This window comes from Marilutibacter penaei (genome assembly GCF_014145395.1).
Classification (GTDB): Bacteria; Pseudomonadota; Gammaproteobacteria; order Xanthomonadales; family Xanthomonadaceae; genus Marilutibacter; species Marilutibacter penaei.
On record NZ_JACHTE010000005.1, the window covers coordinates 1 to 55514 of the forward strand.

At 67.2% G+C, this 55514-nt stretch carries 60 protein-coding genes (1 of these 60 running past the window's edge); 6 read left to right on the top strand and 54 right to left on the bottom strand.

The genetic code is table 11. From position 1 onward, the window contains the following. From H4F99_RS07475 to H4F99_RS07495, 5 genes are all read right to left on the bottom strand, one after another. Window positions 1-726 (bottom strand): SPOR domain-containing protein (locus tag H4F99_RS07475; RefSeq protein WP_182669126.1); only part of this gene is annotated, 726 nt, incomplete at its 3' end. A gap of 91 nt (window positions 727-817) precedes the next feature. Next, complete coding sequence (gene folC, locus H4F99_RS07480) at window positions 818-2107, bottom strand: bifunctional tetrahydrofolate synthase/dihydrofolate synthase (protein ID WP_182669127.1); 1290 nt, start codon at window positions 2105-2107, stop codon at window positions 818-820. A 490-nt stretch (window positions 2108-2597) separates the two neighbouring features. Further along, window positions 2598-3245, bottom strand: a complete 648-nt coding sequence (locus H4F99_RS07485) for a histidine phosphatase family protein (RefSeq protein WP_182669128.1) — start codon at window positions 3243-3245, stop codon at window positions 2598-2600. A 1-nt stretch (window position 3246) separates the two neighbouring features. Beyond that, complete coding sequence (serA, locus tag H4F99_RS07490; protein WP_182669129.1) at window positions 3247-4812, bottom strand: phosphoglycerate dehydrogenase; 1566 nt, start codon at window positions 4810-4812, stop codon at window positions 3247-3249. Between the two features lie 757 nt (window positions 4813-5569). Beyond that, window positions 5570-7660, bottom strand: coding sequence for a S46 family peptidase (locus tag H4F99_RS07495; protein ID WP_182669386.1), 2091 nt, complete (start codon window positions 7658-7660; stop codon window positions 5570-5572). Window positions 7661-7880: 220 nt separating this feature from the next. Here H4F99_RS07495 and tdh point away from each other — a divergent pair, with 220 nt between their 5' ends. Beyond that, window positions 7881-8915: an L-threonine 3-dehydrogenase gene (gene tdh, locus H4F99_RS07500; protein WP_182669130.1), complete on the top strand. Its 1035-nt coding sequence runs from the start codon at window positions 7881-7883 to the stop codon at window positions 8913-8915. Here the strand turns inward: tdh and H4F99_RS07505 are convergent. Further along, window positions 8902-9576: a hypothetical protein gene (locus H4F99_RS07505; protein WP_182669131.1), complete on the bottom strand. Its 675-nt coding sequence runs from the start codon at window positions 9574-9576 to the stop codon at window positions 8902-8904. The genes tdh and H4F99_RS07505 overlap by 14 nt on opposite strands. A gap of 162 nt (window positions 9577-9738) precedes the next feature. Between H4F99_RS07505 and kbl the strand changes: the two genes are divergently transcribed. Beyond that, the gene (kbl, locus tag H4F99_RS07510) at window positions 9739-10944 is read left to right on the top strand and encodes a glycine C-acetyltransferase (RefSeq protein WP_182669132.1); all 1206 of its coding nucleotides are present in this window, start codon (window positions 9739-9741) and stop codon (window positions 10942-10944) included. Window positions 10945-11032: 88 nt separating this feature from the next. Here kbl and H4F99_RS14675 read toward each other — a convergent pair whose 3' ends face one another. The 5 genes from H4F99_RS14675 to H4F99_RS07535 form a co-directional block, all read right to left on the bottom strand. Continuing rightward, window positions 11033-11389: a hypothetical protein gene (locus H4F99_RS14675; RefSeq protein ID WP_425488002.1), complete on the bottom strand. Its 357-nt coding sequence runs from the start codon at window positions 11387-11389 to the stop codon at window positions 11033-11035. A gap of 115 nt (window positions 11390-11504) precedes the next feature. Further along, entirely contained in the window at window positions 11505-12263 is a 759-nt protein-coding gene (locus H4F99_RS07520) for a pseudouridine synthase (protein ID WP_182669133.1), read from the bottom strand. Between the two features lie 69 nt (window positions 12264-12332). Next, a complete protein-coding gene (locus tag H4F99_RS07525; RefSeq protein WP_182669134.1) occupies window positions 12333-12842 on the bottom strand; it encodes a hypothetical protein in 510 nt (169 codons plus the stop codon). A 192-nt stretch (window positions 12843-13034) separates the two neighbouring features. Continuing rightward, a complete protein-coding gene (locus tag H4F99_RS07530) occupies window positions 13035-14117 on the bottom strand; it encodes an OmpA family protein (protein ID WP_182669135.1) in 1083 nt (360 codons plus the stop codon). Window positions 14118-14443: 326 nt separating this feature from the next. Continuing rightward, on the bottom strand, window positions 14444-15553 hold the full coding sequence (locus tag H4F99_RS07535) for an OmpA family protein (protein WP_182669136.1): 1110 nt from the start codon (window positions 15551-15553) through the stop codon (window positions 14444-14446). A 289-nt stretch (window positions 15554-15842) separates the two neighbouring features. Here H4F99_RS07535 and H4F99_RS07540 point away from each other — a divergent pair, with 289 nt between their 5' ends. Both H4F99_RS07540 and H4F99_RS07545 read left to right on the top strand, forming a co-directional pair. Beyond that, complete coding sequence (locus H4F99_RS07540) at window positions 15843-17879, top strand: NADPH-dependent 2,4-dienoyl-CoA reductase (protein ID WP_182669137.1); 2037 nt, start codon at window positions 15843-15845, stop codon at window positions 17877-17879. A gap of 408 nt (window positions 17880-18287) precedes the next feature. Then, window positions 18288-18761: a cell wall hydrolase gene (locus H4F99_RS07545; protein WP_182669138.1), complete on the top strand. Its 474-nt coding sequence runs from the start codon at window positions 18288-18290 to the stop codon at window positions 18759-18761. A gap of 83 nt (window positions 18762-18844) precedes the next feature. Here H4F99_RS07545 and H4F99_RS07550 read toward each other — a convergent pair whose 3' ends face one another. The 9 genes from H4F99_RS07550 to H4F99_RS07590 all read right to left on the bottom strand — a co-directional run bounded on the left by H4F99_RS07550 (window position 18845) and on the right by H4F99_RS07590 (window position 26260). Then, window positions 18845-19315: a potassium channel family protein gene (locus H4F99_RS07550; protein WP_182669139.1), complete on the bottom strand. Its 471-nt coding sequence runs from the start codon at window positions 19313-19315 to the stop codon at window positions 18845-18847. A 67-nt stretch (window positions 19316-19382) separates the two neighbouring features. After that, the gene (gene prpC, locus H4F99_RS07555) at window positions 19383-20537 is read right to left on the bottom strand and encodes a bifunctional 2-methylcitrate synthase/citrate synthase (RefSeq protein WP_182669140.1); all 1155 of its coding nucleotides are present in this window, start codon (window positions 20535-20537) and stop codon (window positions 19383-19385) included. A gap of 274 nt (window positions 20538-20811) precedes the next feature. Continuing rightward, window positions 20812-21699: a methylisocitrate lyase gene (gene prpB / locus H4F99_RS07560; RefSeq protein WP_220481082.1), complete on the bottom strand. Its 888-nt coding sequence runs from the start codon at window positions 21697-21699 to the stop codon at window positions 20812-20814. Window positions 21700-21769: 70 nt separating this feature from the next. Next, window positions 21770-22381 (bottom strand): pseudouridine synthase, encoded by a 612-nt coding sequence (locus H4F99_RS07565; RefSeq protein WP_182669142.1) that lies wholly within the window; start codon window positions 22379-22381, stop codon window positions 21770-21772. Between the two features lie 49 nt (window positions 22382-22430). Continuing rightward, window positions 22431-22784 (bottom strand): DUF2501 domain-containing protein, encoded by a 354-nt coding sequence (locus H4F99_RS07570; protein WP_182669143.1) that lies wholly within the window; start codon window positions 22782-22784, stop codon window positions 22431-22433. Between the two features lie 129 nt (window positions 22785-22913). Then, a complete protein-coding gene (locus H4F99_RS07575) occupies window positions 22914-23900 on the bottom strand; it encodes a malate dehydrogenase (protein ID WP_182669144.1) in 987 nt (328 codons plus the stop codon). 51 nt (window positions 23901-23951) lie between these two features. Next, window positions 23952-24311: a glutaredoxin domain-containing protein gene (locus H4F99_RS07580; protein ID WP_182669145.1), complete on the bottom strand. Its 360-nt coding sequence runs from the start codon at window positions 24309-24311 to the stop codon at window positions 23952-23954. 6 nt (window positions 24312-24317) lie between these two features. Then, complete coding sequence (locus H4F99_RS07585; protein WP_182669146.1) at window positions 24318-25523, bottom strand: pyridoxal phosphate-dependent aminotransferase; 1206 nt, start codon at window positions 25521-25523, stop codon at window positions 24318-24320. Window positions 25524-25765: 242 nt separating this feature from the next. Beyond that, window positions 25766-26260, bottom strand: a complete 495-nt coding sequence (locus H4F99_RS07590; RefSeq protein WP_182669147.1) for a peptidylprolyl isomerase — start codon at window positions 26258-26260, stop codon at window positions 25766-25768. Between the two features lie 208 nt (window positions 26261-26468). On the opposite strand from H4F99_RS07590, the gene typA reads away from it, so the two are divergent. Then, the gene (typA, locus tag H4F99_RS07595; RefSeq protein ID WP_182669148.1) at window positions 26469-28310 is read left to right on the top strand and encodes a translational GTPase TypA; all 1842 of its coding nucleotides are present in this window, start codon (window positions 26469-26471) and stop codon (window positions 28308-28310) included. 138 nt (window positions 28311-28448) lie between these two features. Next, a complete protein-coding gene (locus H4F99_RS07600; RefSeq protein WP_425488009.1) occupies window positions 28449-30107 on the top strand; it encodes an amidase in 1659 nt (552 codons plus the stop codon). A 22-nt stretch (window positions 30108-30129) separates the two neighbouring features. Here H4F99_RS07600 and H4F99_RS07605 read toward each other — a convergent pair whose 3' ends face one another. The 34 genes from H4F99_RS07605 to rpoC all read right to left on the bottom strand — a co-directional run. Further along, window positions 30130-31524, bottom strand: a complete 1395-nt coding sequence (locus H4F99_RS07605) for a class II 3-deoxy-7-phosphoheptulonate synthase (RefSeq protein ID WP_182669150.1) — start codon at window positions 31522-31524, stop codon at window positions 30130-30132. Between the two features lie 86 nt (window positions 31525-31610). Beyond that, the gene (locus H4F99_RS07610; protein ID WP_182669388.1) at window positions 31611-32129 is read right to left on the bottom strand and encodes a disulfide bond formation protein B; all 519 of its coding nucleotides are present in this window, start codon (window positions 32127-32129) and stop codon (window positions 31611-31613) included. Window positions 32130-32298: 169 nt separating this feature from the next. Then, window positions 32299-32679 carry a 50S ribosomal protein L17 gene (gene rplQ, locus H4F99_RS07615; protein WP_182669151.1) on the bottom strand — a complete coding sequence of 127 codons (381 nt, stop codon included), beginning with the start codon at window positions 32677-32679 and terminating at the stop codon, window positions 32299-32301. A 294-nt stretch (window positions 32680-32973) separates the two neighbouring features. Continuing rightward, window positions 32974-33972: a DNA-directed RNA polymerase subunit alpha gene (locus tag H4F99_RS07620; RefSeq protein WP_182669152.1), complete on the bottom strand. Its 999-nt coding sequence runs from the start codon at window positions 33970-33972 to the stop codon at window positions 32974-32976. Between the two features lie 51 nt (window positions 33973-34023). Next, window positions 34024-34653: a 30S ribosomal protein S4 gene (gene rpsD, locus H4F99_RS07625; protein ID WP_182669153.1), complete on the bottom strand. Its 630-nt coding sequence runs from the start codon at window positions 34651-34653 to the stop codon at window positions 34024-34026. A 14-nt stretch (window positions 34654-34667) separates the two neighbouring features. Continuing rightward, window positions 34668-35060 carry a 30S ribosomal protein S11 gene (gene rpsK / locus H4F99_RS07630; RefSeq protein WP_182669154.1) on the bottom strand — a complete coding sequence of 131 codons (393 nt, stop codon included), beginning with the start codon at window positions 35058-35060 and terminating at the stop codon, window positions 34668-34670. A 12-nt stretch (window positions 35061-35072) separates the two neighbouring features. Beyond that, a complete protein-coding gene (gene rpsM / locus H4F99_RS07635) occupies window positions 35073-35429 on the bottom strand; it encodes a 30S ribosomal protein S13 (protein WP_182669155.1) in 357 nt (118 codons plus the stop codon). A 382-nt stretch (window positions 35430-35811) separates the two neighbouring features. Then, a complete protein-coding gene (gene secY / locus H4F99_RS07640; RefSeq protein WP_425488003.1) occupies window positions 35812-37164 on the bottom strand; it encodes a preprotein translocase subunit SecY in 1353 nt (450 codons plus the stop codon). A gap of 7 nt (window positions 37165-37171) precedes the next feature. Continuing rightward, entirely contained in the window at window positions 37172-37615 is a 444-nt protein-coding gene (gene rplO, locus H4F99_RS07645) for a 50S ribosomal protein L15 (protein WP_182669390.1), read from the bottom strand. Further along, window positions 37615-37812: a 50S ribosomal protein L30 gene (gene rpmD / locus H4F99_RS07650; protein ID WP_182669156.1), complete on the bottom strand. Its 198-nt coding sequence runs from the start codon at window positions 37810-37812 to the stop codon at window positions 37615-37617. The genes rplO and rpmD overlap by 1 nt, the downstream gene beginning before the upstream one ends. Further along, entirely contained in the window at window positions 37805-38344 is a 540-nt protein-coding gene (gene rpsE / locus H4F99_RS07655) for a 30S ribosomal protein S5 (RefSeq protein ID WP_182669157.1), read from the bottom strand. Before rpsE ends, rpmD begins: the two co-directional genes overlap by 8 nt. 161 nt (window positions 38345-38505) lie before the next feature. Then, the gene (gene rplR / locus H4F99_RS07660; protein ID WP_182669158.1) at window positions 38506-38859 is read right to left on the bottom strand and encodes a 50S ribosomal protein L18; all 354 of its coding nucleotides are present in this window, start codon (window positions 38857-38859) and stop codon (window positions 38506-38508) included. Between the two features lie 29 nt (window positions 38860-38888). Continuing rightward, the gene (rplF, locus tag H4F99_RS07665) at window positions 38889-39416 is read right to left on the bottom strand and encodes a 50S ribosomal protein L6 (protein WP_182669159.1); all 528 of its coding nucleotides are present in this window, start codon (window positions 39414-39416) and stop codon (window positions 38889-38891) included. Between the two features lie 13 nt (window positions 39417-39429). Next, on the bottom strand, window positions 39430-39828 hold the full coding sequence (rpsH, locus tag H4F99_RS07670) for a 30S ribosomal protein S8 (RefSeq protein WP_182669160.1): 399 nt from the start codon (window positions 39826-39828) through the stop codon (window positions 39430-39432). A 165-nt stretch (window positions 39829-39993) separates the two neighbouring features. After that, on the bottom strand, window positions 39994-40299 hold the full coding sequence (gene rpsN, locus H4F99_RS07675) for a 30S ribosomal protein S14 (protein ID WP_182669161.1): 306 nt from the start codon (window positions 40297-40299) through the stop codon (window positions 39994-39996). Between the two features lie 16 nt (window positions 40300-40315). Continuing rightward, window positions 40316-40855, bottom strand: a complete 540-nt coding sequence (gene rplE / locus H4F99_RS07680) for a 50S ribosomal protein L5 (protein WP_182669162.1) — start codon at window positions 40853-40855, stop codon at window positions 40316-40318. Between the two features lie 11 nt (window positions 40856-40866). Continuing rightward, window positions 40867-41181 (bottom strand): 50S ribosomal protein L24, encoded by a 315-nt coding sequence (rplX, locus tag H4F99_RS07685; RefSeq protein WP_182669163.1) that lies wholly within the window; start codon window positions 41179-41181, stop codon window positions 40867-40869. A 17-nt stretch (window positions 41182-41198) separates the two neighbouring features. Further along, on the bottom strand, window positions 41199-41567 hold the full coding sequence (rplN, locus tag H4F99_RS07690) for a 50S ribosomal protein L14 (protein ID WP_182669164.1): 369 nt from the start codon (window positions 41565-41567) through the stop codon (window positions 41199-41201). A gap of 14 nt (window positions 41568-41581) precedes the next feature. Then, entirely contained in the window at window positions 41582-41851 is a 270-nt protein-coding gene (gene rpsQ / locus H4F99_RS07695; protein ID WP_182669165.1) for a 30S ribosomal protein S17, read from the bottom strand. Window positions 41852-41860: 9 nt separating this feature from the next. After that, window positions 41861-42046, bottom strand: coding sequence for a 50S ribosomal protein L29 (gene rpmC / locus H4F99_RS07700; protein ID WP_182669166.1), 186 nt, complete (start codon window positions 42044-42046; stop codon window positions 41861-41863). Next, entirely contained in the window at window positions 42046-42459 is a 414-nt protein-coding gene (gene rplP, locus H4F99_RS07705; RefSeq protein ID WP_182669167.1) for a 50S ribosomal protein L16, read from the bottom strand. The genes rpmC and rplP overlap by 1 nt, the downstream gene beginning before the upstream one ends. A gap of 6 nt (window positions 42460-42465) precedes the next feature. After that, the gene (gene rpsC / locus H4F99_RS07710) at window positions 42466-43200 is read right to left on the bottom strand and encodes a 30S ribosomal protein S3 (protein ID WP_182669168.1); all 735 of its coding nucleotides are present in this window, start codon (window positions 43198-43200) and stop codon (window positions 42466-42468) included. Window positions 43201-43214: 14 nt separating this feature from the next. Further along, the gene (gene rplV, locus H4F99_RS07715) at window positions 43215-43550 is read right to left on the bottom strand and encodes a 50S ribosomal protein L22 (protein ID WP_111267074.1); all 336 of its coding nucleotides are present in this window, start codon (window positions 43548-43550) and stop codon (window positions 43215-43217) included. 10 nt (window positions 43551-43560) lie between these two features. Next, entirely contained in the window at window positions 43561-43827 is a 267-nt protein-coding gene (gene rpsS, locus H4F99_RS07720) for a 30S ribosomal protein S19 (protein ID WP_182669169.1), read from the bottom strand. Window positions 43828-43833: 6 nt separating this feature from the next. Beyond that, the gene (gene rplB / locus H4F99_RS07725) at window positions 43834-44661 is read right to left on the bottom strand and encodes a 50S ribosomal protein L2 (protein WP_182669170.1); all 828 of its coding nucleotides are present in this window, start codon (window positions 44659-44661) and stop codon (window positions 43834-43836) included. A 10-nt stretch (window positions 44662-44671) separates the two neighbouring features. Further along, a complete protein-coding gene (rplW, locus tag H4F99_RS07730; protein WP_182669171.1) occupies window positions 44672-44968 on the bottom strand; it encodes a 50S ribosomal protein L23 in 297 nt (98 codons plus the stop codon). Continuing rightward, window positions 44965-45570 (bottom strand): 50S ribosomal protein L4, encoded by a 606-nt coding sequence (gene rplD / locus H4F99_RS07735; protein ID WP_182669172.1) that lies wholly within the window; start codon window positions 45568-45570, stop codon window positions 44965-44967. The genes rplW and rplD overlap by 4 nt, the downstream gene beginning before the upstream one ends. A gap of 12 nt (window positions 45571-45582) precedes the next feature. Continuing rightward, window positions 45583-46236: a 50S ribosomal protein L3 gene (gene rplC / locus H4F99_RS07740; protein WP_182669173.1), complete on the bottom strand. Its 654-nt coding sequence runs from the start codon at window positions 46234-46236 to the stop codon at window positions 45583-45585. Between the two features lie 10 nt (window positions 46237-46246). Then, the gene (rpsJ, locus tag H4F99_RS07745; RefSeq protein WP_027070119.1) at window positions 46247-46558 is read right to left on the bottom strand and encodes a 30S ribosomal protein S10; all 312 of its coding nucleotides are present in this window, start codon (window positions 46556-46558) and stop codon (window positions 46247-46249) included. A gap of 400 nt (window positions 46559-46958) precedes the next feature. Beyond that, window positions 46959-48149, bottom strand: coding sequence for an elongation factor Tu (gene tuf, locus H4F99_RS07750; protein WP_182669174.1), 1191 nt, complete (start codon window positions 48147-48149; stop codon window positions 46959-46961). Between the two features lie 71 nt (window positions 48150-48220). Then, window positions 48221-50311, bottom strand: a complete 2091-nt coding sequence (fusA, locus tag H4F99_RS07755; RefSeq protein WP_182669175.1) for an elongation factor G — start codon at window positions 50309-50311, stop codon at window positions 48221-48223. Between the two features lie 141 nt (window positions 50312-50452). Further along, entirely contained in the window at window positions 50453-50920 is a 468-nt protein-coding gene (rpsG, locus tag H4F99_RS07760; protein ID WP_182669176.1) for a 30S ribosomal protein S7, read from the bottom strand. A 12-nt stretch (window positions 50921-50932) separates the two neighbouring features. Next, a complete protein-coding gene (rpsL, locus tag H4F99_RS07765; protein ID WP_141519609.1) occupies window positions 50933-51307 on the bottom strand; it encodes a 30S ribosomal protein S12 in 375 nt (124 codons plus the stop codon). A gap of 270 nt (window positions 51308-51577) precedes the next feature. Continuing rightward, window positions 51578-55514: the 3' portion of a DNA-directed RNA polymerase subunit beta' gene (rpoC, locus tag H4F99_RS07770; RefSeq protein WP_182669177.1), read on the bottom strand. It continues 281 nt past the right edge of the window; only the last 3937 of its 4218 coding nucleotides appear in the window; the start codon falls outside the window, past its right edge; the stop codon is at window positions 51578-51580.

Below are 55514 nucleotides of genomic sequence, written 5' to 3' on the forward strand. Positions count from 1 at the left end.
GGGCGCGCTGGCGACCGGGGCGGGTTCGGGCGTACGCGCCGGTTCGGGCTCGCGGGCCGGCGGCGGTTCGGCCGGCGCCTGCGCGACCGGGCGGGCCGGCTCGGCGGCGTCGGCCGCATCAGACGGCCCGGCCGGCTCGACCGGTTCGGCATCCAGGGTGACCACGCGCGCGTCGACGCGCGGATTGACCTCGTTGGCGGCGATCCGGGCGATCTCGGCGTCGGCGCGGGTCGCATAGGGACCGATCCGCACGCGGTGCAGGGTGCGGTTGTCGCGGCCGCTGATGGTGTCCTGGTAACCGGGCAGGCCCACCGCCGCCAGCGCCTGCACCACGCGGGTGGCGTCGGCGTCGCTGGCGTAGCTGCCGAAGTTCACCGCATGGTCGCCGGCCGCCGCGCGCGGTGGCAACGCCGCGCCCGCGTCGCCGCCCTCGCCCTCGCCATTGGCCAGCGCGGCGGCATCGGGGTTGCGGGTATCGACGGTCGGCAGCGTGCCGTCGGGCGTCGGCATGCCGACCACGCCGCCTTCCGGCGTCGCGGGCGCGGGCGCCAGCAGGGGCAGTTCGCGGGTCTCGAACTCGCCTTGCGGGCCCTCCGGCATGTCCAGCGGCATGTCGGCCACGCCGCTCTCGGGCGCGGGGCCCTTGATCAGCATGGGCAGGAAGATCACGGCGAGCGCGACCAGGACGATGGCACCGATCAAACGCTGTTTCAGGGCGGGTTCCACAGGCAGGTTCCGTGTCTCGCGGGCCGGGGCGTGTCGCGTGGCGATTATACGCGTGCGACGGCGCCGGCCCGAGCCCCGCCCCTGGCGTCGTTCATCCGCCGCCCGGTCGCGGCCGGGTGTCGCCCAGCCACGCCAGCGCGCGCGCCGCGGTGTGGAACGAGCCCAGCACCAGCACCACGTCGCCCTTCGACGCCGATCCCAGTGCGGCCGACAGGGCCTCGGCGACCCCGGCATGGCGCGTCCCCGCGGCCGCCGCGGTCCCGGCCAGGCGGGCGGCGAACGCCTCCACGTCCAGGCCGCGCGGCCCGGCATCGGCCAGGCCAGCCAGGTGCCAGTGCGCGACCCGCGGCGCGAGGGCCTCGACCACGCCCACGGCATCCTTGTCGCCCAGCGCGGCATACACCGCATGCACCGCGCCGCCGCCATGGCCTTCGAGCGCCTCCGCCAAGACGCGCGCGGCCTGTGGGTTGTGGCCGACGTCGACGAGCACCTCGACGCCGTCGCGCTCCAGCCGCTGCAGCCTTGCGGGCACACGTGCGCCTGCCACGCCTTCGGCAAAGGCGCGTCGCGGCAACTGCAGGTCCAGTGCGCGCAGCGCGGCAATCGCCACCGCGGCATTGCGCAACTGCACCGGCGCTGCCAGTGCGGGCAGCGGCAGCTCCAGTTCGGCGCCGACCTCGCGCCAGGTCCAGCGCTCCGCGCCTGCCTCCGGCGGATCGACGAAGAAGTCGCAGCCGATCCGCAGCGCGCCGGCGCCGATCACGTACGCGCGCCGCAGCACGCTCGACGGCGGATCGTCGTCGCCGAGCACCAGCGGCTTCCAGCCACGCGCGATCCCGGCCTTCTCCGCGCCGATCGCCTCGCGGTCCTCGCCCAGCCAGTCCTGGTGGTCGATGTCGACGGTGGTGATGACCGCGACATCCGGGTCGACGATGTTGGTCGCGTCGAGCCGGCCGCCGAGCCCGACCTCGAGCACGGCCAGGTCGAGACCGGCACGTTCGAACAGCCAGAGCGCGGCCAGGGTGCCGGTCTCGAAATAGGTCAGCGTGGTGCCGCCGCGCGCGGCTTCGATGGCCTCGAAGGCCTCGATCAGCGCCGCGTCGTCGGCGTCGTGGCCTTCGATCCGCACCCGCTCGTTGTAGGCCAGCAGGTGCGGCGAAGTGTAGGCGCCGACGCGCAGGCCGCCCGCCCGGGCGATGGCCTCGATGAAGGCCACGGTCGACCCCTTGCCGTTGGTGCCGCCGACGGTGATGACGTGGCGGGCCGGCCGGCCCAGCCCGAGGCGCGCGGCGACCTCGCGGACACGGTCCAGGCCCATGTCGATGGCGGTGGGATGTTGGTGCTCGATGCGTTCGAGCCAGTCGGCAAGCGTGCGGGGCATGCGCGCATTGTAGGTGCGGCGGATGCGAACGCGGCGGGAAGGCGCGAGCACCCCGGGGGTACTGCGACCCCACCCGGAGGCTCGCGACCGGGCGGTCCCATGCTCGCGCGCGAGATACACCCGGCTCGCGCACGACGGCGGCGGGGCTCGCGCACGACGACCTCCCTGCTCGCGCACGAGCGGCGTTGTGCTCGTGCGCGAACGGTGGGAGCCTCGCGTGCGAGCGGGGTCATGCCCATGCGCGAGCGCAGACATGCCCGCAATACCCCCTTCCGATACCCGAAGCCGGGCAGCAAGGGGCTCGCGCGCGAGCGTGCCGGTGCCCGGCGTCACCCGCGGCGAGGCTCGTGCGCGGAGTTCCTCCCGTTCGCGCGCGACGGTCCCGGTGCTCGCGGGACCCCACCCGGGGGCCCGACGTTGGGCACCGACCCGCTCGCGCGAGGCCAGGACCACCTGCTTCCTCGAGAGTGCCTTCCTTCTCCGACAGGACCTACAGCGCCCGGTGCACCGCCTCGCCGAACAGGTCGGTGTGGTGGCCGCAGTCGTTCAGGCGCACCACGTCCAGGGTGTCGACGCGGTCGCCTTCCAGCAGGTTGAGCGTCGTCGGCGCCTGGCGGAAGGTCCACAGGCGGCGGAACGGGATGCCCAGCAGGTGGCAGAGGATGACCCGGTTGACCGCGTCGTGCGCCACCACCAGCAGCGTGTCCTCCGGCCCCAGACCCTCGGCGGCGCGCACCAGCGCCGGCCACGCGCGGTCGAACACCTGCTGCAGCGACTCACCGCCCTCGCCCGGCATCTGCACCGTCTCCGGCGCCTCGCGCCAGGCCTTCAGCCGCTCCGGGTCTCGCTCATGGATCTCGCTGGCAAGCAGGCCCTCCCACTCGCCGTGGCCGATCTCCATCAGGCCCGCGTCGGTGGTCAGCAGATCGCCACGCTCACCCAGCGCGAGCGCCGCCGTGGTGCGCGCGCGCGACAGCGGCGAGGCCACCGCGCGGGTGATGCCCAGCGCGCGCAGGCGGTCGCCCAGCGCACGCGCCTGGCCTTCGCCGACCGGCGACAGCGGGATGTCTTCCTGGCCCTGGTAGCGGCCCTCGGCGTTCCACGGCGTCTCCCCGTGGCGGGCAAGCAGCACGCGCATGTCAGACCTGCCTCAGCGAGAGGATGCCGGGGGTGGCGGCCAGCGCCGCCAGCTCGTCGTCGGTCACCGGCCGGTCGACCGTGATCGCCGCGCGGGCGTTGCCGTCGCCGGCCGCACCCAGGGCGAAGTTGACGATGTTGACGCCGGCCGCGCCGAGCTTGGAGCCGACCGTGCCGATCATGCCGGGACGGTCCTCGTTGCGCATCAGCAGCACCGGCGCGGCGGGATCGAACTCGATCTCGACGCCGTCCAGGCGCACCACGCGCGGGCCCCGGTGCAGGGTCGCCTCGACCTCGCGCGAACGCGTGCCGTCGTCGATGCGCAGGCGCAGCAGGCGGTCGAAGCCATCGCTGTCGCCGCCGACCGTCTCGGCCACGGTCAGGCCGCGGGCCGCAGCCTCCTGCAGGGCGTTCACCGGGGTGACGCGGCCCGAGGCGGTGCCCATCAGCGAGGCGACCAGCAGGCGGGTCAGCGGCCGGGTGTCCAGGGCGTCGGTGCGGCCGGCATAGGTGATGTGCAGGCGCTCCGGGGCCGGCACCAGACGAGCGGCCAGGCGGCCCAGGGCCGACATCAGCGGCATCCACGGGCCGACCTCGCGCGCCGCCTCGGCGGTCAGCGGCGGCAGGTTGACGCAGCCGGCGACCGCGCCGGTGGCGACGAAGTCGATGATCTGGCGCGCCAGGATGGTGCTGACCGCCTGCTGGGCTTCGCTGGTGGATGCACCGAGGTGCGGGGTCAGGATCAGCTTCTCGTGCTGGCGCAGCGCCGATTCGGTCGCGAGCGGTTCGGTCACGAAGGTGTCGAGCGCGGCGCCGGCCAGATGGCCTTCGTCGAGCAGCTGCAGCAGGGCGGACTCGTCGACCAGGCCACCACGCGCGGCGTTGATGATGTAGGCGCCCTTCTTCATCGAGCGCATGCGCGCCTCGGACAGGAGGTTGGTCGTCTCCTTGGTGCGCGGGATGTGCAGGGTGATGATGTCGGCCCAGGCCAGCAGCTCGTCGAGCGTCTTGAGCGGCACGCTGCCCTTGGCGGCGGCGGCGGCAGGCAGGAAGGGATCGTGCGCGGCGACTTCCATGCCGATGCCGGCGGCCTTGCGGGCAACGGTGCTGCCGATGCGGCCGAGGCCGATGACGCCGAGCTTCTTGCCTTCCAGTTCGAAGCCGGTCAGGCCGGCCTTGGGCCAGCCGCCGGCCTTCATGCCGGCATCGGCGCGCGGGATGTGGCGGGCCATCGCGAACAGCAGGGAGATCGCGTGCTCGGCCGCGGCCAGGGTGTTGCCGTCGGGGGCGTTCATGACGGCGATGCCGCGGGTGGTGGCGGCATCGACGTCGATGGTGTCGACACCGGCGCCGGCACGGCCGATGACCTTGAGCCTGTCGGCCTTGGCCAGCGCGGCGGCGGGCACCTTGGTGGCGGAACGGACGAGGATCGCGTCGACGCCGGCCAGGGTTTCAGCCAGGACATCGGGGTCCTTGATGGGTTCGGGGGCGATCTCGACGTCCCAGCCCGCGTCGCGGAACAGGGTCAAACCGTCTTCGTGGATGCCGTCACAGGCCAGGACTTTCATTGCATGCTCCAGGGGTTGAAGGAAACCCGCGGGTTGCGCATGCAGCCGGCACGACGGTGGGACCGGTGGCGTCGATCGGAGCGTCCCTGGGGACGTCCGGGTCCGGCGCCTGGGGCGATGGACCGGGTGGTGCTGCCACTGATCGGGAAACGGGGCCGGCTGGCATGGGAATCCGCGATGGCGGCAAGCCTAGCAGACCGATGCCGCGATGCAACGGTTACGTCGGAAACGGGGTGGCGCGCAAACTAGTGTCTTGCTCCCGATTGCGTGGAGACTTTCGGGCGCAAGCCGATGAGCCAGGGATTCGCGTGACACGCCGTAAACCCCCGCTTCGCGGGTCCTGCCCTCCGGCATAGCCTCCGGGCGTTCGGCTGCGCGCGAAGCAATGCTTCGCAAACGCGCTGCCTTACCCATGGGGGCTCGGGCGCGGCGTCCATGCCGCGCACGGTCACGCGAATCCCTGGCTCACCGGCTCTCTGTCAGGAGGCTGATGTTTGAGGATAGAGCCATCAGAAGCCATTACCTCCACGTTTGCAGTAGGCGCCGGCCGTTGGGATGGGGGTTGCGGAGAGCAGACCATGGATGGTCTGCGCCCCGACTTAAAGACAGGACGTCGTCAGGAGGGCGTAGCAACCCCCATCCCAACGGCCGGCGACTCCATCCAAAGAAGGTCCCCACGATCAGATGAAGCACCGAAACAAAGACGCCCCCGGCCAGGCCGGGGGCGTTCTCGTCACTTGCCGGTCGAGTGCCGCGCTCAGTCCTTCTCGGGCACGCCCATTTCCGCCAGCACCTGCGGGGCCGGGTAGACCTCCTGCATGATCCAGCGCATGTAGCGCTGGTCGACCGCGATCATCCGGGTCATGGTCGGGTCGAACACCCAGTTGCTGCTGACCGACTCCCAGTTGCCGTCGAACGCCAGGCCGACCAGCTTGCCGCGCGCGTCCAGCACCGGCGAACCCGAGTTGCCGCCGGTGATGTCGAGGTCGGACAGGAAGTTCACCGGCACCGTGCCGAGCTTGCGGTCGGCCAGGCCGCCATGATTCTTCGCCGCGATGGCGTCCAGCAAGGCCTGCGGGGCATCGAACGGCGCCTCGCCGGTGGCCTTGGCCGCCACCTGTTCCAGCTTCGTGAAGGGGGCCTGCACGCTGCCGTCGACCTTGGTGTAGCCCATCACGTTGCCGAAGGTGATGCGCAGCGACGAGTTGGCATCGGGATAGACGTACTCGCCCTGGCTGGCCTTATAGTCGGCCACCGCCTGCAGGTAGGTCGGGCGCGCCAGCAGCGCGTCGCCGGCCCGCACCTTGCCCTCGCGTTCCAGCTCGAGCAGGGTCGGCATGGTCGCGACCGCGAGCCTGATCGCGGGGTCCTGGTTCTTCTCGAAGTCCTCGCGGCTGGCCTCCATCAGGCCCAGCCGGTACTCGGTAATGCCGAGGTTCGTCTTCGCCAGACGGTCCAGCGCATGCTCGACCGCCGCCACGTCATCGCCACCGAGCCATTCGTCCAGCGCGGCGACGCGTTGTTCCGCCGGCAGCTTGATGTACTCGCGCAGCCAGTATTCCTGCAGCTGGCGGTCCATCGCCGGGTCGTAGCGGCGCTCCATCTGCCGCAGTGCACCCTCGAAGCCCGGGCGGTCGCGCTCCTGGTAGCCCTGCTCGCGGTCGACGTCGGGCTTGGCCTGCTCGATCGACCGGCGGTAGAGCTGGATGGCGGCGCCGATCGTGCCGGTGCTGCGGAGCTGCGACAGCACCAGGTCGCGGTCGCGGGTGGCACGCGCCTGCGCGTCGAGCGCCACGAGGGTGGCGTGGGCATCGAGGGCCGCCTGGCCTTCGGCGCCCTGCTCGCCCAGCCAGGCCAGGACCTTGGCTTCCTCGGCGTGCTTGGTGGCGGCGGCATCGATGCGGCGGAAGCCCTCGAGCTGGCCGTCGTAGTTCTTCATCGCGTTCTGCCAGCCGCGTACGGTGCTGGCGTACTTGACCGCGATGTCGGGATTCTCCAGGCCGGCCGCCTCGACCATCGCGACCAGTCGCTTGTAGTGCGCGCCGACGGTCGGGTAACCCCATCCGGCGGTCTCGTCGAACTGCTCGGCCAGCGCGTAGCGCGAGGTGCGGCCCGGGTAGCCGGCCACCATCACGAAGTCACCGGCCTCCAGCGGACGGTCGGCGACCTCCAGCCAGTGCTTCGGCTCGTAAGGCACGTTGGCCTCGCTGTACGGCGCCGGCTTGCCATCCGGCCCGACATAGGCGCGGTAGAAGGAGAAGTCGCCGGTGTGGCGTGGCCACATCCAGTTGTCGATCTCGCCACCGTAGTTGCCGATGCTGCCCGGAGGCGCATAGACCAGGCGCACGTCGGTGATCTCGAGGTTGCGGAACAGGCGGTAGGTGTTGCCGCCGGAGAAGCTGTAGAGGCGGCAGCGGTAGCCGGCCTCGGCCTCGCACTGCGCGACCAGCTGCTTCTCCAGGCGGTCCAGGGCCTCGGTACGGGCCAGGCCGTCCGGCGCGGCGGCGATGGCCGCGCGCACCCGCTCGGTCACGTCCTGGATCGAGTCCAGCGCGTAGATGCGCGCGTTGGGGCCCGCGGAGACCTCCTCGCCCGGCGTGCCGGCGTTGAAGCCGTCTGCCATCAGGTTGCTCTCCGGGGTCGAGTTCAGCTGGATCGCGCCGTATGCGCAGTGGTGGTTGGTGACCACCAGGCCCTTGGGCGAGACGAAGCTGGCGGTGCAGCCGCCCAGCGAGACCACCGCCCCCATCGGGTCGCCGGTCAGGTCGGCCAGCTGCTGGGGACGCAGCCTCAGGCCGGCGTCGCGCAGCGGCTTGGCGATCTCCGGCAGCTGCTGGGGGACCCACATGCCTTCGCCGGCCACGGCGGTTCCGACAATCGCCGACGCGGCACAGGCGGCCGCCAACAGATGCTTGCGCATTCACACACTCCGGTTTGCGTTCGACCGACGAGTGTAGCGGCTGGCGCCCCACCGGGTCCCTGACAGAGGTCATGCCTGAACGGTCCGGGCCGGGTGCGGTGGCGGCAGGCGATATAATCGTCCGGTTCCCACGCCGCACCGAGACCCCATGAGCCAAACGATGAAAGCCCTGGTCAAGCGCGAAGCCGGCAAGGGCATCTGGATGGAAGACGTCCCGGTCCCGACGCCCGGCCCGAACGACGTGCTGATCAAGCTGGAGAAGACCGCGATCTGCGGCACCGACCTGCACATCTACCTGTGGGACGAATGGAGCCAGCGCACGATCCAGCCGGGCCTGGTCATCGGCCACGAGTTCGTCGGCCGCATCGTCGAGGTCGGCGACGCGGTCACCGGCTACCGGGTCGGCCAGCGCGTGTCGGCCGAGGGCCACATCGTCTGCGGCCACTGCCGCAACTGCCGCGCCGGCAAGCAGCACCTGTGCCCCAACACCGTCGGCATCGGCGTGAACCGGAACGGTGCCTTCGCCGAGTACATGGTGATGCCGGCCAGCAACCTGTGGCCGATCCCCGACCAGATCCCGAGCGAGCTGGCCGCCTTCTTCGACCCTTACGGCAATGCCGCGCACTGCGCGCTGGAGTTCGACGTGGTGGGCGAGGACGTGCTGATCACCGGCGCGGGCCCGATCGGCGTGATTGCCGCCGGCATCTGCAAGCACATCGGCGCACGCAACGTCGTCGTCACCGACATCAACGACTACCGGCTGAAGCTCGCCGCCGACATGGGCGCCACGCGCGTCGTCAATGTCGCCAACACCTCGTTGAAGGACGTCATGGCCGACCTGCACATGGAAGGCTTCGACGTGGGCCTGGAGATGAGCGGCAACCCGCGCGCGTTCGGCGACATGCTCGACTGCATGTACCACGGCGGCAGGATCGCGATGCTCGGCATCATGCCGAAGGGCGCGGGCGTCGACTGGGACAAGATCATCTTCAAGGGGCTGACCCTGCACGGCATCTACGGCCGGAAGATGTACGAGACCTGGTACAAGATGACCCAGCTGGTGCTCAGCGGCTTCCCGCTCGGCAAGGTCCTCACCCACCAGCTGCCGATCGACGACTTCCAGGAAGGCTTCGAGCTGATGGAATCCGGCAAGTCCGGCAAGGTCGTCCTCAGCTGGAACTGAGCCGCGGGCGGTGGCGTTCGCGCCACCACGCCCAGGCGAACACCAGGAACATCGCGGTCAGCCACAGGCCGAGCTGCCACTCGAGGCGGTTCTCCCAGTGGTCGCGTGCGGTGGGGTCGGCCACCGTCGCCGACGCGACCACGCTGGCCACGCCCAGCCCCAGCATGCCCACCGCGACGAACTGCAGGGGCCTGAACGCCGGGGCGCCGCGCCACGCGCGCGACATCCGCTTCAGCACGGCCATCAGGGCCAGGAAGGTGCCGCCGAAGTACACGGTGATGCCGTAGCGACGCAGGAGCCGGTACACCTCGCCCTCGCTGCCGAGGAAGCTCGCGTACAGCACCAGGAACGCCGCGGCGACCACGCCCAGCGCCGCCACCGCGACCGCATCGCGGCCGCTATGCGCGCGCAGCCAGCCGCGGGCCTGCCACCAGAACAGCGCCTGCAGGCCGGCCGCCGGCAGCATCAGCACCTTGAACACGACGTTGCCGACGCCTTCGCGCGCGGCACGGCTGATCGACGTGCAGCCGTCGAGGTACGGGATGCAGGCGGGAACCCAGCCATCCCGCACCGACAGCCACAACGCGAGATGCCCGGCCAGCAGCGGCAACAGCGCGCACAGCAGGGGCAGCCACGCAGGCGGTACGGCCTTGGGTGCCACGCGTCGATCCATGGGGCCGATGGTAGTAGAAGCGTGGGTAGTGGAAGTGTGGGTAGTGGAAGCGTGGGTAGTCGAGGCACGCGTCCGGCGCCGGTGGCCGCCACCGCCAGCCGATAGAATGGCGCCCTCCCCCGTTCCAACCGCGCTTCACCGGAGCCCGCCATGACCGACACCGCCCCCGCCTCGCTCACTGCCCACTACGCCACGGAGCTCGACGCGATCCGCGAGCAGGGCCTGTTCAAGGCCGAGCGCATCATCACCAGTCCGCAGTCGGCGGAGATCACCCTGGCAGATGGCCGCACCGTGCTGAATTTCTGCGCCAACAACTACCTGGGCCTGGCCGACCATCCGGAGGTGATCGCCGCCGCCAAGGAGGCCCTCGACAGCCATGGGTTCGGCATGGCCTCCGTGCGTTTCATCTGCGGTACGCAGGACCTCCACAAGCAGCTCGAACAGACCATCGCCGACTTCTTCGGCACCGAGGACACCATCCTCTACGCCGCCTGCTTCGATGCGAATGGCGGCCTGTTCGAGCCGCTGCTGGGGCCGGAGGACGCGATCATCTCCGACGCGCTCAACCACGCCTCGATCATCGACGGCGTCCGCCTGTGCAAGGCGCAGCGCTTCCGCTACGCCAACTGCGACATGGCCGACCTCGAGGCGCAGCTGCAGGCCGCCGACGCCGCCGGATGCCGGACCAAGCTGATCACGACCGACGGCGTGTTCTCGATGGACGGCTTCATCGCGCCACTCGACGAAATCACCGCGCTGGCGAAGAAGTACGGTGCGCTGGTCCACATCGACGAGTGCCATGCGACCGGCTTCCTCGGCGCGAACGGCAAGGGTTCGGCCGAGGTCAAGGGCGTGCTCGATCGCATCGACATCATCACCGGCACGCTCGGCAAGGCCATGGGCGGTGCACTGGGCGGCTTCACCACCGCCAAGCGCGAAGTGATCGAGATGCTGCGCCAGCGCTCGCGCCCCTACCTGTTCTCGAACTCGCTGCCGCCGCACGTGGTCGCGGCGGGCATCAAGGCGTTCGAGATGCTGTCCAGCGCCGGCGAGCTGCGTGAAAGACTGGCTGAAAACACCGCCTACTTCCGCGAGAAGATGACCGCGGCGGGTTTCGACCTGAAGCCGGGCGTGCACCCGATCGTCCCGGTCATGCTGTACGACGCACCGCTGGCGCAGAAATTCGCCGGGCGCCTGCTCGAGGAAGGCATCTACGCGATCGGCTTCTTCTTCCCCGTGGTGCCGAAGGGCCAGGCCCGCATCCGCACCCAGATGAGCGCGGCGCATACCCGCGAGCACCTGGACCAGGCGATCGACGCCTTCACCCGCATCGGGCGCGAACTCGGCGTGATCTGAGCTGCCCGTCGCATCGTCAGGAACGAAAAGGCCCCGCTGTCGCCAGCGGGGCCTTCTGCATTTGAGCGGTCAGGCGCTCGGGCGGCGCTTACTCGCCGTCCACGGCCTCCTGGACCGGCGCTTCCGCTTCGACCGCACCCGCGGTTGCGACGGCCGGCGCAGCGGCGGCACCCGAACCCCGCGCAACGCGGACGCCGCGCGCCTTCATCCAGGCGTCGAACTCGTCCGCCGTCATCTGACGGCCTTCCTGGTGCATGTTGAAGCGGTACGGCGCGTTGTCGTGCTCGGTACGCGGCGTGTAGCTGTTCGGATCGATGGTCGTCGCCTGCGCGGCGGCGGGCGCCGGCTCGGCGGCCGTGGCGGTCGGAGCGGCCGCGTCCTGGGCCTGGGCGGCGCCGGCGAGCAGTCCGAACAGGGCGGTGGCGAGCAGTACGTTCTTGCGCATGGTCATGTCCCCGAAAAATGAACCCCAACAAAGGTAACGGGAAGATTAACGCCTCGGAACGCGACATGCATGTGGATAAACGGTGAAGACGCGCACGTTCCACCACATCCGGCGTTCAGGATGCGGCGCGATCCGCCGGTTCAGCTTCGGCCGGACGGCCCAACGCCTGGACCTCGGCCGGCTCCAGGAGGCGCCAGGCCCCCTTCGGCAGCGGACCCAGCGCAAGCGGCCCGATGGCCACGCGAACCAGCCGCAGGACGGGCAGGTCGAAGGCCGCGAGGAGACGTCGGATCTGCCGGTTGCGGCCCTCGTCCAGCACGATTTCCAGCCACGCGTTGCGCGCACCGGTGCGCAGGATGCGCGCTTCCAGCGCCGACAGGTGCTCGCCCTCGTCGTGTACGCCCGCCTCCAGGCGCGCGAGCAGGTCCGTCCCAGGCTGTCCGCTCACCTGGACGTGGTAGGTCTTGTGGGGCCCGCGTAACGGGTCCGCAATCGCCGCCGCCCATGCGGTGTCGTTACTGAACAGGAGCAGGCCTTCGCTCGCCTTGTCGAGCCGCCCCACCGGCGCGAGCCAGGGCAAGCGGGGGTCTTCAAGACAGCGGTAGACGGTCTCGCGCCCTTTCTCGTCGCGGACCGTGGTGACCAGTCCCCGTGGCTTGTTGAGCACCAGGTAGACGCGGTCGGCCGCGCGCAGCGGGTGGCCGTCCACGCTGATGTGCTGGCCGTCGCCACTGATCGGGAACTCCGGGTCGTGGACAGGGCGACCGTCGACGCGGACGCGACCGGCGCGCACCCAGCGCGCGGCTTCAGTACGCGAACATACGCCCTGCTTGGAGAGGATACGGGCAAGGCCGTGGCGAGCCGGGGGACGCATCGCAGGGCCTCAGAAAGACAACGGCCGCGAATGCGGCCGCCGCTCGGTCAGTGAGTGGAACGGCACGGACTACTCTTCTCCTTCTCCCTCGCCCGGCTCCAGCACCGGGGGGGCCGCCACGGCGGCCGGTGGGGGTGCGCCCTTCGCGACGCGCACGCCGCGCGACTTCATCCAGGCGTCGAACTCTTCCGCGGTCATCCGCTTGCCTCCCTGGTTCATGTCGAAGCGCCAGGGTGCATTGTCGAACTCGGTGCGGGGGACATAGGCCGCCGGGCTTCCTGCGTCGGCAACGGGCGCGGCAGCGGGAAGCGCGCTGGCAATGGTCTGCTGGCAGCTTTCCAGCTTCAACCGGTAGACCACCTGGTCGACGCCCTGCGTGGCGTCATACGCAGGGGCCAGCACCCCGGCCGGGGCGCCGAGCGGCTGGCTCGGCGCAGTGAGGACGTCGGATATCGGCGCCAGCATGGTGTCCTGGGCCGCCAATGGCCGCGGCTTCGGCAGGGCGTCGCAGGGCGTATTGGCCGAGACCGTGGGCATGGCTGCGACCGACAGGAGCAACAGGGACAGGCGACGGCGCATGGCGACTCCTCCTCGGGGGATATCCAGGGCGCACGCAGGGTGCATCCGGGCAGGACACGAGTTTAGGCGCGGGCCGGGCGCCCCACAACCGACGACGTCGCGGTTCGCCATTGGCGAGGCCGCGGAACGAAGAAGCCCGGCACAGGGCCGGGCTTCCTCGGAACCAGTAACGGGCGAACCCGTCGGCCTGGATCAGTTCTGCACGTTCAGCTCGGTGCGGCGGTTGGTCTCGCTCTTGCACCCCGGCAGGTTCTGATCGGTCGGCTCCAGCGGACGGCTCTCGCCGTAACCGATCGGACCGATCAGACGCGACGCGTCCACGCCATTGCTGGTCAGGTAGTCGTACACCGCAGTGGCGCGACGCTCCGACAGCTTCTGGTTGTACGCATCCGCACCGCACAGGTCGGTGTGACCCGCCACTTCGACGCGCAGCTCCGGATAGCGACGCAGGATCTCGGTCGCCTCCGACAGGATCGCCACGGCGTCCGGACGCAGGGTCGCCTTGTCGAAGTCGAAGTTCACGCCCTTCAGATCGATCGTCACCGGAACCGGGCAACCGTCCGGACCGATGGTCTGGCCGGCCTGCGAACCCGGGCACTTGTCGTCGCAGTTGTTGACGCCGTCACCGTCGTCGTCCAGGTCCGCGCAGCTCGGCACCGGCGCCGGCGGCGGCGGAGCGGTCTCGAGGTCACCCAGCGGGATCACGACGCCGACCGAGGCCAGCACGTCGCCGAACCAGTCGGCGTCCGGCTCACCGTTGACGCTCTCGCCGTCGAAGTCACCGCGGTAGGCGACTTCTGCACGCAGCTTGGCGCGGCTGCCGACGTTGCCCTGCACGCCGAAACCGACCTTGGCGGCAAAGTTGCTGTTCTCGCGCTCACCCGGGGAGTCCGGGCTCGGGAACGCATCGTACTCTTCCTCGGCGCGCTGCATGCCGACGCCGAACAGGGCGTACGGGGCCCAGTTGCGGCCTTCCTGCGTGAAGTGGCGACGCAGGTCGAACGAGATGCCGTACTGGCTCCAGTTCAGGTCCTGGTTGGCATCGACGCGCGGGTTCTGGTAGTTCAGCTCACCGTCCAGCGACCAGTGCTCGCTGAGCTGCTTGCCAACGCCAGCCGACACGAACGGAGCGTTGCGGGTGCCGCGCTCATTGTCCTGCAGGTTGAAGCCAGTGGCGCCGGTCAGGTACCAGCGGTCGTCGAAATCCTGCGCGCCGGCAACCTGCGAGAAAGCCAGGCCCGCGAGCATGGCGGTGCTCAACAAGCGGATCTTCATCATCACACTCCTTAACGATATAGCGGTCATGGACCAGTCGGGATCAGTACGTCACGGCACTTCAACAACACAGCACGCGCCTGGCCGGGCTCCTGCCTGTGCCGCGGTCGCTGGCCGTTCGCATCATACACAGTCAAGATGATTGTTAAAACAGATTAACGGACGCCGTCCATTCATTCAGTATCGCTTCATTCTGCAGGCGACCCGGCCGCATCTGCGGCCCCACCCGCGTGCCCCGGAAGCCCACGTTCCACCTTTCACGAAGAAGCCCGGCACGGGGCCGGGCTTCTTCGGAACCAGTAACGGGACGAACCCGTTGGCCTGGATCAGTTCTGCACGTTCAGCTCGGTGCGGCGGTTGGTCTCGCTCTTGCACCCCGGCAGGTTCTGGTCGGTCGGCTCCAGCGGACGGCTCTCGCCGTAACCGATCGGACCGATCAGACGCGACGCATCCACGCCATTGCTGGTCAGGTAGTCGTAGACCGCAGTCGCACGACGCTCCGACAGGCCCTGGTTGTACGCATCCGCACCGCACAGGTCGGTGTGACCCGCCACTTCGACGCGCAGCTCCGGATAGCGACGCAGGATCTCGGTCGCCTCCGACAGGATCGCCACGGCGTCCGGACGCAGGGTCGCCTTGTCGAAGTCGAAGTTCACGCCCTTCAGGTCGATCGTCACCGGAACCGGGCAGCCGTCCGGACCGATGGTCTGGCCGGCCTGCGAACCCGGGCACTTGTCGTCGCAGTTGTTGACGCCGTCACCGTCGTCGTCCAGGTCCGCGCAGCTCGGCACCGGCGCCGGCGGCGGGGCGGCCATCGGCTCCGGCCCCAGCGGCACCACCACGCCGACCGAAGCCAGCACGTCGCCGTACCAGTCTTCGCCGTCGTTGTTCTCCGGGAACGGGTCGTCATTGACGAGCTGGGCGCGCGTGCCGTCGATGCCGACGGCGCGGTAGGCCAGCTCGGCCCGCAGGCGGGCGCGGCCAGCATGGCCCTGCACACCGGCGCCGAGCTTCAGGGCGGCAGCGCCCTCTTCTTCCTCGTACGGAGAATCCGGATTCGGGAAGTTGTCGATCTCGATCTCCTCGCGCTGGTAGCCCAGACCCATCAGCAGGTACGGGGCCCAGTCACGCCCTTCTTCGATGAAGTGGTAACGGGCATCGAAGGAGATGCCGTACTGGCTCCAGTTGAGGTCCTGGTTGCTGTCCCAGTTCGGGTTCTGGTAGTTCAGTTCGCCGTCGATCGACCAGTTCGGGCTGACGAACTTGCCCAGGCCCAGGCTGGCGAACGGCGCGTTGCGCGTGTTGCGGTCGTTGTCCTGGATGTTGAAACCGGCGGCACCGGTCAGGTACCAGCGATCATCGTAGTCTTGCGCACTCGCAACCTGGGCGACGCCCAGTCCACCCAGCAGGGCGGCGCAGAGGAGTTTCTTATTCATCTGTAGCTCCTGATTTCAGTCAAATTTGGAAACACGCGTCTGCGAGGATCCATACCGTCGGGACGGTCACCCATATAGGACGCCATCGGGGCGCAGATTAGGCGCGGCACCGTGAAAGCCGTGTTTACGAGGCACTAACAATTTCACTGCATCTTCGATACGCCGACGGACGGTGGAAATCGCGCTTGCCGCCTTGCAAAGATCGGGGCCCGGACCCTCGCCAGCGGCGAAACTTGAATCCGGTGCCGGAAGCCGGCATCGTCCTTTTTCCATACGCATCCGTATCCGCATGACCCCCTCCACGCCAGCCCCTTCGCCCTACCCCCATCTGTTCACGCCGCTCGACCTGGGCTTCTGCACCCTGCCCAACCGCGTGCTGATGGGCTCGATGCACACCGGGCTGGAAGACAAGGCCGCGGACTTCCCGAAGCTGGCGGCCTATTTCGCGGAACGCGCGGCAGGCGGCGTGGGGCTGATCGTGACCGGCGGCTTTTCGCCCAACATGGTCGGGTGGCTCAAACCGTTCGGGGGTACGCTGCGCTGGCCGTGGGAAGCGCGGAAACACCGCCAGGTCACCCGTGCCGTGCAAAGCCATGGGTCGCGCATCTGCCTGCAGATCCTGCATTCGGGCCGTTATGGCTACCACCCGCTGCAGGTCGCGCCTTCGAAGCTCAAGGCGCCGATCAATCCCTTCACCCCGCGGGCGCTCTCCGCGCGGGGCATCGAACGGCAGATCGCCGCGTTCGTGCGCACCGCACAGCTCGCGCGCGAGGGCGGGTACGACGGGGTCGAAGTGATGGGCTCGGAGGGCTACCTGCTCAACCAGTTCACCGCGCCGCGCACCAATCGTCGCGACGACGCCTGGGGCGGCGATGGCGCGCGCCGGCGGCGCTTCGCGGTGGAGATCGTGCGGCGCATCCGCGAGGCCTGCGGGCCGGACTTCATCATCATCTACCGGCTGTCGATGCTCGACCTGGTCGACAATGGCCTGGCATGGGATGAAGTGGTCGCCCAGGCGCGGGATATCGAGGCAGCGGGCGCGACGCTCATCAATACCGGCATCGGCTGGCATGAAGCGCGCGTCCCGACCATCGTCACCTCCGTGCCCCGTGCGGCCTTCGCCGGCATCACCGGCCGGTTGAAGCCGCATGTGTCGACGCCGCTGGTCACCACCAACCGGATCAACATGCCGGACGTGGCGGAGGCCATCCTCGCCCGCGGCGAGGCGGACATGGTGTCGATGGCGCGGCCCCTGCTGGCGGACCCGCACTGGGTCGCCAAGGCGCGCGACGCGCGCGCGGACGACATCAACACCTGCATCGCCTGCAACCAGGCCTGCCTGGACCACGTGTTCGAGAACAAGCGCGCGAGTTGCCTGGTCAACCCGCGTGCCTGCGCCGAGACCGAGTTGAACTACCTGCCGGCGACCCGCCCGCGACGCGTCGCCGTGGTCGGCGCGGGACCGGCCGGCCTCGCCTGCGCGACGCTCGCGGCACAGCGGGGGCACCACGTCACGCTGTTCGACGAGTCCGCCGAGATCGGGGGCCAGTTCAACCTGGCCAAGCGCATTCCCGGCAAGGAGGAGTTCCACGAGACCCTGCGTTACTTCCGCCGGCGTATCGAGCAGACCGGTGTGGAACTGCGCCTCGACACGCGCGCCGACGCAGCGACGCTCGAAGGCTTCGACGCGGTGGTCCTCGCGACGGGCATCCAGCCGCGCAAAGTGACGTTTGCCGGGGCGGAACACCCCAAGGTCGTCAGCTACGTCGATGTGCTGCGCGGGCGCGTGGTGCCGGGCCGGAAAGTCGCCATCATCGGCGCCGGCGGCATCGGCTTCGACGTGGCGGAGTACCTCGTGCACGATGGCCCCTCCCCGTCCCTCGACGCCAAGGCGTGGCGCGCCGAGTGGGGCGTCGACCTGGCCTATGTGGACAACCGCGGGGGCCTGCTCCCACCTCGTCCGGAGCCGCCCTCGCGCGAGGTCTGGCTGCTGCAGCGCTCTCCCGGCAAGCCTGGCCGCCGCCTGGGCAAGACCACGGGCTGGATCCACCGGGCCACGTTGAAAGGCAAGGGCGTGAAGATGCTCGGGAGCGTGGAATACCGGAGCGTGGACGACGCCGGCCTGCATGTGACGGTGGATGGCGAGGAGAAGTGCCTGCCGGTCGACCACGTCATCGTGTGTGCGGGGCAGGAACCGCACCGGCCGCTGGCGGACTGCCTTCCGCCGAATGCAGAAGTGCATGTGATCGGCGGTGCCGACGTGGCGGCGGAGCTCGATGCCAAGCGGGCCATCGACCAGGCCAGCCGCCTGGCGGCCCGGCTGTAGCGCCGCATTCCTGCACCCTGTCGTTCAGGAAACCCGCCGCTCGGATTCTCCCGGGGGAGCCTTGCGGGGCAAGGCTTTCGGGATAATATGAGCGCTGGATAAATCTTGACCAATCCGTGACTTAGCTGAGCCATTCAGCTTGAGTTTAATAAGTGGCGTTTACCTTGCGCGCACTTTTGGCAGCCGCCCATCCCGCGGCAGACCCACACCGTCCGCCGATGGCGACGCGGTGCCCGGGGGCCAAGCGCGCCTTCAGAGCCGCCGCCCCGACGTAATGCGATTCCCGCAATCCGGCCCGGCAGGTCCATCGCCGCCCGGACAAAACGCCAGGTCGATCCGTACCGACGCTACCGCCCGCGATGGACGGGACGCTGGAGTGCGGTTCGACGCAACGAAGTTGGAGTTCTCATGAAGTTGGCCTGGATCCTCTGGTTGGCCTCCGTCCTACCGCCCAGCACCGCCGATTCGCTCTGCCTGAGCGCCACGCTGTACCTCGAAGCCCGCGACCAGTCGGTCACCGGCCAGCAGGCCGTCGCCGAGGTGGCCCTGCGCCGCCGCGACAGCGGCCTGTGGGGCGACAGCCTGTGCGAGGTGGTGACCGCCCGCAAACAGTTCGCGCCCACCATCGTGTCCCCGAACACGCGCCTCAGCAACGTGGACGCCTGGGGTGAGGCCGTCACGGTCGCCCTCGAGGCCGAACGCAACTGGGCGCTGCCTGCCGGCGAGCGCCGCGAAGTCGTGCCCGGGGCGAGCCACTTCCTGGCCCACAACATCGCCAGCCCAAGCTGGCGGAATGCCTACCAGGTCGCGCGCATCGGCGACCATACCTTCCTGCAGGTGCAGAAGCTCAAGCCGCGCACCCCGGCGCCACCCGCCACCTGATCCCGGGTGCCATCCGCGACGCCGAACGGGCCAGCCAAGTGCTGGCCCGTCTTCGTTGAGGCCCGTGCAATGGGCCGCGGCGTTCAACGCCGTCGATCGACCCCGTGGTTGTCCTTCCAGTACTGCGTCATCTCCAGGTAGGTGAACGACGCTGACCAGGTGATCAGCATCAGGCCCACCAGCGCCTCGGTCCCCGCCAGCAGGCGGATCGGGCCCATCGGCACCATGTCGCCGAAGCCGACGGTCGTATAGACCATCGCGGAGAAGTAGATCGAGTCGAACAGGTTGTGCGGGTGCATGCCGTCGACTTGCCCGACCCCCGCGTAGCCCAGCAGCAGGTAGTACGCGAGGCCGAAGACCCAGATCTCGAAGACATGCAGCGCCAGCAGCCACAGGTTGGCGACCACCAGCCTGCGCCTCCCCGCCCCTTCCGCGTGGCGGCTGTTGTACAGCGCGATCCGGCTGAGCACCTCGTAATGGCAGAGGATGACGATGCCGACCGCGGCCAACGTCGCGGCCACGATCATCAGGTTGGTGGGCCAGTCGTCGTACATGCATCCGCTCCCGCCGGAAAAGGAAAGGCCCGGCATGCCGGGCCTTCCTTCGATCCACGTTGCGCGATCAGCGCTTGTCGATCGCCACGTAGTCGCGATCCTCGGGACCGGTGTAGTTCGCACTCGGCCGGATGATCTTGCCATCCTCGCGCTGTTCGATCACGTGGGCGCTCCAGCCGGTGGTGCGGGCGATCACGAACAGCGGGGTGAACATCGGCGTCGGGATGCCCATCATGTGGTAGGCCGATGCGCTGTACCAGTCGAGGTTCGGGAACATCTTCTTGGTGTCCATCATCAGCGTCTCGATGCGCTCGGACACGTCGAACAGCGTCGTGTTGCCCCCGTCCGTGCACAGCGCGCGGCTGATCTCCTTGATGATCGGGTTGCGCGGGTCGCCGATCGTGTACACCGGGTGGCCGAAGCCGATGATGATCTCCTTGCGCTCCATGCGCGCGCGGATGTCGGCCTCGGCCTCGTCGGCGCTGTTGTAGCGGCTGATGATGTCCATCGCCACTTCGTTCGCGCCGCCGTGCTTGGGGCCGCGCAGCGCGCCGATCGCACCGGTGATGCACGAGTGCAGGTCGGAGCCGGTGCCGGCGATCACGCGCGCGGTGAACGTCGAGGCGTTGAACTCGTGCTCGGCATAGAGGATCAGCGACTTGTCCAGCGAGTCCGCGTGCAGTGCGCTCGGCGGCTCGCCGTGCAGCAGGTGGAGGAAGTGCGCGGCGACGCTGTCATCGTCGGTCTCGACCTCGATCCGGCGGCCATTGCGGGTGAAGTGCCACCAGTACAGCAGCATCGAACCGAAACTTGCGATCAACGTGTCGGCGATGTCACGGGCTTCCGCTGGCGGATGGCCATCGCGTTCCGGCAGCACGGTGCCGAGCACTGAACAACCGGTGCGCAGTACGTCCATCGGGTGCGCGTTGGCCGGCACCAGTTCGAGGGCTTCCGAGACGATCGCCGGCAGGCCACGCAGCCGTTTCAATTTGGCCTTGTAGGCCTTCAGCTGGGAGCTCGTGGGCAGCACGCCATGCACCAGCAGGTGGGCGACTTCCTCGAAGCTCGACTTCGTCGCCAGGTCATGGATGTCGTAGCCGCGGTAGTGCAGGTCGTTGCCGCTGCGACCCACGGTGCACAGTGCGGTGTTGCCGGCGGCGGTGCCGCTCAGGGCAACGGACTTCTTCGGCTTGGGCTTGGCCGCTTGGGCGGTGTCGCTCATGTGTATTCTCCTGCGGGAATTCGTGGGATGGACCAGGGTCCGGGACGGTCGACCGTCCGGCCTGCGCCTGGCCGCTGCGTGCGGGGCCACGCGTTGTCATAGATCGACAGCACACTGGCCTGGAGGCGACCGCGGGCGGTCGCGACGGTCGTGGCGCGCCGGATCGCGCGCGCCACGACCGATGGGCAACGGGACGTGCCGGCGGAGGCCGATGCAGGGGGTCCGCAAGGCGGGCATCTGTTCGCTCCGTCGGCCGACCATTCCGCCATGATCGTCAGGACTTGCCGCGCGCGAACAGCGCGTCGAGCTTGTCCTCGTAGGCGTGGTAGCCGAGGAAATCGTACAGCTCGGCCCGCGTCTGCAGCGTGTCGATGATGCCCTTCTGCGTGCCTTCGCGGCGGACGGTCTCGTAGAAGTGCAGCGCCGCCTTGTTCATCGCCCGGTAGGCGCCGCAGCAGTACAGCGCGATGTCGACACCTGCCTCGCGGAGCTCATCCGTCGTGAAGAACGGGGTGGAACCGAACTCGGTCAGGTTGGCCAGGATCGGCACCTTCACCGCGGCCTTGAACTTCCGGTAGTCGTCCAGCGATTTCATCGCCTCGGGGAAGATCATGTCAGCACCCGCTTCGACGTAGGCCACCGCGCGTTCGATCGCGCTGTCCAGGCCCTCGGTCGCCGCGGCATCGGTACGCGCCATGATCACGAAGCCGTCGTCGGTACGGGCATCGACGGCGGCCTTCACGCGGTCGACCATCTCGCCGGTCGGCACCACTTCCTTGCCCGGCCGGTGGCCACAACGCTTCTGGCCGACCTGGTCCTCCATGTGGACCGCGGCGACTCCGACGTTGATGAAGGACCGGACCGTGCGCGCGATGTTGAACGCGCCGCCCCAGCCGGTGTCGATGTCGACCAGCAACGGCATGTCCGTGGCGTCGACGATGCGGCGTGCGTCGGTCAGGACATCTTCCATCGTGCTGATGCCCAGGTCGGGCATGCCCAGCGAGTTGGCGGCGACGCCGCCGCCCGACAGGTACAGCGCCTTGTAGCCGGTGCGCCTGGCCATCAGGCCGGCGTAAGCGGTGATGGCGCCCATCACCTGCAACGGGGACTCTTCGGCGACGGCGGCGCGGAAACGGGCGCCGCGGGACGGTGCGTGGCTCATGGCATCTCCTCGTGGACCCAGCATTCTAGCCGACGCGACCCGGCGGGCCCCGTGCCTTTCGCTGGCCCGCTCAGAATGGGGGCCGGCTTTCGAATGCCACCGGGTTGCCGTTCGCCGGATGCAGGAAGGCCAGCCGAGATGCGTGCAGCAGGACGCGCGCACGGGGCTCCGCTCCGTAGAGCGTATCGCCCTGGATCGGGTGCCCGATGCTGGCCAGGTGGAGCCTGAGCTGGTGACTGCGACCGGTGACTGGCTGGAGCGCGAGGCGGGTCGAGCCGGCGTGTCGCTCCAGGACGCGCCAGCGCGTCAACGAAGGTTTACCGACCTCATGGTCGACCTTCTGCTTTGGACGGTTCGGCCAGTCGCAGATGAGGGGAAGCGCGATCTCGCCGGCGTCCCCTTCGATCTCACCTTCGACCACCGCCACGTAATCCTTGCAGACCTCGCGGCGTTCGAACATCCCGGCGAGTGCACGCTGCATGTCCTTGCCGATCGCATGGACCATCAGCCCGCTGGTCACCTGGTCCAGCCGATGCACCGTCAACGCATCGGGATGGATCGCCTGCAGGCGCGAGACCACGCAGTCCCGGTTCTCCGGCAGGCGACCCGGTACCGACAACAATCCCGCGGGCTTGTCGACGATGAGGAGATGCGCATCGGCATGGATCAGGTCGATCGACATGGACATCCATTGCGGACCGGGCCCATGGGATCTGCGCCACCCAGTCGTATCAGATCAGTGAACCCGCCGCGCCTAGCACCTGCTGGCACGCCTTGCGGCGCACGTCACTGGTCGCACCCTTGAGGTCGAAGGTCTTGCCGTCGCTGCCGGTCAGCAGGCCACCTTCGCCCTTGTCGAAACCGCCCTGCCCCGGCACCTTCTCCAGCAACCGGTCCTTCACGCCGGACACGGCATCGGCACTGAGGTAATTGTTCTTGACGCAGTATTCCAGGGTGCCCGCGATATTGCCGGCCACGCTGGAGTCGAGCACGGGCAGGACCAGGGCCGCTGCCGGCACCGACGAAGCACAACCGCTGCCGGCCAGGACCGCCAGCGCCAGGAGCCCGGGGAGATGAACCTTCATGCCTGCTTCCTCCATCAAAGGGAAGCGGCAGCCTAGCCATCGCCATGTTCAGGCCGGGTCAACTCCCGGCCCGGGCGGCAGGACGCCGGCACCGGGCCGGCATCCTCGCCTCGAAACAACCTGAAGCGATCAGCCCAGCAGGTGCGCGACGCCCGAACGCTCTTCTTCCAGCTCGGCCAGGGTCTTGTCCATCGCGGCCCGGCTGAAGTCGTCGACCGGCAGGCCTTCGATGCGGGTGTACTCGCCATTGGCGCAGGTCACCGGCACGCCGTAGATCACGCCCTCCGGGATGCCGTAGCTGCCATCGGACGGCACGCCCATCGTCACCCACTTGTCGCCGGTGCCCAGCACCCAGTCGCGGATGTGGTCGATGGCGGCATTGGCGGCCGAAGCAGCCGACGACAGGCCACGCGCCTCGATGATCGCGGCGCCACGCTTGCCGACCTGCGGGATGAACGTGTTGGCGTTCCACTCGGCGTCGTTGATCTTGTCCTTGAGCGACTCGCCCTTGACCGTCGCGAAGCGGTAGTCCGGGTACATGGTCGGGCTGTGGTTGCCCCACACGACCAGCTTCTCGATGTCGCCGACGGCCACGCCGGCCTTGTTGGCCAGCTGCGACAGCGCGCGGTTGTGGTCCAGGCGCAGCATCGCGGTGAAGTTCTTCGCCGGCAGGTCGGGCGCCGACTTCATCGCGATGTAGGCATTGGTGTTGGCCGGGTTGCCGACCACCAGCACCTTGACGTCGCGGCTGGCGACCTTGTTCAGGGCCGCGCCCTGCGCAGTGAAGATCTTGGCGTTCTCGAGCAGCAGGTCCTTGCGCTCCATGCCCGGGCCGCGCGGACGCGCACCGACCAGCAGGGCGACGTCGGCGTCCTTGAACGCGACCTCGGCGTCATCGGTGCCGACCATGCCGGCGAGCAGCGGGAACGCGCAGTCCTCGAGCTCCATCATCACGCCCTTCAGCGCGGCCTGGGCCTTTTCCATCGGCAGCTCGAGCAGCTGCAGGATCACCGGCTGGTCCTTGCCCAGCATCTCGCCGGACGCAATGCGGAACAGCAGGGAGTAGCCGATCTGGCCGGCAGCACCGGTGACGGCAACGCGGACGGGAGTCTTCATGGGGAATTCCTTGCGTTGGGACGGGGTTGGGGAGGCGGCTGCCGCGGCGGCTCAGAAGCTGACGCGGTAACCAAGCGGTTCAAGCCTGTCCTGCAGGCCCTGGGTGTCGTAGCCACGGATGACGTCCTGGCCGATCACCGTGGTCGGCACGCCACGCGCGCCAAGCGCATGCATCGCGCGCTGGCCGGCCTCCGTGTCGACGTCGAGCACGCGATAGCGCACGTCGGCCAGTTCGAACGCCTTCTGCTGCTTGCGGCAATATCCGCACCATTCGGCGGCGAGCATCACGATGCGGCGCTCGCCGGTTTCGTTCCGTGGATCGTCCGGGTGCAGCGGTGCGGGCTCGCGGGGCCAGAGATGCCAGGCCCCGCCGACGAGCGCGACCACCAGCAGCAGATGGACGACGCGCATCGCGGCTCAGGCCAGTTCGTCGAAGAACTCGCGGATGCGCGCCATGCCGGGCGCCAGCTGCGGCGTCGGGCAGGTGTAGCTGATGCGCATCGCACGCGGCTCGCCGAAGGCCGACCCGGGTACGCAGGCCACGCCCTTGGCCTCGAGCAGCACGCTGCAGAAGTCGACGTCGTTGGCGATCGCCTTGCCGGTCGGACCGTGCGTCCTGCCGAACGTGCAGCTGATGTCGGGGAACACGTAGAACGCACCCTGCGGACGCGGGCAGACCACGCCGGGGATCGAGGTCATCACCTCCATCACCTGGTCGCGCTTGGCCTGGAACTCGGCGCACTTGCCTTCCGGCACGTCCTGCGGGCCGGTCAGCGCGGCCACCGCGGCGGCCGAGGTGATCTCGGGGATGTTCGTGATGTGGTTCGAGTTGAGCGTCACCACGGCCTGCGCGACCGCCTCGGGACCGGCCATGAAACCGACGCGCCAGCCCGGCATGCCATAGGTCTTGGACAGCGAGTCGACGAAGATCACCCGGTCCTTCAGTTCCGGCTTCGAATGCACGAAGTTGTGGTAACCCACGCCGTCGAACACCATCTTGTTGTAGATGTCGTCGGTGATGATCCAGGTGTCGGGATACTTCGCGATCACCTCCGCCAGCGCGTCGATCTCTTCGCGGGTATAGACCATGCCGGTCGGGTTCGACGGGTTGTTGAACAGGAACACGCGCGGCTTCTTCGCCAGCGCGGCATCCAGCTGGGCCGGCGTCAGCTTGTAGTCCTGCTCCGGCGGGCACGGCAGCAGCTCGACCTTGCAGTCGAGGATCTCGGCGATGTCGAGATAGCTGGTCCAGTACGGCGTCGGGAACGCAATCGTGTCGCCCTCGTCCAGCAGCGCCTCGCCCAGGTTGTAGAGGATGTGCTTGGCACCCACGCCGCTGGCGCAGTTCACCCGACCATAGCCGGTCAGGCCCAGCTTGCCGATGTGCTCGAGGAACGCATCGATCATCGCGTCGGCGCCACGGTTGCTGCCGTACTGGCCGCTGTCATGCGAGAGCGCATTGCGCGCCGCCTCGTAGACATGCTCGCCCGGGAGGAAGTTGGGCACGCCGATCGAGAAGCTGATGATGTCGCGGCCTTCGGCTTTCAGGCGCTTGGCCTTCTCGGCGATCTGCATGATCGCGCTGGGCTTGGCGCGGCCGATCCGGCGGGCGAGCTGGGGCATCGCAGGGAACCTCTGGTCAGGATGGACAGGGGGAGTGCGGGCCCGACGGAGCGTTCCTTTCATCCCCGGGGCCGCGCTGGAGCTTAGCCCCGTGATGGTATCACGCACCCCGCAGGGGCCCTGTTCGCACCCGCCGCCTGGAACCGAAGGCCATGCATGGCGGAGGCTCTCCGTGGCCACGGACGTAAAAAACCCCGGGACGGGCCCGGGGCTTGGGGTGCAGGCTTCGCTGGCGCGGGAGCTCAGGCGTCGAGCGTCCGGTTCCATTCAGCGACGCGATCCGACTTGGCGGCAAGCAGCGGGGCGGCATCGCCTTCGATCTTCACCGAGCGGATCTCGTCGCCCTGCTGGATCTTGTCGACGACCTCGATGCCCTCCACCACCTTGCCGAACACGGTGTGCTTGCCGTCCAGCCACGGGCAGGGCACGTGGGTGATGAAGAACTGGCTGCCGTTGGTGCCTGGGCCGGCGTTGGCCATCGACAGGACGCCGCGTTCATGCTGCAGGCCGTTCTCGGTCTCGTCCTCGAAACGATAGCCCGGCCCCCCGGTGCCGGTCCCCTGGGGGCAGCCGCCCTGGACCATGAAGTCCGGGATCACGCGATGGAAGGTCAGGCCGTCGTAGAACCCGCGGTGCACGAGGTTCACGAAGCTGGCGACGGTCAGCGGCGCCTTGTCGGCGGCCAGTTCCACGCGGACGGGGCCGCGGTCGGTGTCGAAGGTGGCGATCAGGCTCATGGATACGGCTCCTGTGGGGGATGACCGGGCCCGGGGCCCGGCAAAACGTCGTCGCATCCACTGGACGAACGGCCAGATGAACGCGGGGCGGCCAAGGATAGCGCAGCGGGGCTGAAATCGGCGCATTGGCCCCGCTCGAGCGGCCAGACCCGGTATAATGGCCGGCTTCCCTCCGCGAACCTGGCGCCTTAGTCGGTGCCCTCCCCGCATGTCCGCATCCAACTCCGTCGAACGCCTGCGCAACATCGCCATCGTCGCCCACGTCGACCATGGCAAGACCACCCTCGTCGACTGCCTCCTGAAGCAGTCCGGCACCCTGTCCGAGCGCACCGTCCTCGCCGAACGCGTGATGGACAGCAACGACCAGGAAAAGGAGCGTGGCATCACGATCCTGGCCAAGAACACGGCCATCACCTGGCAGGGCAACCGCATCAACATCGTCGACACCCCGGGCCACGCCGACTTCGGCGGCGAGGTCGAGCGCGTGCTGTCGATGGTCGACACCGTGCTGATCCTGGTCGACGCGATGGACGGCCCGATGCCGCAGACCCGCTTCGTGACCCAGAAGGCGTTCGCGATGGGCTTCAAGCCGATCGTCGTGGTCAACAAGATCGACCGCCCCGGCGCACGCCCCGACTGGGTGATCGACCAGGTGTTCGACCTGTTCGACAAGCTCGGCGCGACCAACGAGCAGCTCGACTTCCCGATCGTCTACACGTCGGCGCTGAACGGCTATGCCAGCCTGGACGACAGCGTGCGCTCGGGCGACATGACCCCGCTGTACGAAGCGATCATGCAGCACGCGCCGAAGCCCGAGGTCGACCCCGACGGCCCGTTCCAGATGCGCATCAGCCAGCTGGATTACAACAACTTCGTCGGCGTGATCGGCATCGGCCGCATCCAGCGCGGCACCCTGAAGAAGAACATGCCAGTCGCCGTGATCGACCGCGAGGGCAAGAAGCGCCAGGGCAAGGTGCTGCAGGTGCTCGGCTTCCTGGGCCTCGAGCGAATCGAGCAGGAGAGCGCGCAGGCCGGCGACATCGTTGCCATCTCCGGCATCCAGGAACTGACGATCTCCGACACCGTCTGCGCCCTCGACACGCCGGAGGCGCTGCCGCCGCTGACCGTCGACGAACCGACGATCTCGATGACCTTCCAGGTCAACAACTCGCCGTTCGCGGGCAACAAGGACCTGTCCGGCGGCAAGTTCCTCACCAGCCGCCAGATCAAGGACCGCCTCGAGCGCGAGACCGTGCACAACGTGGCGCTCAAGGTCGAGCAGCTCGACGACGCGGACAAGTTCCTCGTCTCCGGCCGCGGCGAGCTCCACCTCTCGGTGCTGATCGAGAACATGCGCCGTGAGGGCTTCGAGCTGGCCGTGTCGCGCCCCGAGGTCATCATCAAGGAGATCGACGGCCAGCTTATGGAGCCGATCGAGCAGCTGGTGGTCGACGTCGAGGAAGTCCACCAGGGTGGCGTGATGGAGAAGCTCGGTACCCGCAAGGGCCAGCTCAAGAACATGGAGCCCGACGGCAAGGGCCGCGTGCGCCTGGAGTACATGATCCCGGCGCGCGGCCTGATCGGTTTCCAGAACGAGTTCAAGACACTGACGCAGGGCTCGGGCCTGCTGTTCCACGTCTTCGACCACTACGGCCCCAAGGAACAGGGGGCGATCGCCAAGCGCATCAATGGCGTGATGATCGCCAATGCCGCCGGCACCACGCCCGCCTACTCGCTCGGGCCCCTGCAGGAGCGCGGCAAGCTGTTCGCGGCCGAGGGCGACGCGGTGTATGAAGGGCAGCTGGTCGGCATCCACTCCAAGGACAACGACCTGACGGTCAACGCGATCAAGCCCAAGCCGCTGACCAACATGCGCGCCTCGGGCAAGGACGACGCGATCGCGCTGAGCCCGGCGATCAAGTACTCGCTGGAGCAGGCGCTGGACTTCATCGAGGACGACGAGCTGGTCGAGATCACCCCGAAGGAGATCCGCCTGCGCAAGAAGTTCCTGACCGAGAGCGATCGCAAGCGGGCCTCGCGCGCCGCCTGATCCGGGGCGGGCCTGCCGCGTGGCAGTCCGCACCGACCGCTCGTGCCATCGGCCGCCCCAGGGCGGCCGATGCCGTTTCCGGATGACCTAAGCTTCCCCGAGCCATCCGCGATCGGGGAGTCGCCCATGCGCCTTGTGTTGTCGAGCCTGTGTCTCGCCGTGCTGGCCGCCTGCCAGGCGGTCGAAGCGCCGACTGCTGTCGGTAGCGCGGAAGCGGCGGCTCCACCGCCGGTTTCCAGCGAAGGAGCCTTGGCCACGCAGCAGGCACTCCCGTTCCCGTTCGATGAGACCACCATCGGCGACCTCCAGGCGCAGCTCGGTCGCGGCGAAGTCACCAGCGAGGCCCTGACCCGCGCCTACCTCGAGCGCATCGCTGCGATCGACGACGCGGGCCCCCACCTCAACGCGGTGATTGAACTGAACCCCGACGCGCTGGCCGACGCGGCCGCCCGCGACGCCGAGCGAGCCGCCGGTACGGTCATCGGGCCGTTGCATGGCATCCCGGTCCTGCTGAAGGACAACATCGACGCGACGCCGATGGTCAATTCCGCCGGCTCGCTGGCACTCAAGGACCACCGCCCCGCGAGCGATGCCTTCCTAGTGCAGCGCCTGCGCGAGGCCGGCGCCGTGATCCTCGGCAAGACCAACCTCAGTGAGTGGGCCAACTTCCGCTCGACGCGTTCCACCTCGGGGTGGAGCGGCCGCGGTGGACAGACCCGCAATCCCTACGCGCTGGACCGGAACCCCTGTGGCTCGAGCGCGGGCACCGGCGTAGCGATCTCCGCCAATCTCGCGACGGTGGGCATCGGCACCGAGACCGACGGCAGCATCATCTGCCCGTCCGCGGTGTCGGGCCTGGTGGGGCTGAAGCCGACCGTCGGACTCGTCAGCCGCAACGGCATCATCCCGATCAGCAGCAGCCAGGACACCGCCGGCCCGATGACCCGCAGCGTGGCCGACGCCGCGATCCTGTTGGCGGCGATCGCGGGCCGCGACGATGCGGATCCCATGACGGACCACAGCGTCGGCAAGGCGGTATTCGACTATCCCGCCCACCTCGACCCGGACGCGCTTCAGGGCGCCCGCATCGGCCTGCTGCGCGGGAGCATGGGCTTCCATCCGGAGGTCGATGCCGCGCTCGAACGCGCCGCCGCGCTGATGACCGAAGCCGGGGCGACCGTCGTCGATGCCTCGATCCCGACCGCCGGCCAGTGGCAGCAGGCCGAATTCGAGGTGCTGCTGTACGAGTTCAAGAATGGCCTCGAGCACTACCTGCGCACCCGCGATGCGCCGGTCAAGACACTGGATGCACTGATCGCCTTCAATCAGGCCCATGCCGAAGCCGAGATGCCCTACTTCGGGCAGGAGCTCTTCGAGGCCGCGAACGCCAAGGGGCCACTGAACGAAGAGGCGTACCTGGAGGCTCGTCGCGAAGCTCGCCGCCTCGCCGGCGAGGCCGGCATCGACGCCGCCCTGCAGGCGCAGCAGCTGGATGTGCTGCTTGCCCCGGCCGCCTCCCCTGCGTGGCTGACCGATCCCCTGCTCGGCGACCATTTCACGGGTGCAGGCTATGGCGCGGCAGCGGTGGCCGGCTACCCCAGCCTCACCGTCCCGATGGGCGACAGCCACGGACTGCCGCTGGGCCTGGTCTTCATCGGCACTGCCTGGAGCGAGCCGCGACTGATCGCCGTGGGCCACGCCTACGAACAGCTGTCGAAGGCGCGCCGGCCGCCCCGTTTCCTCCCGACAGTGGACCTCGGAACGGAAACGGCCGACGGGGTCCCCGCCGGCCGCTGATAGCTACCCCCGTGGGGCGTGCTCAGGCTTTCGAGGGCGCGCCGATCTGGGCCTGCTTGCGCACGATCAGCATCGCCACCTCCAGCGCCTGCTCGTAGTTGAGGCGCGGGTCCACGGTCGACTTGTACGCACGCTCGAGATCGCTCTCGGTCAGTTCGCGCGCGCCGCCGAGGCATTCGGTCACGTCCTCACCCGTCAGTTCCAGGTGCACGCCGCCCAGGCGCGTACCCGCCGCCGCATGCAGTTCGAATGCCATCTCCAGCTCCGAGCGGATGTTGCGGAAACGACGGGTCTTGTACCCGTTGGTGGTGCTCTCGGTGTTGCCGTGCATCGGGTCGCAGACCCACAGCACGCGCCGACCATCGCGCTGCACCGCATTGAGCAGGGGCGGCAGTTTTTCCTCTATCGCCTTCGCCCCCATCCGATGGATGAAGGTGAGCCGACCCGCCTCGTCGTCCGGGTTCAGCACGTCGATCAGCTTCAGCAACTGGTCCGGATGCACCGACGGCCCGACCTTGATCGCGATCGGGTTGCGGATCCCGCGGAAGTAGTCGACGTGGGCGCCTTCCAGGTCGGCGGTACGCATGCCGATCCACGGGTAGTGGGTGCTGAGGTTGAACCAGCCCCAGTGACGCGGCACCTGGCGCGTCTGCGACTCCTCGTAGGGCAGCAGGAGCGCTTCGTGCGAGGTGTAGAAGTCCACCCGGTTGAGGTTGTGCACCTCCTGGCCCGACAAGGTCTCCATGAAGCGCACGGCGTCGCCGATGGCGGTGACCATCCGGCGGTACTCCTCGGCAAGCGGCGAATGGCCCACCCATTCCAGGTTCCAGTACTCGGGATGGTGCAGGTCGGCGAAACCGCCATCGATCAGCGAGCGGACGAAGTTCATCGTCATGGCCGACCGGGCATGCCCCTTGATCATCCGGCGCGGGTCCGGAATGCGCGCGGCTTCCGTGAACTCCGGCCCGTTGACCAGGTCGCCGCGGTAACTCGGGAGGCTCACGTCGCCGATGGTCTCCATGTCGGCCGAGCGCGGCTTGGCGTACTGCCCCGCGAAACGCCCCACCCTCACCACCGGCTTGCGCATGCCATGGACGAGCACCAGGCTCATCTGCAGCAGCACCTTCAGCCGGTTCGAGATGACATCCGGCGTGCACCCGTCGAAGGTTTCCGCGCAGTCCCCGCCCTGCAGCAGGAAACGCTTGCCCTCCTGGGCTTCGGCCAGCTGTTGCTTGAGCGAAAGAATTTCCCAGGACGTGACCAGCGGCGGCAGCGCACGCAGCTCTTCCTGCACCCCCTCGAGGGCGGCCGCATCGGGATAGGTCGGCTGCTGGAGCGCCACATGCTGCCGCCATCCGGCGGGCGACCAGTCCTTGGGCAGTTTCACGGCTGTGAGGGTTCGATCCTTGCTGGGCATGACGGCATCATGTTGCAGTACGGCAGTCCATCATCCGCCATGCCACGAGGCCCTGCAACGGTTGCGGGGGCAACCTCCGCGACCGTTCAGCTACGACGGAAAGCGGCGTACAGCGCCCACGCCGTAAGGGCCACGAACCACACCAGGCTCCACGCCGGCATGGACAAGCCCAGGAATGCCCAGTCCACAGTCGCGCACTCACCCGATCCGGTCATCACTTTCCGAATGACCCCGCCGATGGGCATCGCCTCCAGCATGTAGTCCAACCCGGGGCCGCAAGCCGGCACTTGGTCAGGAGGCAGATGCTGGAGCCGCACATGGTTTCCCGCGATCCCGATCCCGGCAAGCCCGGCCAGCGCGGCGAGGCCGCCGTAAACCCGGCGTCCGGTGGTCGCTTTCGGCGCATGCAGGCCTCCTACCAGGAAGACCAGTCCGAGCGCGACGAAAGCGACGCGCTGGAAGATGCACAGCGGACACGGATAGAGCGGGTCGACCTCCCGGAACTGCGTATACAGCGCGAAGGACAGCAGGCCTGCGCAGGCCAGCATCCCAAGCAGGAAATGGATCCGGAAGGTCGCTGCGGCATTACGTGATGAGCGCGTCATGGCGCCAAGCTTAAGGCGTGCGCCCTCGCATGCATAGCGGCGATTGGAACACGGCGGTGCGTGGCCGGCCCGGTCAGCGGCCTCCCGCATGGCTCTCGTCCTGCAATGCAAAAGCCCCGGCGGACCGGGGCTTTCGTGCAGCGTGCGCCGCGGGGGCGCCTGTTGCCGCTTACTCCGCGTCGGCCACGGCCTGCGGACGGTCGACCAGCTCGACGTAGGCCATGGGCGCATTGTCGCCGGCACGGAAGCCGCACTTCAGGATGCGCAGGTACCCGCCCGGACGCTGGGCGTAACGCGGGCCCAGCTCGACGAACAGATTGCCCACGGCTTCCTTGTCGCGCAGGCGCGAGAACGCGAGGCGGCGGTTGGCGACGCTGTCGCTCTTGGCCAACGTGATGAGCGGCTCCGCGACGCGGCGCAGCTCCTTGGCCTTCGGCAGGGTGGTACGGATCAGGCCGTGCTTGAACAGCGACGAGGCCATGTTGCGGAACATCGCTTCGCGATGGGCACTGGTCCGGTTGAACTTGCGGCCGGCTTTCTGGTGGCGCATGGGTGTGATTCCTGTTGAATGTTGGAGCGTTGGACGTCGTTGTCGCCTTCCCGGCGGTGGAGCATTGGACTGCGGATGGTCCTCGTCGACCGTCCTGGTCGACATGCCGCGGGCCTGGGGCCCGTCGGCTGGTGCATCGGCTGATCTATTGCTTCGCCAGCCGTGCTCCTGAGTTTGCTGTTGCCTTCCATGGCGGGGCGTGCCTGGCTCCGGAGAGCCCTGCCCGCCCCTCCATGGAGGGGCGTTCGCGAGCGCAGCTGATGCCGCGATAGGGCATCAGCTAAGCGCGCTCACTCACCCCATCATCCCGTGGGATGCAACGCCGGCCGGCGGCCAGTTCTCGAGCTTCATCCCGAGGGACAGGCCACGCTGCGCGAGGACTTCCTTGATCTCGGTCAGCGACTTCTTGCCCAGGTTCGGGGTCTTGAGCAGCTCGACCTCGGTCTTCTGGATCAGGTCGCCGACGTAGTAGATGCTCTCCGCCTTCAGGCAGTTGGCCGAACGCACGGTGAGCTCGAGGTCGTCGATCGGGCGCAGCAGCACCGGATCCACGCCACCGCTCTGCTGCTTCGGCTGGCCACGGTCACGCTGGGTGAAGTCACCAAAGACCGACAGCTGATCGGTGAGGATATCGGCCGCGGTACGCACCGCTTCCTCCGCATCGATCGTGCCGTTGGTCTCGATATCCAGCACCAGCTTGTCGAGATCGGTGCGCTGTTCCACGCGGGCGGCTTCGACCGAATACGCCACGCGGCGCACGGGGCTGAAGCTCGCGTCCAGCACCAGTCGCCCGATCGCACGATTGTCCTCGTCGGGGCGGCGGCGCGCGGCGGCAGGCTGGTAGCCATAGCCACGCTCGACCTTGAGGCGCATGCTCAGCGCAGTGTCCTTGGTCAGGTTCGCGATCACGTGCTCCGGGTTCAGCACTTCCACGTTGTGGTCGGCCTTGATGTCGGCCGCGGTCACGACGCCGGGACCCTGCTTGCTGAGCGCCAGGGTCGCGGTGTCGCCGGTGTGCATGCGAATGGCGACGTCCTTGAGGTTCAACAGCACCTCCAGCACGTCCTCCTGCAGGCCCTCGACCGTGGTGTACTCATGGAGCACGCCGTCGATCTCGACCTCGGTGATGGCGAAACCCGGGATCGACGACAGCAGCACGCGACGCAACGCGTTGCCCAGGGTGTGGCCGTAGCCGCGTTCCAGCGGCTCGATCACGACCTTGGCACGGTTGCCGTTGAGGCGTTCGATCTGGGGACCGCGCGGGCGCAGTACCTGATTGGCGGTAACCGTCATGTTTGGGTGTCTCCTGCGAGCCCCCGCGGGGGCGGGGGCGCGTGAAATGGATTACTTCGAGTACAGCTCGACGATCAGCGCTTCGTTGATGTCGGCCGGCAGATCGGTACGATCCGGCACCGCCTTGAACACGCCACTGAACTTCTTGCTGTCGACCTCGACCCAGGACGGCGTCAGGTCCATCTGCTGGGCGACCGTCAGCGACTCCTGGACGCGGAGCTGCTTCTGGGCGCGCTCGGACAGCGCGATCGCATCACCGGCCTTGACCTGGTAGGAAGGCAGGTTGACCGACTTGCCGTTGACCGTGACACCGCGATGCGACACCAGCTGGCGCGCGGCCGGGCGGGTCACCGCGAAGCCCATGCGATAGACGACGTTGTCGAGGCGGGTCTCGAGGAGCTGCAGCAGGTTTTCACCCGTGTTGCCCTTCTTGGTCGACGCCTTCTTGTAATAGTTGCGGAACTGGCGCTCCAGCAGGCCGTAGATACGCTTCACCTTCTGCTTTTCGCGCAGCTGGTTGGCGTAATCGGAGAGCTTGCCACGACGGACGTTCGGACCATGCTGGCCGGGCTTCTGCTCCAGCTTGCACTTCGAATCCAGGGCACGGGCCGGCGACTTCAGGCCGAGGTCGGCACCTTCGCGACGGGAGAGCTTGCACTTGGGACCAATATAACGAGCCATTGTTCTTCAGCTCCTCAGACGCGACGCTTCTTCGGCGGACGGCACCCGTTGTGCGGGATCGGCGTCACGTCGATGATGTTGGTGATCTTGTAGCCGACGTTGTTCAACGAACGAACGGCGGATTCGCGGCCCGGACCCGGGCCCTTGATGCGCACTTCCAGCGACTTCACGCCGTAGTCGAGCGCGGCACGACCGGCCTTCTCCGCGGCAACCTGCGCGGCGAACGGGGTCGACTTGCGGGAGCCGCGGAAACCCGCGCCGCCCGACGTCGCCCACGACAGCGCATTGCCCTGGCGATCGGTGATCGTGATGATGGTGTTGTTGAACGAAGCGTGGACATGCGCGATGCCGTCGGTGACGACGCGCTTGATCTTCTTCTTCGTCTTGTTGGGTGCCGGCTTGGCCATGGTCTGGACTCCTTACTTCTTGATGGCCTTGCGCGGACCCTTGCGGGTACGGGCATTGGTCTTGGTGCGCTGGCCACGCAGCGGGAGGCCGCGACGATGGCGCAGGCCGCGGTAGCAGCCCAGGTCCATCAGACGCTTCAGCGACATGCCGATCTCGCGGCGCAGGTCGCCCTCGACCACGAACTTGCCGATTTCGGCGCGCAGGCGCTCGACTTCAGGCTCGGACAGGTCACGGATCTTCGTGGTTTTCTCGATCCCGGCGGCATCGCACACCTGGACCGAACGGGTACGGCCGATGCCGTAGATGCTCTGGATGCCCACCCAGACATGCTTCTGGGCAGGCAGGTTGACGCCCGCAATACGCGCCATAACGCGATCTCCAACTTGATTTGGCGGCCGGACAACGGGTTGCCCAGCGGAGTGAATCGGAAATTATACCAAGATTCCAGGGTTACAGGAAGCCCTGCGCCCAGACACGGCGCATGGCCCGGCATGGGGAGTGTGCCCATGCTCCGGCGACGGCCCGTGGCTGTACCCGACAAGGCAATCCACCGCCCTGCCCGGCCCCGCGCACTACTCTGGTGCGCGTATGGCCCCGGACCACCCGCGCCTGGAACCGCCGCGCGAGTCGCCCATCGTGTTCGCCCGGAGGGGAATCCGGGTCAGGCGTCGGACTGGCCGGCGCCTTGTTCGCGGGAGGGGCGAGGCCCACCGCCGCGGGACCGGGCTGCGCCCGACCCCTGGACTACGTTCAGCTGCGTGCCGGACGCGAACCCTTCAGGTTCGCCTTCTTCAGCAGGCTCTCGTACTGGTGCGACATCAGGTGCGCCTGGATCTGCGCGATGAAGTCCATCACCACGACCACCACGATCAGCAGCGACGTCCCACCGAAATAGAAGGACGTGTTGAACTCCTTGCGCATGACCTCGGGCAGCAGGCAGACCAGCACCAGGTAGGCCGCGCCCGCCGCGGTGAGACGCGTCAGCACCCCGTCCACGTATTCGGCGGTGGCCTTGCCCGGGCGGATGCCGGGGATCAGGGCACCCTGCTTCTTCAGGTTGTCAGCGGTTTCCTGCGAGTTGAACACCAGCGCGGTATAGAAGAACGCAAAGCCCGCGATCATCCCGCCGTACAGGATCATGTGCAGCGGTTCACCGGGGTTCAGCCACTGGCTGACCTGGAGCAGCCAAGAGGAGGAGCTCCCCTGGCTAAACCAGTTCGCGGCAGTCGCGGGGAACATCACGATGCTGGACGCGAAGATCGCCGGGATGACGCCCGCCATGTTGAGCTTCAGCGGCAGGAACGAGGTCTGGTTCATGTACGCGTTGCGACCGCCCTGGCGACGCGCGTAGTTGACCGTGATCCGGCGCTGGCCGCGCTCGACGAACACCACGAAGTAGGTGAAGCCCAGCACGATCGCTGCGATCAGGATCGCCGTGATGACGCTCATGTCACCATTGTTGATCTGCTGGAACATGTTGATGACGGCCGACGGCAGGCCCGCGACGATGCCGGCGAAGATGATCAGCGAAATGCCGTTGCCGACGCCGCGCTCGGTGATCTGTTCGCCCAGCCACATCAGGAACATGGTGCCCGCGGTCAATGCAACCACCGCCGTCAGGATGAAGCCGGGGCCCGGGTTGTAGACCACCGCGATGCCCTGGCTCGCACCACCGGCCTGCAGCGCAGTCGCGATGCCCCAGGCCTGGAAGATCGCCAGCGGGATCGCGCCGATGCGCGACCACTGGTTGATCCGGCGCCGACCCGACTCGCCTTCCTTCTGGATGGCCTTCAGGCTCGGCACCATGTTGACCAGCAGCTGGATGATGATGGACGCCGAAATGTACGGCATCACGTTCAGCGCGAACAGGCTGAAGCGTTCGAGGGCACCACCGGAGAACATGTTGAACATGTCCACGATCGTGCCTTCCTGGGTTTCCATCAGCTGGATCATGGCGTCCGGATTGACGCCAGGCACCGGGATGTAGCAGCCGATGCGATAGACGATCAACGCACCGACGACGAACAGGAGACGCTGGCGCAGCTCGGTGAACTTCCCGAGCCCGCCGCCCATGCCGGCCATCGCACTGCTGCTACGCGCCATCCGCGGATTACTCCTCGACCTTGCCGCCGGCCGCTTCGATGGCCGCCTTTGCACCTGCCGTCGCCAGCAGACCCTTGAGCACGAATGCCTTGGTCAGCTCGCCCTTCTTGACGATCTTGGCCTTCTTGGCAGTGCTGGGCACCAGCTTCGCGGCGCGCAACGCGGCGAAGTCGACGTCACCGGCCGGCAGCTTGTCCAGCTGGTACAGCAGCACCTCGGCGGTGTCCTTGGCCATGCGCGAGCGGAAGCCGATCTTCGGCAGGCGCATGTGCATCGGCATCTGGCCGCCTTCGAAGCCGGCCTTGATCTTGCCCTTGCCGGCACGTGCGAACGAGCCCTTGTGGCCGCGGCCCGCGGTCTTGCCCAGGCCCGAACCGATACCGCGACCGACGCGCTTGCGGTCTTCGCGGGCGCCCTCTGCGGGCTTGAGTGTATTCAGACGCATGATGATTACTCCTCCACCCGGACCAGGTAGTGGACCTTGTTGATCAGGCCGCGCACCTGGGGGCTGTCCTTCAGTTCACGGACGTCGTTGAGCTTGTTCAGGCCCAGCGCACGCACCGACAGGCGGTGACGCGCCTGCGAGCCACGCAGGCCCTTGACCAGGCGCACCTTGACGGTGCCGCCAGCGGCTTCCTTCTTAGCCATGGACCAGGTCCTCCACCTTCTTGCCGCGCTTGGCCGCGATCTTGGCCGGCGACTGCATGTCGGAAAGGCCACGAACCGTGGCGCGCACCAGGTTGATCGGGTTGCGCGAACCCACCGCCTTGGCCAGGACGTCCTTCACGCCGACGGCCTCGAGCACGGCGCGCATCGCGCCACCCGCGATCACGCCGGTACCCTCGGAGGCAGGCTGCATGTACACGCGAGCCGCACCGTGGCCGGACTTCACCGGGTGCCACAGCGTGCCGTTGTTCAGGTCGACGTTGACCATGTTCTTGCGGGCATACTCCATCGACTTCTGGATGGCGACCGGCACTTCGCGCGCCTTGCCGTACCCGAAGCCGATGCGGCCTTCGCCATCACCGACCACGGTCAGCGCGGTGAAGGTGAACTGGCGACCGCCCTTGACGGTCTTGCTGACGCGGTTGACCGCGATCAGCTTCTCGATCATTCCATCGTCGATCTCTTCGCGGTTGCGGTCGCGATCACGACCCCGCGGTGCACGATCTTCTGCCATCTTCTCGATTCCTGTTATCTGGGAAATTTGCGGCTTCGCCGCTTATCGTTGTCGGGCGTTTCGGATGTTCCGCACCCACGAGAACTCGTCGATGCGCCCGGCACGACCCGTGCCGGCGGGCGGAACCACGGCATGGGGTCGCCCCCATGCCGCTTCAAGCCTTAGAACTGCAGGCCACCCTCGCGGGCGGCATCGGCCAGGGCCTTGATGCGACCGTGGAAGCGGTAGCCGGAACGGTCGAACGCGACCTTCTCGATACCGGCCGCCTTGGCCTTCTCGGCGATCGCCTGGCCCACCTTGGCCGCGGCCTCGGTGTTGTGGCCATTCTTCAGGCCATCACGCACGGCGGCCTGGGTGGTCGACGCAGCCGCCAGGACCTTCGAGCCATCGGCGGTGAAGACCTGGGCATAGAGGTGCTGGCCGGTACGCAGAACCGACAGGCGCGGCACGCCGAGCACGCGGATGTGCGCGCGGGTCGACTTGGCACGACGCAGGCGGGCAATCTTCTTCTTCATGATCTGTTCCTCGAAAGCTGAAGACCCGATCAGGCCTTCTTGGCTTCCTTGCGGATGATGGTTTCGTCGGAGTACTTCACGCCCTTGCCCTTGTAGGGCTCCGGCGGACGGAAGCCACGGATCTTCGCGGCGACCTGGCCCACACGCTGTTTGTCCGCACCCTGCACCACGATCTCGGTCTGGGTCGGCGTGGCGATGGTGATGCCTTCGGGCGCCTGGAACACGACCGGATGGGAGAAGCCCAGCGACAGGTTCAGGTCCTTGCCCTGCATCGACGCACGGTAGCCGACGCCCACCAGCTCAAGCTTGCGCTCGAAACCTTCGGAAACGCCCTGCACCATGTTGGCGAGGATCGCGCGCAGCGTGCCGGTGATGGCAACCTGCTCCGGACCGGCCGGCGCCAGGAGCGCGTGGCCGTCTTCAACCTTGACCTCGACGCCCGCCGGACGCGCGATGGACAGGGTGCCCTTGGCGCCCTTCACGCTGACGGAGTCTTCCTGGATGTTGAACTCGACGCCCTTCGGAAGGGCAATCGGCTTCTTGGCAACTCGGGACATGGCTATTCCTCCCTTACGCCACGAAGCACAGGACCTCACCGCCGACGCCCTGCTGGCGCGCCTGCGCATCGGTCATGATGCCCTTCGAGGTGGAAATGATGGCGACACCCAGGCCGTTCAGGACCTTGGGCAGCGCGTCCTTGCCGCGGTACTGGCGCAGGCCGGAGCGCGAATAGCGCTCAAGGCGGTCGATGACCGGCTTGCCTTCGTAGTACTTCAGCTCGATCTCGAGCTCGGCCTTGCCGTTGCCCTGGTCGGTGACGCGGGAGTCGACGATATAGCCTTCGTTCTTGAGAACGCCGGCGATTGCAACCTTGATCTTCGACGACGGCATTTTCACCGTCGGCTTGCGGACAGCGGCGGCATTCTTGATGCGCACCAGCATGTCGGCGATGGGATCAGTCATGCTCATTGGATATCCACCTTATGAGTAGCACCGATATCCGCGGGATTGCGGGTTTTCAGCAGTACGATTCGTTTGCAGCGGGCCCAACAAAGCGCCCACGCCCCTCGGCCGGGCCTCGGGGCGTCTGACATGGCCAGCCGACAAGTCTAGCAGACTTGTCGGCCAGATGCCTTACCAGCTGGCCTTGCGAAGGCCGGGCACGTCACCACGCATGGTGGCTTCGCGCAGCTTGTTGCGGCCCAGCCCGAACTTGGCGTAAACGCCACGCGGGCGACCCGTCAGCGCACAACGGTTGCGCTGGCGGCTGGGCGAGGAGTCGCGCGGCAGCTTCTGAAGCTTCACCGCGGCGTCCATCTTCTCCTCGTAGGAAGCGGAGTCGCTGGAGATGATGTTCTTCAGCTCTTCACGCTTGGCGGCAAACTTCGCCGCCAGCTTGGCCCGCTTGATCTCGCGGTTGACCATGGAGGTCTTGGCCATCGTGTCTATCCTCGGATCAGTTGCGGAAAGGGAAACGGAAGGCTTCGAGCAGCGCCCGCGCCTCGGCATCGGTCTTCGCGGTCGTGGTGATCGCGATGTCCATGCCGCGCAGCGCGTCGACCTGGTCGTAATCGATCTCCGGGAAGATGATCTGTTCCTTCACGCCCATGTTGTAGTTGCCACGGCCGTCGAACGACTTCGCGGACACGCCGCGGAAGTCACGGACGCGCGGCAGCGCTACGTTCACGAGGCGGTCCAGGAACTCGTACATCTTCGCGCGACGCAGGGTCACCTTGCAGCCGATCGGCCAGCCGTCGCGGATCTTGAACGACGCAACCGACACGCGGCTCTTGGTGACCAGCGGCTGCTGGCCGGTGATCTTGGCCAGGTCGGCCACCGCGTTCTCGAGCACCTTCTTGTTGGTCGCGGCTTCGCCGACGCCCATGTTCAGGGTGATCTTGACGATGCGGGGCACTTCCATCGGGTTCTTGTAACCGAACTTCTCGGTCAGAACCGGAACCACTTCTTCCTTGTAAATCTTCTCAAGACGGGTCATCTGGGCATTCCTCAGGCGTCGACCGCCTCACCGCTGGAGCGGAACACGCGCAACTTGCGTCCATCCTCCAGCTTCTTGAAACCAATGCGCTCGCCCTTGCCGGAGGCAGGGTTGAACAGCATGACGTTGGAAACGTGGATCGGCGCTTCGCGCTCGATCACGCCACCAGGCTGGCCGGCCTGGGGGTTCGGCTTGGTGTGGCGCTTGATGATGTTGATGTTCGACACGACGACCTTGTCGCCGTCGATGCTCAGCACATCACCCTTCTTGCCCTTGTCCTTGCCGGCGGTGACGATCACGTGATCGCCCTTGCGGATACGGTTCATTTCTCTATCTCCTCCGCTCAGAGCACTTCAGGCGCGAGCGAGACGATCTTCATGAACTTCTCGGAACGAAGCTCACGCGTGACCGGCCCGAAGATGCGGGTGCCGATCGGCTCGTGCTTGTTGTTCAGCAGGACCGCGGCGTTGCCGTCGAAACGGATCAGCGAACCGTCCGGGCGACGGACGCCCTTGCGGGTACGGACGACGACGGCGTTGTAGACGTCGCCCTTCTTCACCTTGCCGCGCGGGATCGCATCCTTGACGGTGACCTTGATGATGTCGCCGATGCCGGCGTAACGGCGCTTGGAGCCGCCCAGCACCTTGATGCACATCACTTCCTTGGCACCGGAATTGTCGGCCACGTCGAGGTAGCTTTGCATCTGGATCATGGTTCAGCCTCCTCTTATTCGGCCGCGCGGGTGACGATCTGCACCACCCGCCAGTTCTTGGTCTTGGACATCGGCGCGCACTCGCTCACGCGGACGATATCGCCCTCGCTGCAGGCGTTGTCGGCGTCGTGGGCGTGGAGCTTGGTCGAGCGGCGGATGTACTTGCCGTACAGCGCGTGCTTGACCTGGCGTTCAACCAGCACGGTGACGGTCTTGTCCATCTTGTTGCTGACCACGCGCCCTTCGACCGTGCGCACTGCCTTCTCTGTATTGTTGTCGGTCATGGCGGGTCCTTACTTCTTCTCGCCGAGCAGCGTGTTGACGCGAGCGATCTCGCGGCGCACGCGGCGGGCTTCATGGGTCTTGGCGAGCTGGCCCGTGGCCTTCTGCATGCGGAGGGCAAAGCTCTCCTTGTGCAGCTCGACCAGGTGGGCCTGCAGCTCGTCGGCGGACTTCTCGCGGAGTTGCTTGAGTTCCATCAGCGCACCGTCCGGGTAACGAAAGTGGTGGTGACCGACAGCTTCGCGGAAGCCAGGCGGAACGCTTCACGCGCCACCTCTTCGCTGACGCCCTCGATCTCATAGATCATGCGGCCGGGCTGGATCTGCGCGACCCAGTACTCGACGTTGCCCTTGCCCGAGCCCATGCGGACTTCGATCGGCTTCTTGGTGATGGGCTTGTCGGGGAACACGCGGATCCACATCTTGCCGCCGCGCTTGACGTAACGGCTGATCGAGCGGCGCGCCGCTTCGATCTGGCGGGCGGTGATCTGGCCGCGCGACGTCGCCTTGAGGCCGTACTCGCCGAAGCTGACGGCACTCCCGCTCCAGCTCAGGCCCACGTTGCGGCCCTTGTGCATCTTGCGGTATTTGGTTCGCTTGGGTTGCAACATGGTGAATTACCTCGCTTCGCGGGGCTGGCGGGGCGGACGCGCCGGACGGGAGGAACGGTCACCGCGATCGCCGCGGCTGTTCTCTTCCGGCTTCTCCTGACCCACCTGGGAGAAATCAAAGATCTCGCCCTTGTAGACCCACACCTTGATGCCAATGATGCCGTAGGTCGTCTTGGCCTCGGCAAAGCCGTAGTCGATGTCCGCGCGCAGGGTATGCAGGGGCACGCGGCCCTCGCGGTACCACTCCGAACGGGCAATCTCGGCGCCGTTCAGGCGGCCGGCGACATTGACCTTGATGCCCAGGGCGCCCAGGCGCATCGCATTGCCGACCGCACGCTTCATCGCGCGGCGGAACATGATGCGGCGCTCGAGCTGCTGGGCGATCGACTCCGCGACCAGCTGTGCATCGAGCTCCGGCTTGCGGACCTCGGTGACGTTGATGTGCGCCGGGACGCCCATCATGTCGCTCACTTCCTTGCGCAGCTTCTCGATGTCCTCACCACGCTTGCCGATCACCACGCCCGGACGGGCGGTGTGGATCGTCACGCGGGCGTTGTTCGCCGGACGCTCGATGAAGATGCGGGAAATGCCGGCCTGTGCGAGCTTCTTGCGAAGCATCTCACGGACCTTGAGGTCAGACGCCAGGAACTCGGCGTACTGCTTCTTGGTGGCAAACCACTTGGAATTCCAGTCCTTGGCAATGCCCAGGCGGATGCCGGTCGGATGAACTTTATGACCCATAGTCTGACTCCGCCTTACTTGCCCGCGCCCACAACCACGGTGATGTGGCTGGTGCGCTTGAGGATCCGGGTGCCGCGGCCCTTCGCCCGCGCCATGAAGCGCTTCAGCGTCGGACCCTCGTCCACCATGATGGTCTTGACCTTGAGCTCGTCGATGTCCGCGCCCTGGTTGTTCTCCGCGTTGGCGATGGCCGACTCGACGACCTTGCGGATCATGCCCGCGGCCTTCTTGTCGGAGAACTTCAGCAGGTTGACGGCGCGCTCGGCCGACAGGCCACGGACCTGGTCGGCGACCAGGCGGGCCTTCTGCGGGGAGATGCGCGCGGTGCGCAGGATGGCTTTCGCTTCCATGTTCATCTCCTTAGCGGCTCTTCTTGTCGCCGCCGTGACCCTTGAACGTACGGGTCAGGGCGAACTCGCCGAGCTTGTGGCCAACCATGTTCTCGTTGACCAGCACGGGGATGTGATTGCGACCGTTGTGGACGGCGATGGTGAAACCCACCATCTCCGGCAGGATCATCGAGCGACGCGACCAGGTCTTGATCGGCTTCTTGTTGTTACCCGCGTTCTCCACCTTCTTGACGAGATGGTGGTCGACGAACGGGCCCTTCTTGAGTGAACGTGCCATGGCCGATTAGCTCCTGCGATCGCGCACGATGAACTGCTGCGTGCGCTTGTTCTTGCGGGTCTTGTAACCCTTGGTCGGGACGCCCCACGGGGTGACCGGGTGCGGGTTACCCTGGCCGGCCTTGGCTTCACCACCGCCGTGCGGGTGGTCGACCGGGTTCATGGCAGCACCACGAACGGTCGGGCGGACACCGCGCCAACGCTTGGCGCCGGCCTTGCCGAGCTTCTCCAGGTTGTGCTCTTCGTTGCCGACTTCGCCGATGGTCGCGCGGCAATCGGCGGGCACCTTGCGCATCTCGCCGGAGCGCAGGCGCAGGGTGGCATAGCCGTGCTCGCGTGCGACCAGCTGCACGCCGGCGCCGGCGGCGCGGGCCAGCTGGGCGCCCTTGCCGGGCTTCATCTCGATGCAATGCACCGTCGAACCGACCGGGATGTTGGTCAGCGGCAGGCTGTTGCCGACGCGGATCGGAGCCTCGCGGCCCGCGATCACCTGGTCGCCGGCCTTCAGGCCACGCGGCGCGATGATGTAGCGACGCTCGCCATCGACATAGCACAGCAGGGCGATATGGGCCGTGCGGTTCGGATCGTATTCGATCCGCTCCACGCGCGCCGGGATACCTTCCTTGTTGCGCTTGAAGTCGATGATGCGGTAGTGCTGCTTGTGGCCACCGCCGACGTGGCGGGTGGTGATGCGGCCGTGGTGGTTGCGTCCACCGCTCTTGGTCTTTTTCTCGACCAGTGCGGCGTGCGGCGCCCCCTTGTGCAGGCCCGGCGTCACCACGCGGACGGCCGAGCGACGGCCTGCCGAAGTGGGTTTGAAAGTCATCAATGCCATGGGTCTATCCTCAGGCCGTGGCCATCACATCGATCGACTGGCCGTCGGCCAGCTTCACGTACGCCTTGCGCCAGTCGGCGCGACGGCCCATGCGGAAACGGAAAGCCTTGGCTTTGCCCTTCACGTTCACCACATTGACTGCCTCGACCTTGACGTCGAACAGCTTCTCCACGGCCGCCTTGATGTCGGCCTTGGTCGCGTCCGTCGCTACTTCGAAGACGTATTGGTTGGAAACTTCCTGCAGGCGCGCGGTCTTCTCGGACACGCGCGGCGCGCGGATGATGGTGTAGAGCTTGGCCTCGTTCATGCCAGCCACTCCTCGATCTTCTTGACCGCATCGGCGGTGACCACGACCGTGTCGGCGCCGACCAGCGCAACCGGATCCAGGCCCTGCACGTCGCGGACTTCGACATACGGCAGGTTGCGCGCCGAGAGGTACAGGTTCTCGGTGGCATCCTCGGTGACGATCAGCGGGCGATTGCCCACCTCGAGCTCCTTGAGCTTGCCGACCAGGCTCTTGGTCTTGGCGGCATCGACGTCGAAGTTCTCGACGACCGTGATGCGGCCCTGGCGGTTCAGCTCGGACAGGATCGCGGCGATCGCAGCGCGGTACATCTTGCGGTTGACCTTCTGCTCGAAGCTGCGCGGCTTCGCCGCGAAGGTAACGCCGCCGCCGACGAAGATCGGAGCGGTCAGGGCGCCATGACGGGCGCCGCCACCCTTCTGCTTCTTCGACTTCTTGGTGGTGCCGGCGACTTCGGAGCGGGTCTTCTGGGCCTTGGTGCCGGCGCGGCCGGCATTGCGGTAAGCCACGACGACCTGGTGGACCAGGTCTTCGCTGAACTCACGCCCGAAGATCGCATCGGAGACCGACAACGTCTTCTTGCTGTTGTTGATGGCGAGTTCCATCGTCGTCTCTCCTTATGCCTTGCTCGTCGGACGCACGATGACGTCACCGCCCGGGGCGCCCGGCACGGCACCCTTGATGGCGATCAGGCCACGCTCGGCGTCGACCTGGACCACTTCGAGGCCCTGGGTGCTCTGCTGCACGGCGCCCATGTGGCCGGACATCTTCTTGCCCGGGAACACGCGGCCCGGCGTCTGGCGCTGGCCGATGGAGCCCGGTGCGCGGTGCGACAGCGAGTTACCGTGCGTCGCGTCGCCCATGCGGAAGTTGTGGCGCTTGATGGTGCCCTGGAAGCCCTTGCCCTTCGTGACGCCCTGGACGTCGACGATCTGGCCGGCCTCGAAGATGTCGGCCTTGATCTCGCCGCCGACTTCGAAACCGTCGACCAGGTCGTCCGCGACGCGGAACTCCCACAGGCCACGACCGGCTTCGACCTTGGCCTTGGCCAGGTGGCCCGCCGAGGGCTTGTTGACGAGCGAGGCGCGCTTGACGCCGGCGGTGACCTGCACGGCGCTGTAGCCGTCGCTGTCAACGGTCTTGATCTGGGTGATGCGGTTCGGGGTGGCCTCGATGAGGGTCACCGGCACCGACGCGCCGTCGGCGGTGAACACGCGGCTCATGCCGGCCTTGCGACCGACGATGCCCAACGAATACTTCTTCGCGGTCATGGTGGTGGCCTCAGGTCAACTTGATCTGGACGTCGACGCCCGCCGCGAGTTCGAGCTTCATCAGCGCGTCCACGGTCTTGTCGTTGGGGTCGACGATGTCGAGCACGCGCTTGTGCGTGCGGGTCTCGTACTGGTCGCGCGCGTCCTTGTCGACGTGCGGCGAAACGAGAATGGTGTAACGCTCGATCTTGGTCGGCAGCGGGATCGGGCCGCGCACCTGCGCGCCGGTCCTCTTGGCCGTCTCGACGATCTCGCTGGCCGAGCGGTCGATCAGACGATGATCGTACGCCTTCAGCCGGATCCGGATCTTTTGGTCCGCCATGACGGAATTCCTCGGTTAAAAGAGCGATGGGCCGGCCTCTGGGTGTGCCGACCCCATTGAAAACGACGATGCTCCGGAGCGATCACCCTATGCCCCGGAGCTTCCTTGCCTGAAAAACAAGGCAGGCCGGTCAGACCGGCCCGCCCAGACGGATTCTGAACGCGAAGCCAGACGGCGATCGAAACCGCTGCCTGGCCACACGACATGTCCCTGTCTGGCGAATACGAAGCGCGTCCCGCGCCTCATTTCGCTGGTTGCGGGAGCGGGACATGCCCGATCGCGCAGTGGTCGCACATTCTAACGGGATATCCACAACTGGCGCAAGCACTGGCCGTGGACAACCGTGAAGCCATTCAGGCGGGCGCCCGCACCCCTGGAGGCGCGGGCCGCCAGCGGCCGCTTACTTGATGATCTTGGCGACGACGCCGGCGCCGACGGTACGGCCGCCTTCGCGGATCGCGAAGCGCAGGCCCTCGTCCATCGCCACCGGGTTGATCAGCTGGACGACCATCTTCACGTTGTCGCCCGGCATCACCATCTCGGTGCCTTCCGGCAGCGTCACCGCACCGGTGATGTCCGTGGTGCGGAAGTAGAACTGCGGGCGGTAACCCTTGAAGAACGGCGTGTGACGGCCACCCTCGTCCTTCGACAGCACGTACACCTCGGCCTCGAAGTCCGTGTGCGGCGTGATCGAACCCGGCTTGGCCAGCACCTGGCCACGCTCCACGTCGTCACGCTTCGTGCCGCGCAGCAGCAGGCCCGCGTTGTCGCCCGCCTGGCCCTGGTCCAGCAGCTTGCGGAACATCTCCACGCCCGTGACGGTCGTCTTGGTGGTCGGACGGATACCGACGATCTCGATTTCGTCGCCCACCTTGATCACGCCGCGCTCGATTCGGCCGGTCACCACGGTGCCGCGGCCCGAGATCGAGAACACGTCCTCGACCGGCATCAGGAACGCCTTGTCGATGTCACGCTCCGGCTCCGGAATGTAGCTGTCCAGCGCTTCCACCAGTTGGATGATGGCAGGCACGCCGATCTCCGACTGGTCGCCTTCCAGCGCCTTCAGCGCCGAACCCTTGATGATCGGGGTGTCGTCGCCCGGGAAGTCGTACTTGCTCAGCAGCTCGCGGACTTCCATCTCCACCAGCTCCAGCAGCTCGGCGTCGTCCACCATGTCTGCCTTGTTCAGGAAGACCACGATGTACGGCACGCCCACCTGGCGGGCCAGCAGGATGTGCTCGCGCGTCTGCGGCATCGGGCCGTCAGCAGCCGAACACACCAGGATCGCGCCGTCCATCTGCGCCGCACCCGTGATCATGTTCTTCACGTAGTCGGCGTGGCCCGGGCAGTCCACGTGCGCGTAGTGGCGCGTCGGGGATTCATATTCCACGTGCGCCGTCGAGATCGTGATGCCGCGCGCCTTCTCTTCCGGCGCCGCGTCGATCGAATCGTACGCCTTGAACTCGCCACCAAAACGCTCCGCGCCGATCTTCGTCAGCGCCGCCGTCAGCGTGGTCTTGCCGTGGTCAACGTGACCGATCGTGCCGACGTTCACGTGCGGCTTGGTGCGCTCGAACTTACCCTTGGCCATGGTTGTCTACCTTTTTCTCTTGGATACGTGTCTGTGGATCGGATGCCGGCCAGGGGAAGGCCGGCAGTCGATCAGCCCTTCTTGCTGGCGGCTTCGGCGATGTTGGCCGGAGCCTCGGCGTAGTGGTCGAACTCCATCGTGAAGGTCGCGCGGCCCTGCGACATCGAGCGCAGGGTGGTCGCGTAACCGAACATCTCGCCCAGCGGGATCATCGCGTTGATGACCTTGCCGGACGGGCTGTCGTCCTGGCCGGAAAGGATGCCGCGACGACGGCTGACGTCGCCCATCACGTCGCCGAGGTACTCCTCGGGAGTGACGATCTCGACCTTCATCATCGGCTCCAGCAGGACCGGGCTGGCCTTCATGAAGCCTTCCTTGAACGCCATCGAGCCGGCGATCTTGAACGCCATTTCCGAGGAGTCGACCTCGTGGTAGGAGCCGTCCACCAGCTTGATCTTGACGTCAACCACCGGGTAGCCGGCCAGCACGCCGTTGGAGGCGGCTTCCTGGATGCCCTTGTCGACGGCCGGGATGTACTCCTTCGGCACGACGCCACCGACGATCGCGTTCTCGAACGCGTAACCGGCGCCCTGCTCGTTCGGCTCCAGCTCGATCCAGACATGGCCAAACTGGCCCTTGCCGCCCGACTGCCGCACGAACTTGCCTTCGACCTTGACCGGCTTGCGGATGGTTTCGCGGTACGCGACCTGCGGCTTGCCGACGTTGGCCTCGACGTTGAACTCGCGCTTCATGCGATCCACGAGGATGTCGAGGTGCAGCTCGCCCATGCCGGCGATGATGGTCTGGCCGGACTCTTCGTCGGTGCGCACGCGGAAGGACGGATCCTCCTGCGCCAGGCGACCGAGGGCGATGCCCATCTTCTCCTGGTCGGACTTGGTCTTCGGCTCCACGGCCATCGAGATCACCGGCTCCGGGAACGTCATGCGCTCCAGGGTGATGATGTGGTCCTGGGCACAGAGGGTGTCACCCGTGGTGACGTCCTTCAGGCCCACGGCCGCGGCGATGTCGCCGGCGCGGACTTCCTTGATCTCTTCGCGGTTGTTGGAGTGCATCTGCAGGATGCGACCCACGCGCTCCTTCTTCGACTTGACCGGGTTGTACACCTGGTCGCCGGAGTTGAGCACGCCCGAGTAGACGCGGAAGAAGGTCAACGAGCCCACGAAGGGATCGGTCATGATCTTGAACGCAAGCGCCGAGAACGGCGCCTTGTCGTCGGCGCTGCGGGTGTCTTCCTTTTCGTCCTCGTCGATGCCCGCGACCGGCGGCACGTCGATCGGCGACGGAAGCAACTGGATGACGCCGTCGAGCATGGCCTGCACGCCCTTGTTCTTGAACGCGGTACCCGCGAAGACCGGCACGATCTCGACCTTCAGGGTGCGCTCGCGCAGGCCCTGGATGATCTCGGCCTCGCTGAGGTCGCCATCGGTCAGGTACTTGTCCATCAGCTCTTCACTGGCTTCGGCTGCCGCCTCGACCATGAAGCTGCGGGCTTCGGCGCACTTGTCGGCCAGGTCGGCCGGCACGTCGCGGTACTCGAACACCGTGCCCTGCGACGCGACGTCCCAGTGGATCGCCTTCATCTTGACCAGGTCGACCACGCCCTCGAAGCCGTCCTCGGCACCGATCGGCACCTGCATCGGCACGGCATACGCGCCCAGGCGCGACTTCAGCTGCTCGACGACCTTGTCGAAGTTGGCGCCGGTGCGGTCCATCTTGTTGACGAACGCCATGCGCGGCACGCGGTACTTGTTGGCCTGGCGCCAGACGGTCTCGGACTGCGGCTGCACGCCGCCGACCGCACACAGCACGAACACCGCGCCGTCGAGCACGCGCAGCGAGCGCTCCACCTCGATGGTGAAGTCGACGTGGCCGGGGGTGTCGATGATGTTCAGGCGGTGCTGCGGCAGCGACTTGTCCATGCCGCTCCAGAACGCCGTGGTGGCGGCGGAGGTGATGGTGATGCCGCGCTCCTGCTCCTGCTCCATCCAGTCCATGGTGGCGGCGCCGTCATGGACTTCGCCGATCTTGTGGCTGACACCCGTGTAGAACAGGATGCGCTCGGACGTGGTGGTCTTGCCGGCATCGATGTGGGCCATGATGCCGAAGTTGCGGTAACGCTCGATGGGAGTGGTGCGAGCCACGGGACCCTCTCGTATGTTTTCGGATTCCAGATGGCCGGACGCCGCCTGACGGCGGCATCCGGTTCGGTAGGCGGCGGCGTCGCCGCCAAGGTCGCCCGGGGGCGGCCTTCATGCGCCCCGCGCTTCGGCGGGGCTGCCGGATTACCAGCGGTAGTGCGAGAACGCCTTGTTGGCCTCGGCCATGCGGTGCGTCTCTTCACGCTTCTTGATGGCGCCACCGCGGTTCTCGGAGGCGTCGACCAGCTCGGCGGCCAGCTTGCGCGGCATGCTGTTCTCGCCACGCTTGCGGGCGGACTCGATCAGCCAGCGCATCGCCAGCGCCATGCGGCGGGAAGCGCGCACCTCGACCGGCACCTGGTAGGTCGCGCCACCGACACGGCGGGACTTGACCTCCACCGCCGGGGACACGTTGCCCAGGGCCTTCTCGACCAGCTCCAGCGGGGCGTCGTTCTTCTCGCCGATGACGTCCATGGCGCCATAGACGATCTTCTCGGCGACCGACTTCTTGCCGCTCTTCATGACCATATTGATGAAACGCGCGATCGTCTCGCTGCCGTGCTTGGGATCAGGCAGGACGGAACGCTGCGGGGCGGAACCTTTACGCGACATGGATCAAATTCCTCAGGACTTCGGGCGCTTGGCGCCGTACTTGGAACGACGCTGGCGACGCTTGGCGACGCCGGCGGCGTCGAGCGAACCGCGCACGGTGTGGTAACGCACGCCCGGCAGGTCCTTGACGCGGCCGCCGCGGATCAGCACCACCGAGTGCTCCTGCAGGTTGTGGCCTTCGCCGCCGATGTACGAAATGACCTCGTACCCGTTGGTCAGGCGGACCTTGGCGACCTTGCGCATCGCCGAGTTCGGCTTCTTCGGCGTCGTGGTGTAGACGCGCGTGCAGACACCGCGGCGCTGCGGGCAGTTGGCCAGCGCAGGCGAGGTGCTCTTGTACGTGGTCGCCTGCCGCGGCTTGCGAACCAGCTGATTGATCGTTGCCATCTGGTGCTCTTTGCTGAGAGGGCGCCCAGGACGGGGCCCCTGCGTGAAAACGAACGGCAAGCCGGGACAGGCCCAGCTCACCGAGACGAAAAAGTATAGCCCGCGTTTGACGCCAGCGTCAACGCGAGGGCTGAACACCGCCCCGGCGCCGGGTGGCGTCGGGGCGGTCTCTTACTGCGATCCCGCCCATCCTGGGCCGAACACGAGGGGCTCCCTGCCCCTCATTTCGTGATCTGGCGCGCCCGTGGGGGCGCGCGAAAGTGCGACATCTTACTCGGCGCTGGACGCTTCGTCCACGCCTTCGGCCGTGTCGACGGCTTCGGCCACCGGGGCGGCCAGCTGCTCCATTTCCGACGCCGTGAGGCCGGTGGCCCCGCGGCGACGCTGGGTGTGGTACGCAAGGCCGGTACCCGCCGGGATCAGGCGTCCGACGATGACGTTCTCCTTCAGGCCACGCAGGTTGTCCTTGGTGCCGCGGACGGCCGCTTCGGTCAACACGCGGGTGGTTTCCTGGAAGGACGCCGCCGAGATGAACGACTCGGTCGCGAGCGAGGCCTTGGTGATGCCCAGCAGGACCGGATCGTAGTGCGCCGGGATCAGGCCCTTGTCGTTGAGCACGACATTCTCCTCCACCAGGCGCTGGCGCTCGACCTGCTCGCCATGCAGGAACTTGCTGTCGCCCTGGTCGGTGATCTCGACCTTGCGCAGCATCTGGCGGACGATCACCTCGATGTGCTTGTCGTTGATCTTCACGCCCTGCAGGCGGTAGACGTCCTGGATCTCCTTGACCAGGTAGGCCGCCAGCGGCTCCACGCCCAGCAGGCGCAGGATGTCCTGCGGGCTCGGCTCGCCGTCCACCACGGTCTCGCCCTTCTCGACGTGCTCACCTTCGAACACGATGATCTGGCGGTACTTCGGGATCAGCTCCTCGTGCTCCTCGCCGTCCGCGCCCTTGATGATCAGGCGCTGCTTGCCCTTGGTGTCCTTGCCGAAGCTGACCACGCCCGAGCGCTCGGCCAGGATCGCCGGATCCTTCGGCTTGCGCGCCTCGAACAGGTCGGCCACGCGCGGCAGACCACCGGTGATGTCGCGGGTCTTGGAGGCTTCCTGCGGGATCTTGGCGACCACGTCGCCCACGCCGACGGCATCGCCATCCTGCATGTTGACGATCGAGCGCGGCGGCAGCAGGTACTGCGCCGGCAGGTCGGTACCCGGGATGCTGAGGTCGTTGCCCTTGCCGTCCACGATGCGGACCAGCGGACGCAGGTCCTTGCCGGCCGAACCGCGACGCTTGGGATCGGTGATCTCGCGCGAGGCCAAGCCGGTCAGTTCGTCGGTCTTCTCGATGACGGTGATGCCGTCGACGAAGTCCACGAAGCGCACGAAGCCGGACACTTCCGAAACGATCGGATGGTTGTGCGGATCCCAGTTCGCGACCTGCTGGCCCGCCTTGACCGAACCGCCATCGTCGACCGCCACGGTGGCGCCGTAGGGCAGCTTGTAGCGCTCGCGCTCACGGCCGTGGGTGTCGAGGATCGACAGTTCGCCCGAACGCGACACCGCGACCAGGTGGCCGTTGGTGTGCTTGACGTGCTTGAGGTTGTTGAACTTGACCGTACCGGTGGTCTTGATCGTCACGTTGTCGATCGCCGCCGCACGCGAAGCCGCACCACCGATGTGGAAGGTCCGCATGGTCAGCTGGGTACCCGGCTCGCCGATCGACTGGGCCGCGACGACGCCGACGGCCTCGCCATGGTTGACCAGGTGGCCGCGGCCCAGGTCTCGGCCGTAGCAATGGGCGCACACGCCGAACGACGACTCGCAGGTGATCGTCGACCGGACCTTGATCGACTGCACGCTGGCATCTTCGAGCTTCTGCACCCAGGCCTCGTCGAGCAGGGTGTTGCGGGTGACGATCGGCTCCTCGTCGTCGCCCGGCAGGAACACGTCCTCGGCCACGATGCGGCCCAGCACGCGCTCGCGCAGCGGCTCGACGACGTCACCACCCTCGACGATCGGGGTCATGGTGAGGCCGGCCTCGGTGCCGCAATCGTCCTCGGTGATGACCACGTCCTGCGCCACGTCGACGAGGCGACGGGTCAGGTAACCGGAGTTGGCGGTCTTCAGCGCGGTATCGGCCAGGCCCTTACGGGCACCGTGCGTGGAGTTGAAGTACTCCTGCACGTTCAGGCCTTCGCGGAAGTTCGCCTTGATCGGCGTTTCGATGATCGAGCCGTCCGGACGGGCCATCAGGCCGCGCATGCCCGCCAGCTGGCGGATCTGCGCCTGCGAACCACGCGCGCCGGAGTCGGCCATGATGTAAAGGGAGTTCATCGACTTCTGGTCGACGGTCTCGCCCTTGGCGTTCTCGACCTTGTCGGTACCGATCGCGTCCATCATCGCCTTCGCGATGCGCTCGTTGGTACGCGACCAGATGTCGACGACCTTGTTGTAGCGCTCGCCGGCGGTGACGAGGCCGGACTGGTACTGCTCCTGGATCTCGAGCACTTCGCCCTCGGCCTCGCCGAGGATGCCGCGCTTCTCGTCCGGGATCACCATGTCGTCGATGCCGATGGAGACGCCGGCACGGGTCGCGTAGGCGAAGCCGGTGTACATCAGCTTGTCGGCGAACACCACGGTGTCCTTCAGGCCAAGCATGCGGTAGCAGGAGTTGATCAGGCGGCTGATGTTCTTCTTGACCAGCTCGACGTTGGCCAGCTCGAACGGCAGGCCGTCGGGCATGATCTCCTGCAGCAGGGCACGGCCGACGGTGGTGTCGACGATGCCGGTCACCTTCTCGCGGTTGCCGTCCTCGTCGATCACGGTCTGGGTCAGGCGTACCTTGACCTTGGCGTGCAGCTCGACGACGCGGTTGTCGTACGCGCGCTTCACCTCGGCGACGTTCGCGAACGCCATGCCCTCGCCCTTCTTGTTCTCGAGGGCGCGGGTCATGTAGTAGAGGCCGAGCACGACGTCCTGCGACGGCACGATGATCGGCTCGCCGTTCGCCGGCGACAGGATGTTGTTCGACGACATCATCAGGGCGCGCGCTTCCAGCTGGGCCTCGAGGCTCAGCGGGACGTGCACGGCCATCTGGTCGCCGTCGAAGTCGGCGTTGAACGCGGTACAGACCAGCGGATGCAGCTGGATCGCCTTGCCCTCGATCAGGACCGGCTCGAAGGCCTGGATGCCGAGGCGGTGCAGGGTCGGCGCACGGTTCAGCAGCACCGGGTGCTCGCGGATCACCTCTTCGAGGATGTCCCACACCTCGGCCTCTTCGCGCTCGACCAGCTTCTTGGCGGCCTTGATCGTCGTGGCCAGGCCACGGCGCTGCAGCTTGGCGAAGATGAAGGGCTTGAACAGCTCGAGCGCCATCTTCTTCGGCAGGCCGCACTGGTGCAGCTTCAGGTACGGGCCGACCACGATGACCGAGCGGCCCGAGTAGTCAACGCGCTTGCCAAGCAGGTTCTGGCGGAAGCGGCCCTGCTTGCCCTTGATCATGTCGGCGAGCGACTTGAGCGGGCGCTTGTTGGTGCCGGTGATGGCGCGGCCGCGGCGGCCGTTGTCCATCAGTGCGTCCACCGACTCCTGCAGCATGCGCTTCTCGTTGCGCACGATGATGTCGGGCGCATTGAGCTCCAGCAGGCGACGCAGGCGGTTGTTGCGGTTGATGACGCGGCGGTACAGGTCGTTCAGGTCGGAGGTCGCGAAGCGGCCGCCGTCCAGCGGGACCAGCGGACGCAGGTCCGGCGGCAGCACCGGCAGGACGGTCATGACCATCCACTCCGGACGGTTGCCGGACTCGACGAACGCCTCGATCAGCTTGATGCGCTTGGTCAGGCGCTTGAGCTTGGTCTCGGAACCGGTCGCGGCGATGTCTTCCTTGAGCTGCAGCATCTCGGCCTGAAGGTCGATCGTGCGCAGCAGGTCGTAGACCGCCTCGGCGCCCATCGCGGCCTCGAAGTCGTCGCCATGCTCCTGGCGCGCGGTCATGTACTGCTCTTCGGTGAGCAGCATGCCGCGTTCCATCGGGGTCAGGCCCGGCTCGGTGACCACGAAGGCCTCGAAGTACAGGATCCGCTCGATGTCGCGCAGGGTCATGTCCAGCATCAGGCCGATGCGCGACGGCAGCGACTTGAGGAACCAGATGTGCGCGACCGGGGAGGCCAGGTCGATGTGGCCCATGCGCTCGCGGCGGACCTTGGCC

Excerpts from the sequence above, each read along its gene's own strand:
- H4F99_RS07495 (WP_182669386.1), bottom strand. The coding sequence starts at position 7,660 with ATGTGGGTCCCCCAGCAGCTGCCGGAGATCGCCAAGCCGCTGCGCGAC.
- rplV (WP_111267074.1), bottom strand. The coding sequence starts at position 43,550 with ATGGAAGCGAAAGCCATCCTGCGCACCGCGCGCATCTCCCCGCAGAAG.
- rpsN (WP_182669161.1), bottom strand. The coding sequence starts at position 40,299 with ATGGCCAAGACCTCCATGGTCAACCGCGAGATCAAGCGGGCCAAGCTG.
- rplF (WP_182669159.1), bottom strand. The coding sequence starts at position 39,416 with ATGTCCCGAGTTGCCAAGAAGCCGATTGCCCTTCCGAAGGGCGTCGAG.
- rplD (WP_182669172.1), bottom strand. The coding sequence starts at position 45,570 with ATGGAACTCGCCATCAACAACAGCAAGAAGACGTTGTCGGTCTCCGAT.
- rplX (WP_182669163.1), bottom strand. The coding sequence starts at position 41,181 with ATGAACCGTATCCGCAAGGGCGATCACGTGATCGTCACCGCCGGCAAG.
- rpsM (WP_182669155.1), bottom strand. The coding sequence starts at position 35,429 with ATGGCGCGTATTGCGGGCGTCAACCTGCCTGCCCAGAAGCATGTCTGG.
- rpsS (WP_182669169.1), bottom strand. The coding sequence starts at position 43,827 with ATGGCACGTTCACTCAAGAAGGGCCCGTTCGTCGACCACCATCTCGTC.
- kbl (WP_182669132.1), top strand. The coding sequence starts at position 9,739 with ATGACCGACACCGCCCCCGCCTCGCTCACTGCCCACTACGCCACGGAG.
- H4F99_RS07525 (WP_182669134.1), bottom strand. The coding sequence starts at position 12,842 with ATGCGCCGTCGCCTGTCCCTGTTGCTCCTGTCGGTCGCAGCCATGCCC.
- rplQ (WP_182669151.1), bottom strand. The coding sequence starts at position 32,679 with ATGCGCCACCAGAAAGCCGGCCGCAAGTTCAACCGGACCAGTGCCCAT.
- rplC (WP_182669173.1), bottom strand. The coding sequence starts at position 46,236 with ATGACCGCGAAGAAGTATTCGTTGGGCATCGTCGGTCGCAAGGCCGGC.
- H4F99_RS14675 (WP_425488002.1), bottom strand. The coding sequence starts at position 11,389 with ATGCGCAAGAACGTACTGCTCGCCACCGCCCTGTTCGGACTGCTCGCC.
- rpsD (WP_182669153.1), bottom strand. The coding sequence starts at position 34,653 with ATGGCTCGTTATATTGGTCCCAAGTGCAAGCTCTCCCGTCGCGAAGGT.
- prpB (WP_220481082.1), bottom strand. The coding sequence starts at position 21,699 with ATGAGCCACGCACCGTCCCGCGGCGCCCGTTTCCGCGCCGCCGTCGCC.
- rplE (WP_182669162.1), bottom strand. The coding sequence starts at position 40,855 with ATGACCCGTCTTGAGAAGATTTACAAGGAAGAAGTGGTTCCGGTTCTG.
- tdh (WP_182669130.1), top strand. The coding sequence starts at position 7,881 with ATGAGCCAAACGATGAAAGCCCTGGTCAAGCGCGAAGCCGGCAAGGGC.
- rpsJ (WP_027070119.1), bottom strand. The coding sequence starts at position 46,558 with ATGGCGGACCAAAAGATCCGGATCCGGCTGAAGGCGTACGATCATCGT.
- rplP (WP_182669167.1), bottom strand. The coding sequence starts at position 42,459 with ATGTTGCAACCCAAGCGAACCAAATACCGCAAGATGCACAAGGGCCGC.
- H4F99_RS07550 (WP_182669139.1), bottom strand. The coding sequence starts at position 19,315 with ATGTACGACGACTGGCCCACCAACCTGATGATCGTGGCCGCGACGTTG.
- H4F99_RS07530 (WP_182669135.1), bottom strand. The coding sequence starts at position 14,117 with ATGAAGATCCGCTTGTTGAGCACCGCCATGCTCGCGGGCCTGGCTTTC.
- tuf (WP_182669174.1), bottom strand. The coding sequence starts at position 48,149 with ATGGCCAAGGGTAAGTTCGAGCGCACCAAGCCGCACGTGAACGTCGGC.
- rpsK (WP_182669154.1), bottom strand. The coding sequence starts at position 35,060 with ATGGCCAAGCCGGCACCCAACAAGACGAAGAAGAAGATCAAGCGCGTC.
- rpsH (WP_182669160.1), bottom strand. The coding sequence starts at position 39,828 with ATGAGCATGACTGATCCCATCGCCGACATGCTGGTGCGCATCAAGAAT.
- H4F99_RS07610 (WP_182669388.1), bottom strand. The coding sequence starts at position 32,129 with ATGACGCGCTCATCACGTAATGCCGCAGCGACCTTCCGGATCCATTTC.
- H4F99_RS07620 (WP_182669152.1), bottom strand. The coding sequence starts at position 33,972 with ATGACGGTTACCGCCAATCAGGTACTGCGCCCGCGCGGTCCCCAGATC.
- prpC (WP_182669140.1), bottom strand. The coding sequence starts at position 20,537 with ATGAGCGACACCGCCCAAGCGGCCAAGCCCAAGCCGAAGAAGTCCGTT.
- H4F99_RS07590 (WP_182669147.1), bottom strand. The coding sequence starts at position 26,260 with ATGAGCCTGATCGCCACCTTCGACACCGACCGCGGCCCCGTCCGCGTG.
- rpmD (WP_182669156.1), bottom strand. The coding sequence starts at position 37,812 with ATGGCTAAGAAGGAAGCCGCTGGCGGCACCGTCAAGGTGCGCCTGGTC.
- H4F99_RS07565 (WP_182669142.1), bottom strand. The coding sequence starts at position 22,381 with ATGTCGATCGACCTGATCCATGCCGATGCGCATCTCCTCATCGTCGAC.
- rpsQ (WP_182669165.1), bottom strand. The coding sequence starts at position 41,851 with ATGACCGACAACAATACAGAGAAGGCAGTGCGCACGGTCGAAGGGCGC.
- rpsC (WP_182669168.1), bottom strand. The coding sequence starts at position 43,200 with ATGGGTCATAAAGTTCATCCGACCGGCATCCGCCTGGGCATTGCCAAG.
- H4F99_RS07540 (WP_182669137.1), top strand. The coding sequence starts at position 15,843 with ATGACCCCCTCCACGCCAGCCCCTTCGCCCTACCCCCATCTGTTCACG.
- rpsL (WP_141519609.1), bottom strand. The coding sequence starts at position 51,307 with ATGGCAACGATCAATCAGCTGGTTCGCAAGCCGCGGCAGGCGACCACG.
- rplW (WP_182669171.1), bottom strand. The coding sequence starts at position 44,968 with ATGAACGAGGCCAAGCTCTACACCATCATCCGCGCGCCGCGCGTGTCC.
- rpmC (WP_182669166.1), bottom strand. The coding sequence starts at position 42,046 with ATGGAACTCAAGCAACTCCGCGAGAAGTCCGCCGACGAGCTGCAGGCC.
- H4F99_RS07520 (WP_182669133.1), bottom strand. The coding sequence starts at position 12,263 with ATGCGTCCCCCGGCTCGCCACGGCCTTGCCCGTATCCTCTCCAAGCAG.
- H4F99_RS07605 (WP_182669150.1), bottom strand. The coding sequence starts at position 31,524 with ATGCCCAGCAAGGATCGAACCCTCACAGCCGTGAAACTGCCCAAGGAC.
- H4F99_RS07575 (WP_182669144.1), bottom strand. The coding sequence starts at position 23,900 with ATGAAGACTCCCGTCCGCGTTGCCGTCACCGGTGCTGCCGGCCAGATC.
- folC (WP_182669127.1), bottom strand. The coding sequence starts at position 2,107 with ATGCCCCGCACGCTTGCCGACTGGCTCGAACGCATCGAGCACCAACAT.
- typA (WP_182669148.1), top strand. The coding sequence starts at position 26,469 with ATGTCCGCATCCAACTCCGTCGAACGCCTGCGCAACATCGCCATCGTC.
- H4F99_RS07585 (WP_182669146.1), bottom strand. The coding sequence starts at position 25,523 with ATGCCCCAGCTCGCCCGCCGGATCGGCCGCGCCAAGCCCAGCGCGATC.
- H4F99_RS07535 (WP_182669136.1), bottom strand. The coding sequence starts at position 15,553 with ATGAATAAGAAACTCCTCTGCGCCGCCCTGCTGGGTGGACTGGGCGTC.
- H4F99_RS07545 (WP_182669138.1), top strand. The coding sequence starts at position 18,288 with ATGAAGTTGGCCTGGATCCTCTGGTTGGCCTCCGTCCTACCGCCCAGC.
- rplR (WP_182669158.1), bottom strand. The coding sequence starts at position 38,859 with ATGAAGAAGAAGATTGCCCGCCTGCGTCGTGCCAAGTCGACCCGCGCG.
- rpsE (WP_182669157.1), bottom strand. The coding sequence starts at position 38,344 with ATGGCAGAAGATCGTGCACCGCGGGGTCGTGATCGCGACCGCAACCGC.
- rpsG (WP_182669176.1), bottom strand. The coding sequence starts at position 50,920 with ATGTCGCGTAAAGGTTCCGCCCCGCAGCGTTCCGTCCTGCCTGATCCC.
- secY (WP_425488003.1), bottom strand. The coding sequence starts at position 37,164 with ATGGCGCGTAGCAGCAGTGCGATGGCCGGCATGGGCGGCGGGCTCGGG.
- rplB (WP_182669170.1), bottom strand. The coding sequence starts at position 44,661 with ATGGCATTGATGACTTTCAAACCCACTTCGGCAGGCCGTCGCTCGGCC.
- H4F99_RS07580 (WP_182669145.1), bottom strand. The coding sequence starts at position 24,311 with ATGCGCGTCGTCCATCTGCTGCTGGTGGTCGCGCTCGTCGGCGGGGCC.
- H4F99_RS07570 (WP_182669143.1), bottom strand. The coding sequence starts at position 22,784 with ATGAAGGTTCATCTCCCCGGGCTCCTGGCGCTGGCGGTCCTGGCCGGC.
- serA (WP_182669129.1), bottom strand. The coding sequence starts at position 4,812 with ATGAAAGTCCTGGCCTGTGACGGCATCCACGAAGACGGTTTGACCCTG.
- rplN (WP_182669164.1), bottom strand. The coding sequence starts at position 41,567 with ATGATCCAGATGCAAAGCTACCTCGACGTGGCCGACAATTCCGGTGCC.
- H4F99_RS07485 (WP_182669128.1), bottom strand. The coding sequence starts at position 3,245 with ATGCGCGTGCTGCTTGCCCGCCACGGGGAGACGCCGTGGAACGCCGAG.